The following is a 57,297-nucleotide window of genomic DNA, read 5'->3' as shown; positions in this document are numbered from 1 at the left end:
GCCAGCTCCGTGTCGAAGATCAGGCTTGGCTCGAGGCCGCATTCGCGCAGACAGGGGAGATCTTGGGAGGCGGCGTGGAAGACCCACTCGACGCCCTGAAGGGCCGCGCTCAGCGAACTCAGGTTCGGCAGCGCCCGCGCGTCGATCAGCACCACTCCGCTGCCGCGCCGAAACAATTGCACCAGTTCTGCCCGGACGTGGTAACGGAAACCGCTGGCGCGTTCCGAGTCGGCCGCGACCGGTCCATGACCCTGCTTCAGCAGGGCGATGGCGCGCTCAAGGGCGGCGGGAGTGTCAGTCAGCGGCGGCACGCCGGTTGGAGGCGAGTCAAGCGGGACAATCGAGTCAATCATGTCGAATCAAGCCTAGGACGCCGGTGGGCGGCCGCCGTCCCACCGTGTTGACAGGGGCGGCGCAAGCCGCCGCCCACCCGGCTTCGCCCGCTCACCGGGGGCGCAGCGGAATGACCCCGGCGGGCAGCAATTCGACGCCGCCGAGCTTGGCGAGGAAGCCGATCCAGGCGACCAACTGGTCGCCAACGTCCGGGCCCCCCGGCGTCCAAGAGGCCCGCACCTCCACCCCGACGGAGGAGCCGCGCATCTTCAGGTCGCCGAACGACTCCGACAGGGTCCTGGTCACCGTGCCGGCCAGGTGCCCCATGGCGAGCGATTCCATGTCCAGGGACTCCGCCAGGTAGCTCCACGCCACCTCGGCCAGGAAAGGGTCGGCCCCCATCTCCGGCTCAAGCTCCGCGCGCGCCACCGTCACAATCCGGAAGTCGCCCTCCCACACGGTGTGGCCGTCCGGCTCATGGAGGACCACAAAGGATCCGGACGAGCAATCCGAATCGTCCGCGGCGGGCAGACGGGCCTCGATCGCCACCGCGAAAGGCGCCGCGCGCACCGGCGCGGGGATCTCCTCCAGGACCGCCTGCGACGGCAGGTCGGCGCGCCGGATCGACTCCAGGGCTTCGACAAACCGCGCCGGCGGCGAATCGTCTGAGGGCCTTTGCACGCTTTGAACGCTACGCGCGCGCGCCCCAAAGGCGTGGTTCCCACGCCGCTGAACTCGCAAGCGACCGCCTTGGGGCCCGCTCGCCGACGCCGCCTCACCGGCCGGCGGCGGACCCCAGGCGGGAGCGGCGGTCTGGCGACGGCATCGGGCAGGAGCTAAGACAAAAGCTTGGTGGTGCCGGAATAGAAGTGGATGACGGGCACGCCGAGCGCGCGGCGGGCCTTGGCGGACCAATCCTCGTGGAGGGCGTCCCCGACCAGGTGCGGCCGGGTCACAAAGACGGCGGCGACCGCCTTGGTCGCGGCGATGGTTTGGACCAGGGCGGCGATCGGGTCGCCGGGAACCACCTCGCCGTCGGCGGCCAGCCCGGCGCGGCGGAGTTCGGCCAGCGACTCGCGCAGGATCGCCGAAGCCTGCTCAAGGCTGCGGGCGTCCGGGTCGTGGCCTTTGAGGGTGGCCCAGGCGCCGGACAACTCGCCCAGCACCAGGTGGTCCATGACGGACCGCAGGCGGGGTTCCGAATCGGCGGTCGGCACCAGGACCTGGACGTTCGTTCCCGCCCCGTACAGCCCAACAATCTGGGCCACGTCCGAACCCTCCAGCGCGGTGTCTACGACGACGGCAATTGATCTGGCAGCCATGTCTCAAACCTATACCGCAGCGAGGACTGGCTGGTCAGCCAACCGTCTGACGGATCCCGCCGGACTTGTCGCCAGCCCGCGCCCAGTTCCGGCGCGTGGGCGTCCCCGCCCGCCGCCGAGTCGATCACCGTCACCTCCGCTCGGTCCGCCAGCCCCACGAAGGCGCGGTAGACGGCCGCTCCGCCGATCACCCAGACGGGGCCGGGCAGTCCGCTCGCATGGGCCCGCGCCAGGGCCTCGGCCGGGCTGCCAACCGCGACCGCGCCCGATGCCGTCCAGTCGCCCCGCCCGGTCAGCACCAGATTGGCCCGTCCCGGCAGGGGCCTGAACCGCTGCGGCAGGGCCTCCCATGTGACGCGGCCCATGATCACCGCGTGGCCCCAGGTCAGCTCTTTGAAACGCCTGAGGTCCTCCGGCAGGTGCCAGGGCATGGCCCCGTCCCGCCCGATCACGCCGTCGACGGTTTGGGCCCAGATCATGGCGACTTCCGAGGCGGCCGGGCCACTTTGGGCGGCGTTCACACCGCCACCGGGGCGGTGATGGCCGGATGATGGCGGTAGTCGGGGAAGGCGAAATCGGACAGTTCGTACTTGAAAAGGGATGGCGCACGGCGGAGTTCCAAATGCGGGGCCGGATAGGGTTCGCGGCTCAGCTGCAGGCGCACCTGGTCGAAGTGGTTGGCGTAAATGTGGCAGTCGCCGCCGGTCCAGACGAATTCGCCCACGTCAAGGCCGGTCTGCTGGGCGATCATGTGCGTCAGCAGCGAATAGGAGGCGATGTTGAACGGCACCCCCAGGAACAGGTCCGCGCTGCGCTGGTACAACTGGCAGGACAAACGCCCGTCCGCGACGTAGAACTGGAAGAGCAGGTGGCAGGGCGGCAGCGCCATCTGGTCCAGGTAGCCCACGTTCCAGGCCGAGACGATCATTCGGCGCGAGTCCGGCTGCCGTTCGATCAGGTCCAGCACGTTCGCCACCTGGTCGATGGTCGATCCGTCGGGCGCCGGCCAGCTTCGCCACTGGACCCCGTAGACCGGCCCCAACTCTCCGTCCGGCCCGGCCCATTCGTTCCAAATCCGCACGCCTTGGTCTTGCAGCGGGCGCACGTTGTGCCCGCCGGCCAGGAACCAAAGCAGTTCCACGATCACCGACTTGACGTGTACGCGCTTGGTTGTGATCAGCGGAAACCCGTCCGCCAGGTCGAACCGCATCTGCTCCCCGAACAGCGACCGCGTCCCCGTCCCGGTCCGGTCCCCTTTGACCGCCCCCCGTTCCATGACCTTCTCCAACAAAGCCTCATAGGGCGGTCGCGCGGTCACCCCGCCATCATAGTGTCGCCGCGGGCGGGCGGCCCGGCGCGGCGGTTGGAGACGCTGGCGCGGACCACGCTCAGGCCGGCGGCGGCCAGGGCGGCCTCAATCTGGGGGCGCAGGTCCGGGGGCAGCGATATCTCCAGGGTGGTCATCTCGCCGTAGGCGACTTGCCCCATGCCGACCGCCGGGTTCGCCGCCGCCAGGTTGCGCAAGAGGTTCTCGGCCCGTCCGGCCCCGCTGGCCGGCACGGCCAGGGCCAAATGGCAGCGGGGCTCTTCGCGGCGCAACTCGGCCTGGGCCAGGGCGGCGGCCACGCCGCCGCCGTAAGCCCTGATCAACCCGCCGCGACCAAGCAGGACGCCGCCGAAGTAGCGGGTGCAGACGGCCAGGATGTCGGTGACCTGCTCGCGCCGCAGCACCTCCAACATGGGCGCCCCGGCGGTCCCCGCTGGTTCGCCGTCGTCGCTGGAACGTTGGACGGCGGCATCGTCCCCTATGACCATCGCGTAGGCGTGGTGGCGGGCGCCGTGGTCGCCGCGGCGGACGGCGGCGACGCGCTCCTTGGCGGAAACCGGGTCCAAGACGGGGAACAGGCGGGTGATGAAGCGCGACTTCTTGACGATCTCCTCAGTTGTCACCTCGTCCGCCAGGTACCCCAGCCCCATGGCAAGAACCCTATAGGCTGATTGGGGAAGGAGAAATGCGCGTTGACTGGTGAGCCGATCGTCCGGACGGACCGGATTGTCACTATCCCCAACGCCATTTCGGCCTTGCGGCTTTGCCTGGTGCCGGTTTTCGTCTATTTGGTGGTCCGGCACGCGGACGTTTGGGCGATTGCCGTGTTGGCGTTTTCGGGGGTCACCGACTGGCTGGACGGGGTGGCGGCGCGCAAATTCAACCAGTACTCGAGCCTGGGGCGGCTGCTCGACCCGGCGGCGGACCGGTTGTTCATCCTGTCGACGGTGTTCCTGCTCGGCTGGCGGGAAATAGTGCCGTGGTGGCTGGTGGCGCTGCTGGCGGCCCGCGAGGCCATCATGGGGCTGGCGCTGGTGATCCTGAAAACCAAGGACATCGACCCGCCGGCGGTGGTTTTTGTCGGCAAAGCGGCGACTTTCGCGCTGATGTACGCGTTTCCGCTGCTGCTGTTGGCGGAGGTGTCGAACCGGATGGTCGCCAACACGGCGTGGGTGTTCGGCTGGGCGTTCGCCATCTGGGGGCTGGTCCTCTACTGGGTCGCCTGCGGCGCCTACCTGATCGAGGCGTACCGGGCGTTGAGGCACCTCAATGATGCTGACGCACGGGCTTGAGGCGGCCGGGGCGGGCGCCAGGCCATGAGGCGTCCCGACGAGTCGATGACCTTGCTGACGGAGGTCCTTGAGCGCCCGCTGGACGGCGGCTACGCCGAAGCCGCGCAACGCAAGGCGGCCGGCCAAAGCCCTGTGGGCCCCGTCCGCTGGGCGCTGGTGGCGGCGATCGCGCTGGTCCTCGGTTTGGCGGTGACCTGGGGGGTGCGGGAGTTGCGGAGCCCCGGCGAGGAGGCGCAGCGCGCCCGGCAAGGCCTTGAACGCGGGGCGGCGGAGGCGCAAGAACGGGTCACCGCGTTGCGGGAGCGGACCAGCGAATTGGCCGGCGAGGTCGAGGCGCTGGAGAACCAGGCGCTCTCCCAGATGGACCCGACCGCCGCGGTGGAGGCGCGGGCGCTGGCGATCGCCGTCGGCGCGATCGCGGTGACCGGGCCGGGACTGGAAATCTCCATCCAAGAGGACGTGGAGGCGGTGGCCGCCGGCGCCAACGACGCCCGCATCCGGGCCGGCGACCTGCGCCTCATTGTGGGCGCTTTGTGGCAGTCGGGGGCGGAGGGGATTTCCGTTGGCGGCGTCCGCCTGGCCTCCACCACCGCCGTGCGGGACGTGGGCGATCAGATCCAGGTGGGCTTCGAGTCGCTGGGCACCCCTTACGTTATCCAGGCGATCGGTCCGGCCGAGGACATGGAGTTGGGGTTGGTGTCCGGCGCGGCGGCGGACCGGATCAGCCTGCTGAAGGGCTATCTTGGGGCGACGGTCGGGATTCGGCGGGTCGACCGTTTGGAGTTGCCGGCCAGCGCCGAGGTGTCCGGTTTGGACTACATAACCGTTGGCGAAGGGAGCGACGGGCGTTGATTGCTCTGTTGGGGTTGATAATCGGCGTTGTGCTGGGCATGGCCACGCAGACCGACGTGCCGGCGTTCTTGGCGCCGTATCTGCCGATCGCGGTGGTGGCGGCGCTTGACGCGCTGGCGGGCGCGGTCCGCGCGTTGCTGGACGGGCTCTTCGACGACCGCGTGTTCGTGGTCTCGTTCTTCTCGAACGTGCTGGTGGCGGCGCTGTTGGTGTTCATAGGCGACCAGTTGGGCGTCGGCTCGCAGCTATCCACGGCGGTCCTGGTGGTGCTCGGCATCCGGATCTTCTCCAACGCCGCCTCCATTAGGCGGAAGCTGTTCAGCGCATGACTTCCGGCCGTCGTTCCGCGAAAAACCGGCGCACGATGCCGTCCGCCCAAGCTCCCGACTCCGGCTCCGTCCCAGCCCCCGGAACGGGCGCGGCGGCCGGCCTTGGCGGCGGCCGGGCCGGGGACGGCCCCGCTTCCGGAACGGGTACGGCGGCCAGTCGCGGCGGCGGCCGGGCCGGGGACGCCCCGGCACCCGGCGGGGGAAACGCCGCCGACACGGCGGAGGGCCGGACGGCCAGTCGCGCCCGCCCCGCGCAAGGCTCGGCCGCCTGGTGGCGGCTCCTGAGGGCGCTTCGGCCGAAGGTGTCCAAGGCCCACCTGACCGCCGGCCTGCTGTGCCTGGTGCTCGGTTTTGGCGCCGCGACGCAGGTCAAACAAGTCGGCAAGGCGGACTTCTCGAAACTCCGGCAGGACGAGTTGGTCGAGGTCTTGGACCAACTCGACGCCCAGGCCAACCGCCTGGAGGCGGAGAACCTGTCTTTGCAGCGCGAACGCGACCGCCTCGAGTCGGACCAGACCAGCCAGCAGGCGGCGGCCGAGGCGGCCCGCCAGCGGGCTTTGGTCCAGGGGATTCTGGCCGGCACCATTCCGGCCGAAGGCCCGGGGATCGCGCTGACCGTGCGGGACCCGGACCGGAAGCTGACGGCGGCGGCCGCCTACATGCTGGTGGACGAGTTGCGGAACGCGGGCGCGGAGGCGATCGCGCTGGGGCCCATCAGAGTGGTGGCGGCCACCTATTTCGAGGATTGCGCGTCCAGCGGCTGCGTCATGGTGGACGGATTGGAAATCGCGCCGCCCTATGAATGGCTGGCGATTGGCGATCCGTCCACTTTGGAGACGGCTTTGGGCATTCCGGGCGGCGCTTTGGCGGCGGTTCGGACGCAGGGCGGCTCGTCGACTATTGCCGTCCCGGAAAAAGTCAGCATCACGGCGGTGCGGGGCCTGACTCCGCCGCGTTACGCGACTGCGCTGCCTGATTAGGGAGGACGTGTTTGACGGCCGGCCCGGACGCCCGCGTCCCACAGAGCGAAACTGAGGACTTGAGGTTTCGGCGGGTGAGCTAAAGTGACATGGGACACTACTTCGCTGGACCGGAAGGGGTGATGAGGGTGGAACCCGAATCAGGACCGGCTTTTGGCATCGACTCGACGCAGGCGATCGGCGGCCTGGCTGAATTCGAGCCGGACGCGCCGTTGGGTGAGGGGCTTAGTCCCCAAGCGCAGGCCGCCATTGAGGCTTTGCCGCCCACTTCGGCGCTGTTGGTTGTCCAGCGCGGCCCGAATGCGGGGTCCCGCTTCTTGCTTGACGCGGATTCGACCAGCGCCGGACGCTCCACTAAGTCGGACATTTTCCTGGACGACGTCACGGTCTCCCGGCGGCACGCCACTTTTGACCGGCAGGACGCGGACTTTTGGGTCCACGATCTGGGTTCTCTGAACGGCACCTATGTCAACCGCGAGCGGGTCGACGAGGCCCTTTTGAGGGCCGGGGACGAAGTCCAGATCGGCAAGTACCGCCTGACCTTCCACCCGTCGCCATCCAGGCCGTCGTGAGGGCCGCCGCCCGCGCTCAGTCCTGGCCGCCGGGGCTCAGCCACCGCGCCACGCTGTCCATCTCCGCGGTTTTGGGCGCGCTGCAGGGCGAGTTTCCCGGGCTGACGGTGTCAAAGCTTCGCTACCTCGAAGACCAGGGGTTGATCGCGCCGGAGCGGACGGCCTCCGGCTACCGGCGGTATTCCGAGGCGGATGTCGAAAGGGTCGCCTGGGTGCTGATGCAGCAACGCGACAATTTCCTGCCGCTCAAGGTCATCAAAGCCCGGCTTGACGCCATGGACGCGGCCGGGGAGGCCGGCGGTTTGGCGCGGGTGCGCCGCCCGCGCCCGGTGCCGGTCGCGACCGAGGATGTGGCGACGGTCACGGGCCAGGAGCACACCACGGTCGAAGCGGTCGCGAAGGCGGCCGGAGTCGATGCGAAGGCGGCGGACGGCGCGCTCATTCAGGCTGTCGAGGCCGTGGCGGAGCTGGCCCCTTTCGGCTTGGAGTTGCGGCACCTGAAGCCCGTGTTCCACGCCGCCCAGCGGCAAGTCGAACTGGTCGCTTTGGCCACCAGCTCAACCCCGGGGCGGGCGTCCGAATGCGCGGCGGCGATGGCGCGCCTGGCCAGCGCCCTGGTCCGGCTGAAGGCCGCCGGCCTGTGACGCTCCGCGCGCTTCGCCGGGCGGCGGGGGAGCGGGCCGAAGCAGGTTCAAGCTCAACTTGAGGTTTAGGCAATGGCCGAGCTCGTCGGCGTGGCGGATTGACCCGCGCGGTCCAGAGCCATAGCGTCGAAGCAGCAGGAGCAACGTCAAGCCGAAGAACTAGAGAAAGTGACTCCTAATGGCCTTCAACGACTATGGCCAATCGGGCGAGCAAGGTCTGTTGTTCGGCGGTCGCGTGACCGACGAGTCGATCGGCTTTCGCGGTCCGACAGCCTGCCGGGCGGCCGGGATCACCTACCGTCAGCTTGACTATTGGGCCAGGACCGGGCTGGTCGAGCCCTCGGTCCGGCCCGCCACCGGCTCCGGCACCCAACGGCTCTACAACTTCCGCGACATCTTGGTCTTGAAGATCGTCAAACGCCTGCTCGACACGGGCGTCTCGCTCCACCAAATCCGGACCGCTGTCCAGCATCTGCGCGAACGGGGCGTGGAAGACCTGGCCACCGTCACATTGATGTCAGACGGCGCCTCGGTCTACGAATGCACCAACGCGGACGAGGTCTTCGACCTAGTCCAAGGAGGCCAAGGCGTCTTCGGCATAGCCGTCTCAAGGGTCTGGCGGGAAGTCGAGGGGACCCTGGCGCAACTGCCTTCGGAGCGGTCGGCGGAGACGGCATCGGCGGCCGTTCCGATCGACGAACTGGCGGCCCGGCGGCGGGCCCGTCGGGTTTCGTAGTCTGAGACCTGCGTCACACCGCGCGCCTTTGGACGCGCCCCTGCCTAGCCTGTGGGAGTGGCCACAGCGACTATTCACACCGGGCCGATGGCGCCGTTGGTCATCCGCGTCTTTCGGTGGCTGTGGCTTGCCCAGCTGGCCTCCAACGTGGGCAGTTGGATGCAGTCGGTGGGCGCCCAATGGATGCTGGTCGGGGACGAGCACGCGGCCCTGCTGACCGCCTTGGTGTCCGCCGCGTCGCTGTTGCCGGTGCTGCTGCTGTCGCTGCCGGCCGGGGTCCTGGCTGACTCCCTTGACCGGCGCTGGCTTTTGATCTTCGCCAACGGCTTCATGGCCTGCGCCGCCGGCGTGCTGGCCCTGGTGACCTGGGCGGGCGACGCGGGGCCCGCGGTGGTGCTGGTGCTGACCTTCGCGCTGGGCTGCGGCGCGGCGCTCGGCTCGCCGGCCTGGCAGGCCATCCAACCCGACCTGGTGCCCCGCTACCTGATCCCCTCCGCCTCCGCCATCACCAGCGCCAACATCAACATCGCCCGCGCGGTCGGCCCCGCCGTGGCTGGCGCCCTGGTGGCCTGGGCCGGGCCGGCGCTGGTCTTCGGCGTCAACGCCGTCTCCTTCGCCAGCGTGATCGTGGCGCTCGCGCTCTGGCGGGACGCGCCGAGGTCGCGCGGGGCGGTCGGCATGGGACCCGCTATCGCCTCCGGCCTGCGCTACGTGCGCAACGCGCCCGGAGTGCGGCGGATCACCTTTCGCGCCGCCGTGTTCGTGATCCCGGCGTCCGCCCTTTGGGCGCTGCTGGCGGTGGTCGCCCACGGCGTGATGGGCCAGCAATCGTCCGGCTACGGGGTCATGCTGGGCGCCTTGGGTCTGGGCGCGGTCGTCGGGGCGCTGATCTTGCCATGGCTGCGGGGCCGGCTGCACAACAACGGCCTGTTGCTGGGCGCCACCGCCGTTTACGGCCTCGCCATGATGGCGGTGGCCTTCGCCAGATCGCTGCCGCTGGTCCTGACGCTGCTGCTAGCCGCAGGGGTCGGCTGGGTGATCGTGTTGTCCGTCCTCAACACCGCCATGATGCTGACCCTGCCCGCCTGGGTCAGGGCGCGCTCGCTGGCCGTCTACTCGATTGTCTTCATGGGCGGACAAGGCGTGGGCTCGGCCGTGTGGGGGGCGGTGGCCAGCGCGCTCGGGCCGGTCGCCACCCTGGCCGTGGGGGCGGCGCTGGTCCTGGCCGGCCTGGTCACCATGGCCGTCTGGCCCCTCTACCATTCGACCGGCGCCCTGGACAGGGAAATCGCCGCCATGCCGGAAACCGCCCCGGACGACGCGGTGCCGGCCGCCGCGGGACCGGTCTTGATCCAAGTCGAATACGAGGTTTCTAAGGACCATGTGGCGGGGTTTGAACGGGCGATCCGCGCCTTGGCGACCTCCCGCCGGCGCACTGGCGCCACAAGCTGGGACTTGTGGCAAGACGTCGCGGACCTGGGCAGCTTTGTCGAGCAGTACACCTTGCCGACCTGGGGCGAGCACATCGCCCAACGCGAGGAGCGCATCACAGGATACGACCGGGAGCTTGAACGCCAAGCCCTGGCGCTAGCCACGCCCAATCCCCGGGTCAGACACCTGGTCCGACCCGAAAACATGCCGCGGACAGATCGAGGCATCGCCGTGGCTGACACGCAGAATCGAGGAACAGTCGCATGACGCAAACTCAACAATTCACAAACCCCGCCGCCGAGGCGGAGCGGCAGGCCGCCGCCCGCGCTGAGGCGATCGGCCTGTTCGGCCGCCCATTCTTCCTGAGCCCCGCGTCGGTCGGCCGGCTCAAAGCCTGGCTGGTGGTCCGGGGCCTGGCCGGCCTGGTCCTGGGCGCGCTGATCCTGTTCTTGCCGGGCCTGTCGCTGGAGGCGTTCGCCTTCGTGGTCGGGATCTTCTTCGTCGTGGCCGGCGTCATCCGGATCGTCATGGGTGCCGTCGACTCCAGTTTCACGGCCGGCCTGCGGATCCTCAACGTCATCCTGGGCGTCCTGCTGGCGGCCATCGGAGCGGTGGCGATTCGCTTTCCGGGCTTCGGCTTGTTGGCGACCGTGCTGCTGATCGGCTTCGCCTGGATGATGGAGGGCGCCGCCACCCTGGCGCTGCTGCCGCCGCGCCGCCAAGGCCGCGGCTGGGCGATCGCCTTCGCGGTGGTGTCGCTGGTGGCCGGGGTGATCCTGATCCTCTGGCCGGCGGAGATGCTGCTGCCGCTGTTGATCGTGGCCGGCGCCGCGCTGGTGGTGGGCGGCATCTTCGACGTGGTGGGGGCTTTCAGCCTGAAGTCGAAAGGCCAGGCCACCGCCATGGGATGATTAATCCATGGCGATGAGAGACATCCGGGTGATAGGCGACCCGGTCTTGCGCACGCAGTGCGACCCGATCACCAAGATTGACGACCGCGTCCGGTCGTTGGTGGCGGATCTGTTGGAAACAGTCGACACCGAAGGCCGGGCCGGTCTGGCCGCCAATCAAATCGGGGTCTCGCTGAGGGCGTTCTCATACAACATTGACGACGAGGTCGGCTACGTGCTGAACCCGGTCATCGCGGAACTGTCGGAGCAGAGCCAGGACGGGGACGAGGGCTGCCTGTCGGTGCCCGGCCTTTGGTTTCCCACCAAGCGGGCGTTCTACGCCCGGGTTGTGGGCCAGGACCTGGACGGCAACGAGGTCATGGTGGAGGGCACGGGTCTGATGGCGCGCTGCCTTCAACACGAGGTCGACCACCTGGACGGCCACCTTTACCTGGACCGCCTTGACCGGGCGACCCGCAAGAAAGCCATGGCGGCCGTCCGCGAACTCTAGGGTCCGCGCGGTTAGCATTTCTTAATCGGCAGGTCGGCTTTTGACGGCCGCCTAACGGAGTGGCGGCGCCGCCCCAACATGGGGCACAATAGACGTTGGCACGCCGCGCGAGGCCGTGTCCGTTTCCATTGGCTAGAACAGAAGTGATACCGAGGTCGTAGGGGAAGACGCACCTCGAGTAGATTCTGGGAGGCTGATGATGTCTGATGTGATCACGCGCGGCGTGCTCTTTGTGCACTCTTCTCCACGAGCGGTCAGCCCGCACGTGGAATGGGTCGCGACCAATGTGCTCGGCATGGACGTGTCGATGGACTGGACGGACCAACCCGCCGCGCCTGGAACTCTGCGCGCCGAATACTCCTGGCAGGGCCCGCAGGGCACCGGCGCGCGCCTCGCCTCAGCCTTGCGCGGCTGGGAGCACCTGCGCTACGAGGTCACCGAGGAGCCCTCGTTCGGCGCGGACGGCGGCCGCTGGTCCCACACCCCGTCCCTGGGGATCTTCCACGCCGTGGTAGACGTCCACGGCAACACCATGGTGCCGGAGGACCGCATCCGCGCCGCCCTCGACTGCCGGGGCGACCTGATCGCGCTGCGCCGCGGGCTGGACTTGGCGTTGGGCCAGGCCTGGGACGACGAACTGGAGCCGTTCCGCTACGCGGGCGCCGGCGCCCCCGTCCGCTGGCTGCACCAGGTGGGCTGACGCCAAAAACGGGGACGAAAAACGGGGACGGTACCTATTTCCGGCCGGCCGGAAATAGGTACCGTCCCCGTTTTTCGGTCTTAGGGGATGGCGAAGACCAGCGCCATGTTGTGGCCGCCAAAGCCGAACGCGTTGTTCAAAGCCGCCAGGCCGCCTTCGGCGGGCAGCGGCTCCGGTCGGTCCCGGACCACGCGGCAGGGGACTTCCGGGTCCAGTTCCTGAATGTTGATGGTGGGCGGGGCGAGGCGGTCCCGCAGCGCCAGGATGGCGAAAATCGACTCGACCGCGCCGGCGGCGCCCAACAGGTGGCCGGTCATGGACTTGGTGGCGCTGACCGGCACCGCCAGGGCGGCCTCCCGCGAGCCCAAGGCTTCCGCGAGCGCGTCCGCAATGGCCCGGGCCTCAACCGGGTCCCCCGCCGGGGTCGCGGTGGCGTGGGCGTTGACGTGGGCCAGGTTCGCCCGCGCCTCGGGTCCCGCAGCCGCCAGGGCCGCCCGCATGGCCCGCAATTGGCCCTGGCCCGTCGGGTCGGGAGGCGCCACGTCATAGGCGTCCGCCGAAGAGCCGACACCCGCCAGCACGGCGTGGGCCTTCGCCCCGCGCGCCTCGGCGTGGGCGGCCGACTCCAGGACCAGAACGCCCGCGCCCTCGCCCATGACGAAACCGTCGCGGGTGGCGCAATAAGGCCGGGAGGCCGTCTCCGGCGAATCCGACCTGGTGGACAGCGCCTGCATCTTGCCGAAGGCACCCAGCGTCAAGGGGTGGATCGCCGCCTCGGCGCCCCCGGCCACCACCACGTCCGCCAAGCCCAATTCGATCAGGCGGGCGGCCGTCACCACGGCCTCCGCGCCGGAGGCGCAAGCTGAAACCGGGGCGTGGGCCCCCGCGCGGGCGGACAAGTCGATCGCGACGGCCGCGGCGGGCGAGTTCGGCATCAGCATGGGCACCGTCAAAGGCAGGAGCCGCCGGGCCCCCCGCTCGCGGACCGTGTCCCAAGCCCCCAACATGGTGTGCAGGCCGCCAATGCCCGTCGCCATGACCACCGCGAGGCGTTCCGGCGCGACCGGGGGAGCGCCCGCGTCGGCCCAAGCCTGCCGCGCGGCGATCAGCGCGTACTGGGCGGACGGGTCGTTGCGGCGCTGCTCCTGGCGTGACAAGACGGCATCGGCGGCCACTTTCAGCGTGGCGGCGAAGTTGGAGACTATCCCGAAATCCTCGGCCCACGTGTTGTCCAGGGCGTGGACGCCCGGCTCGCCGGCCAGGACCGCCCGCCAGGTCGACTCCACGTCTCCGCCCAACGGGGTGGTCGCCCCCAGGCCGGTGACGACGATCTGCGGAGCGGCCATTGTCCTCAGGCGCCCGCGATGAAGTCGACCGCGTCCCCGACGGTGTGGAGGGTCCCCACCGAGTCGTCGGGGATTTCCACGCCGAATTTGTCCTCGGCCAGGGTCATGATCGTCATCATGGACATCGAGTCGATGTCCAAGTCGTCGGCGAAGTTCTTCTCGGGCGTGATCTCAGCCGAGTCCAAGCCGGTTTCATCCACGATGATCTCGATCAGGCCGTCTAGAACCTCAGTCTTGTCCAGTGCCACGGGCGTTCCTTTCGTTGGTGTCTTCTTGATTGTCCTGCGGGATGTCTTGAAGGCCTGCGGCCGGCGGCAATTCGACCACCTGGGCGGCGTAGGCAAGCCCGGCCCCGAAGCCGATTTGGAGCGCCAGGCGCCCCCCCACGGCCGGGTCGTCGCGGCCCAGGCGTTCGGTCGCCAGCGGAATGGACGCCGCGGACGTGTTGCCGGTCTCCGCGATGTCGCGGGCCACCACCACGTCCGGCCCGAAGCCGATCCGTTTGACCTGCTGCTCAATGATGCGGAGGTTGGCCTGATGCGGAATGAAGACTTCGATGTCGTCCGGGGCCAGGCCGGCCGCCGCGATCGCCGCCAGTGCCACCTTCGCCATTTCGAACACGGCCCATTTGTAGACCACGGGCCCGTCTTGGCGCAGTGTGGGCCAGATTCCGCTGGCCACCGCCTCGCGGAAGTCCAGGTTTTGGCCAACCCGGTCGGCTTTGGAGCCGTCGGATCCCCACACCGTGGGGCCTATCCGGGGGCGGTCTGACGCGGTGACCACGGCCGCCCCGGCGCCGTCCCCCAGCAGGAAGGAGATGGTCCGGTCGGTCGGGTCCACCATGTCGGACAGTTTGTCCGCCCCCACCACCAGGACGTTCGCGGCGGCTCCGGCGCGCACCAGCCCGTCGGCCAGTCCGATGCCGTAGCAGTAGCCCGCGCACGCCGCCGAGACGTCGAACGCCGCCGCGCCGACCGCGCCCAGCCTGGCCGCCAACTGGGGCGCCGCCGCCGGGGTCTGGACGAAGTGCGTGACGGATCCCAAGATCACGGCGTCCACCTGTGCTGGGGCCAAGCCGGCGCGGCCTATGGCCTGCCGGGCTGCCGCCTCGGCCAGGTCCAGCATCGACTGGTCGGCCGTGGCCCGCGCTCTGGTGGTTATCCCCGTCCGGGACTTGATCCATTCGTCCGAGGAGTTGATCGGACCGGCGAGTTCCTCGTTTGTGACCAACCGCTCCCCGCGCGCCCCGCCCACCGCCGCGATCCGCGAGCCGGACCGGGGGTCCGGCTCGCGGAGAATCGGGGCTGGGCGCTTGGCGCCTGCGGCGCTCATGCGAACGCCTCCGGTGTGTTGACCGTTTCCAGTTGGGCGCCCTTGAGGGCGCGTTTGGCTATCCCGGTCAGGACTCCGGCCGGGGCGAGTTCCAATTGGGCGCCCACGCCCCGCGCCGCGAACGTCTCCAGCACCAGGTCCCAGCGGACCGGCAGCGTCACCTGACGGATGATCGACTCCATGATCTGGTGGCCATTGGTCATAGCCAGGCCCGCGTGGTTCGTCACCAGCGGCACCTGGGCGTCCGCCACCTGGACTCCGGCCAAGGCCGCCCTCAGCGCGTGCTCCGCCGCCGCCATCAGGGGCGTGTGGAAGGCGCCCGCCACGTCCAAGCGGATCACCCGCGTCCGCGCCGGGGCCGCCTCCACCAGGCGGTCGATCGCCTCGGCCCGGCCGCCGGCCACGATTTGGCTGGGCCCGTTGAAATTGGCGGCCCAAGCGCCAGACCGCTCGATCGCCTCCAGGACCGCGTCCGGGGCCCCGCCCACCACGGCCGCCATGGCGCTGGGCTGGGCGGCGGCGCAGGCCGCCATGGCCCGCCCGCGCGCGCCGGCCGCCGCCATGGCGTCATCCGCGCTCAGCACGCCCGCAATGACGGCGGCGCCGAACTCGCCGACAGAGTGGCCCGCCACCAGGTCGAAGGGCTGGTCGACGGCCTCATAAGACAACAGTGCGGCCGCCGTCAGCAGCGGCTGGGCAATGGCGGTGTCGCGGATCTGGTCAGCCGCGGAGTCCACCCCGTGCTCAAACAGGTCGACCTCGGCCAATTCGGACCAGCGCGCCAACCGTTCGCGGGCGCCGTCCACGCCCAACCAAGGGACCAGCATTCCCGGCTTCTGAGCGCCCTGACCGGGCGCGACCAACGCGCGCACGCCTTCCAGTGTCCGTCCCCGGCCCCGGTCGCGCCGCCCTAATCCGCCACAGCACCCCGTCAGGGCTTTTGTGGGAACCCTCCAAAGGTCCGGCGTCACCCGCCCGGCGGACGCGCGTCCGCGCGGCGCCCTACCTGGCCCCGAGCCGTCCCACCGCCAAGGCGTGCTGGAGGACGTAGGCCTCCCTCGGGTCGCCGGGATCCCAGCCGCAGATCTCGGTGATTTTGCCCAGCCGGTAGCGCACCGTGTTGGGATGGACGAACAAGACGCGGGCCGCGCCCTCCAGGGAACGCCCCAGTTCCAAATAGGTGGCCAAGGTCAAAGCGACGTCCTTGCCGGCCTCGACCAAAGGGCGGTAGGCACGGTCGAGCAAGGTGGCGCGCGCCTCCGGGTCGCCTATCAGCAGGCGTTCCGGCAGCAAGTCGTCGGCCAGGACCGGGCGGGGCGCGCCGGGCCACGCCGCGAAGGCGTCCAGGCCCGCGTTGGCCGCCCGGATCGAACGGGGGAGGTCTTCCAACGAGGGCACCTTCGGCCCTATCACGACGGGGCCGTCGCCCAGGGCGGGCAGCAGCGAAGTGACCGCCGGTTGGAAGTCGTCCAGGCCGCTGAACAGGAGCAAAACGCGGTCGGACTGGAACCCGGCCAGCGAGTCGGGGGCGGCGGCGCGCAGCGCCGAGCGCACCTCGCGGACCCGCCCCTCGCCCAGCGGCGCGGGGATTCCGGCCGCCAGGCAGATGGCCTGCCCGGTGGAGGACCAGCCGAGCGCCGCGATCCGGGACCGCACCGACGGGCCGACGTCGCCTCTGATCAGCGAGTCCACCACCAAGGCTTCCAGGCGGGCGTCCCAGGATCCCCGCATCTCCGCCGCGCGGGCGTAGACCTCGGCCGTCGCGAAGGCGAACTCGCGGGAATAGCGGAGAATCGCGTCATGCAACTCGGAAGCCTTGCCCGGCGCGGACAGGACCTCCGCCTCCGCCTCGATCACGTCGACACCGCTCTTGACCAGCAGCAGCGTCTGGTGAAGCGAGACGGTGCGGGTCAACTCGGCCGGCGCGACCGCGAAGATCTCCTGCGAGGAACCGGCGGAGGAGCCCTTGTCCCGGCACCAGGCGATGAAGGCGTCCACCGAGGCTTGGGCCACCAGACCGACCCAAGAGCGGTCCTCGGCGGAAAGCGCGCGGTACCACGTGTGCTCCAAGTCGATCGATTTCATGACCTGCGTGACCAGTCGGTCCCGGTGTGAGGACAGCCGCGCCACAGTGGTCGCGCAGGGAACCGGATGAGTTTGGGAGCTCCGTGCCATGCCGCCATGTTACGGCCGATTTGTGGTCACCCAACAATTGACGCCCCGGACAGGCCACAAATCGCCGAATCCCCGCGTGCGCCCAGGCGAATCCTCGACTAGCGTTGGCGGTGATGAGTACGTTGACCCCGAAAGACGGGACCTTTTCTGCGGGCGCGCCGCCGGACGCGCCGCTCGGGCTGACCGGCGGCCAGGTTGTGCAGGAGATCGGGTATGACGACGACGTGGACTTCGACCTCAGAGAGGCCATTGAGGAAGCGATCGACGCGGACCTGGTCGACGAGGACTGGGACGACGTCACCGACGCGGCCCTGATCTGGTGGCGGGAAGGCGACGGCGACCTGACCGACACGATTGTCGACGCGCTGTCGCCCCTTGAGCACGGCGGCGTGGTCTGGGTGCTGACGCCCAAACCGGGCCGCCCCGGCTACGTCGAGGCCTCGGACATCCACGAGGCCGCCGGAATTGCGGGCCTGCACACCGCCAATTCGATCTCGGTCGGCAAAGACTGGGCGGGCACCCGCTTGACGGCCCGCGGCCGCTCGAAGAAGTAGCCGCCGGCTTTCCAGCCGCCGATGCCGCCCGGTTCGCCCGGCCGGACCACGTTCGTTCAGTTGCCCATGCCGTCCGGGCCGGCCCACAAGTCAGCGCACGGTCAGCGGGACGTAGCCCTCGCCTTCGTTGCCGCCCGCGCCGGTTCGCGGATGCGTTCCGTGGCCCCCCTTGGGGGCCACATAGTCCGGGTCGCCCGGCTGCGGGGGCTCGGTTTGCCCCAGCTCTGAGTCGTCAATGCCGGTCGGGTTTAGGACGCGGTGCAGGAACACCCGCGCGCGTTCGGTCCGCGGGGCGCCGATCACCTGGGCGGCTGGCCCCTCCTCCATCACCTGGCCGTCGTCCATGAAGACCACCCGGTCTCCGACCTCGCGGGCGAACGCCATCTCATGGGTCACCACCATCATGGTCATGCCGCTTTGCGCCAGGTCCCGCATGACGGCCAGCACGTCGCCCACCAACTCCGGGTCAAGCGCCGAGGTCGGCTCGTCGAACAGCATCATGGCCGGGTCCATGGACAGCGCCCGCGCGATCGCCACCCGCTGCTGCTGGCCGCCGGACAACTGGGCGGGGTAGGCGTCCACCCGGTCCGCCAGCCCGACGTGCTCAAGGTTGCGCAGGGCCACCGCCTCCGCCTCCTCCTTGGAGCGCCGCAGGACCTTGCGCTGGGCCAGCGTCAGGTTGTCCAGGACGTTCTTGTGCGGGAACAGGTTGAAGGACTGGAACACCATCCCGACATGGGTGCGGACACGGTCGATGTCCACATCCGGGTCCGTCACCTCGACTCCGAGCAGCTTGATCGAACCGGCCGTGGGCTGCTCCAGCAGGTTGACGCAGCGCAGCAGGGTGGACTTGCCGGAGCCGGAGGGGCCGATCACGCAGACCACGTCCCCGGCGCCCACGGTCAGGTCTATGCCTTTCAGAACGGGGGTGTCCCCGAAGCTCTTGTGCAGCCCGCGAATCTCGATCACGGGGCCGGCCTGGCCGGCCCCGCCGGCGGTGGCGCTCATGACTTGGCCCTCCCAAAGCCGCGTTCCATGCGCCGGACCAGGAAGCCCAGCGGCAGGGTGATGATCAGGTAGCAGGCGCCTATCGCGAACAGCGCGGTCAGGCCGCCGTGCGGCTCCGACAGGCTTTCGCGCGCCAGTTTGGTCAACTCGTATTCGCGTGTCGCCAAGCCCATCACGTAGACCAGCGACGTGTCCTTGGTGAGCAGGATGATCTCGTTGGTGACCGGCGGCAGGACTATCCGAAACGCCTGGGGGATGACCACCGACTGCAACGTCTTGCCGTGCGACATGCCGAGCGAGCGGGCCGCCTCGACCTGCCCCTTCGGCACCGCCTGGATGCCCGCGCGGATCGATTCGGCCATGTAGGCGGCGGAGACGCAGCCCAGCGCCAGCGCCGCCTTGAGGGAGATGGTGGGGATGGTCACGCCCAGCGCCATCGGGATCCCATACGCGACCGCGAAGACCACAATCAGCGCGGGCATGCCCCGGAAGAACTCGATGTAGGCGGTGGCCAGCCCCCGGTAGAGCCGCGCGGCGGACAGCTTCATCAGGGCGAGGACCGTGCCCAGCGACAGGGAGACCGCGAACGCCCCCAGAGTGTAGCGGACCGTGTTGAAGAAGTCCGGGATGATCCTGGGGCCCACTCGGCGCAGGCCCGCCAACGTGAACAGCCGCTGCGACATCAACTCCCAGTCGGTGACCAGCGCCAAAATGACGACCGCTCCGAGCAGCACGCCGTACTGGAGCCCCCGGACCAGGCTGGCGCGGTCGCTGGGGCGCAGCCCCCGCCGCCGGCCGTCGGCCAGGACCGCGACCGCTGGCGCGCCGCCGCCCTTTCCGGCGGGGGGAGCGGCCGCCGCCGTGTCGCTTGGCGGCGTCGCCGTGGCTGGTTCTTCACGGCTCGCCGCGGCGACCACAGGGCCTTCTTCGGGCGCGGACCCCCGCGCCGCCGCCAACGTCGGCGAACCGGCGGCCGGAATGGGGGCGTCGGGCGACCGGACGGCATCGGCGGCTTGCTCAAGGCGTGCGCGGCGACGGGAACCGGCGAGCCCTGCCAAACCGGCCGCCAGCAGCGCGACGGATGCGGCCGCGCCGCCGGCGGGAATCCAATAGACCGTGACCACCAGCCAGGCGGGTGCCGCCAGGACCCCCACCGGGTAGGCGACCAGCGCGACGGCCGCCCCCGCGACCCACCCGCGAACCCAGCCGCGCCGGTAGGTTCCCGGCAGGACAGCAAGGGCCAAGGCCGCGAGCGACACCGCGATCCAGGGGGCGTAGATGAGCGCAAGTTGAGCAACCGTCATTGCGGCAGCCGCCTCCTAACAGGCTGGTTCGGCGGGGCGGTCACTCCTTGACGGAGAACCACTTCGCGACGTATTCGTCATACGAGCCGTCCGAGCGGAGCCGCTGCAGCGTCTTGTTGATCTGGTCGAGCAGGGCCGTGTTGCCCTTCTGGACTGCGAAGCCGAGCTTGTCGCCGGTGGCGAAGGTGTCCACCACGGTGAAACCCTCGTCCTCGTACGGGGTCAAGGTCGGCACGTCGTTGAACACGCCCACCACGTCGCCCGCCTTGAGCGCCGTCACCTGGTCGCCCAGGCCCTCGTACTGTTTGATGTTGGTCAGTTCGGGCTGCTCGTTCGCCCAGTCCTCGCCGGTGGTGCCCTGCTGGACGCCGACCGGCTTGTCGACCAGGTCCGCGATGGTGGCAATGCCGGAGTCCGCTTTGACCAGCAGGCCCATGGTGGTCTCGTAATAGGAGTCGGAGAAGTCGAGCTTGGCGAGCCGGTCTTCCGTGATGGACAGGGCGCTGGCGCCAATGTCGCAGGTGCCGGTGTCGATCGCGGCCGCAGATTCGATCGACTCGAAGCCGGCGATCACGAACTCGATCTCCAGGCCTAGATCATTGGCGACCTCGGTGGTCAAGTCCATGTCGAAGCCGAAGACCTCGGTTCCGTCTGTGGCCTCGAACGGGGCGTAAGGCGGGTTGGTGCAGACCTTCAGCTTGCCTTCGGTGACGGTCTTGACCGTTGGCGCCTCTTCGCTGGCCCCGGCGCCGGCCCCCGCGCTTGGGCTCTTGCTGGCCTCGCCGGCCCTTTCAACTTCGCCGGTGCCGCAGGCGCCCAGCGCGAGGGTCGCGCTGATGGCCAGGCCAAGGCCGAGCAGGGCTCTACTAGGACGGATAGTCATGGGTGTTAGTCCTTTGCTTGCGTTGGTTGGTTCATTCCGCGGCCCCGACGTCGGAGCACGGCCACGCATAAAGATACCTTGCCGTCTATTACCATTCCGTGTCCGGCCGCGCCGAGGGGGACCTGGGGAAGGCGGCTCAATGGGGTTTGGGAGGCCGTTTCCGGCCGACCGGGTCCTGGCGCCGTCCCCATTTTGAGGCCGTTTCCGGCGCTTCCGCCTGGATCCGTGGGTGGGGGTTGGCCGAGAAGGCCGAGGGACGGGTCTTGTGCCGCTGTGTCATGGGTTGGCGGACCCGTGATCCGCCGCTGGGCGGTGTCGCCGGTACAGGATCCGCCACTCGGCGCCGAACGGCGGATTCGGCAACGTCCGGGCCGCCCAGTGGCGTTTCTTGTGCCGTCCTTGGCCATCCACCTCGTCGAGCGGTGGATAATGTACGCCACTCGACGAAGGCCAACCCTCTGACCAGCGCGTACGCAAAACCGCGCGGACAAAATCCGCCAGTCGGCGGGGTTGGGGGGCCCGCGCGGCACAGGAAACGCCGCTGGGCGGCGTCGGCGGCACACGATCCGCCACTCGACGAGCTGGCGGCACAGGAAACGCCGGTCGGCGGGGTTGGCAGGCCCGTGCGGCACAGGAGACGCCGCTGGGCGGGTCTGCGGCACGGAAGACGCCACTGGGCGTGGGCCGACAGCACAGAAACGCCAATTGACGGGTCGGCCGAACAGAGCGCGGTCCTCGGCGGCCAACCAGCCTCGGCGCGGTGCCGTCCGCCGCGCCTCCGGCAACCCGGTGCCCCATCGCTTTGGCCGCGGCCCCGGAGAGTTTCCTTGGTCCCCGCGCACGGGGAAGGAACGGAACGGGTACGGCCATTGCCACCTCCGCCTCTGGCAAGGCCCCGCTTCAAGCGGCGTTTGCCTCGATATACATTGAGTGTATATTGGCGGCATGAGCGTGGCGATGGCAATGTTGGGCATCTTGGGGGCCGGTCCCTCGCACGGATGGGCCCTCAAGCAGCGGTACGACGAGTTGCTGGGGCAGGGCCGGGAACTAAAGTTCGGCCAGGTCTACGCGACTCTGGCCCGCCTGGAGCGGGACGGCTTGGTCCAAGACGTGGGCTTCGCCCCCGGCGACGGCGCCGAACGGCGGGTCTACGCCATCACGGACCTGGGCGTGGAGGACTTCGACTCCTGGCTCACCACGCCGCGCCTGCCCGCCGGGCGGCCCGCCGAACTGTTCACCAAGGTGGTGCTCGCCCTGGTGTCGGGGCGTCCCGCCGCCCAGATCTTGGCCGCCCAACAGCGGGTTTACGTGGCGCGGATGCGGGAGTTGACCAAGGCTCGGCATGAGGGCGATGCGATCGACCGGCTGGCCGGCGACTTTGAGATCGCCCACCTGGAGGCCGACTTGAAATGGATCGAATTGGCGGCTGCACGCCTCGCAGCGGCGGATGCGGGGCGGAGCCCGGAGGCCGGCCCGGCCACTGCGTCCAGCCCAGACGGCCATTTGGGTCCAGCCGGCCGAAGCGGCTCCGACGCGGGACGCGGCTCACGCGCCGGGGGTCGTTCAGAAGGCCGCGGCGGGCGGCGAGGCGAGGGGGGCGAGTGACATGGGCGGCGGACATGTGGCCGTGGCGCCTGACGCGGTGTCGGCGCCGGACCAGGCGCGGCGCGCAGTTCTCGCGGGCGTGGACCTCCGGCGGTCGTTCGGCCCCACCGAGGTGCTGACAGGGGTTTCGCTGGCGCTCGCGCCCGGGGAGATCGTGGCGTTGATGGGGCCGTCCGGCTCCGGCAAGTCGACGGCGCTCCACCTGCTGGCGGGGCTGCTCAGGCCGGATTCGGGCAGCGTCTGGTTCGAGGGCGAGCGCACCGACCAATGGTCGGAAAAGCGGCGCGGCGAGCTCAGGCTGAGGCACTTCGGGTTCGTCTTCCAGTTCGGCGACCTGATTCCGGAGTTGACACTGGCTGAAAACGTCGAATTGCCGCTCCCGTTGACCGGTTTGGCGCCCGGCCCCGCCCGCCGCCGGGCCAGGGATTACCTTGGCCGCCTGGACGTGGCCGACTAGGCGGATCGACTGGTCTCAGAGGTCTCCGGCGGCGAGGCGCAGCGGGCCGCGGTGGCGCGCGCCCTGGTCCACGGCCCCAAGGTCATCCTGGCCGACGAGCCCACCGGCTCTCTCGACACCGTCAACGGCGAACTGGTCTTGGAGGCCTTCGTCAGCGCCGCCCGCGACCAGGGCACCGCCGTCCTGTTGGTCACCCACGAACCGCGCGTGGCCGCGTGGGCGGGCCGCGAGATCCTCCTATGGAACGGCCACGTCTTGGGCGAAGAAGCCCCGACGCCCGATGCCGTCCCCCAGCCTCCGCTCGGCCGCCCCATTCCGCCGCTGCCGCGAACGTCGGCCGCTGCCGGGTCGGCAGGCGACGGCGTGCCGAGCGTCCCGTCCGGTTGGTTCGGCGCTCCGCCGCCGCAAACGCCGGCGGGGGGCGCGCTGGGCGGTGAAAGCGCGCAGGACCGGCCGCCTGGCTGGTTCGGTGGGCCTCTGCCGCGAACGCTTGCCGCTGGCGGGTCGGCAAGCGACGGAGTTGCCGGGCGGTCTTCGGCCGCGAGCGACGGCGGGCTGCCGCCGGCCGCTTCGCCGCTTGGCGGGGACGGGCCATGGGCGCCACGCTGAGGGTCGCTTGGCGTTTCATCCGGGCTGATTCGCTGGGACGCAAACTGGGGATCATGACCGGCAACGCCGTGGCCGCGCTCCTGATAGCGGGGTTGGCCGCCCTGCCCGGGGCGCTGACCGGCCAGGGTGACGCCCTCGATCCGGCGGCCAGGCAGGCCGTGGCCGTGGTGATGATGTTCGTGGTCATTCCCGTGTTCATGCTGTTGGCGACGGTCGGGCGCCTCTCGTCCGCGACCCGCGACCGCCGGTTGGCGACCCTTCGCCTGCTGGGAGTAAGCCCCGGACGAACCGGGGCTGTCGCCATGGCCGAAAACGGCTTGCTGGCGCTGACCGGGGCCGGCGTCGGAGTGGGATTGTTCGCTTTGCTGGGGCCGGCGGCATCGGCGGGGTTGGTGGTAAACGGGCAGCGGGTGTTGCCGGGGACGTTGGAATTGGGGCCGGGCTGGCTGGCCGGGATCCCTTTGGCCCTGGGGCTCGGCTCGGCCGTGCTGGCCGCCGCGCCGGCGCGGCGCCTGCGGGCAGAGCCGCAGAGCCAGCGGGCGCGCACCGGGCGCGGACGGCCCGGCTGGTGGCGGCTGGGGCCGTTCGCCGCAGGCGCCGGCCTGCTGGTTTGGTTGAGCACCGTCCCCGGATTGCGCCCCGGCCAACTGCGGGGCGGCTTGGTCCTGGCGGGCGTGGCGGGCGTGGTGGTCGGGATGGCGCTGGGCGTGCCGCTGATCCAGGACCGCGTGGGGAGGCGCCTCGCGCGAAGCCGACGCCCTTCGGTCCGGTTGGCGGGGCGGGGAATCCTGGCGGAGCCGGCCTCGGGGGCGCGGCTGGTGCTGGGGCTTGGCGCGGTGGTCTTCTTGATGGTCGCGTCTGCGGGTCAGCTTTGGAAGATGGACAACAACGGCGGGATGCGCTGGGGCGAACGGGTGCTGAAGGACGGGCCGCAAGCGGTGACCCTGCGCCCGGAGCCGGCGGGAGACGCTGGCGAAGCCAGGCCGCCCGACGTGACCACCGCCGATGGCGAGCCGATCTGGCTCGCCGGCGATCAAGCGCCGACCATCGCGCCGTCCGTCGAGGCGGCGGTGGCGGCGCTGCCCGAGGCCCGCTTGGTGACGGGCCAATGGGACTTCGCTTGGGGCCCCGAACCGGGGGCGGAAGTCTGGGAATGCGACCCCGACCGCGAATACTGCGGCGAGGCCGTGATCGTGGCGACGTGCGCCGACCTGGCGGTGATCATGCCGGGCGCGACGAATTGCAGCGACCAGGAAGTCCGCTGGATGCTGCCGGGCCCCAGCCAGTACAGCATCTACGGCGCCCAAGAAGAGCCCGTGCGGCCGGACATCGACGCGCTGACATTGACGCTGGACCGCCGGCCGGACGCGCCGCCGGTCCGATTCCCCGTGTCTGAGGAGGTTGTGGATCTTCCGCCCGTGCCGGTCCGCGACCAGGGCACGCGTTGGCGGCCGGACTACGGCGGCTGGTTCATCCCGCGTCAATTGGCCGCCGCCTTGGGAGAGCCGGACGAACTGTTTGTGCTGGTGGACCAGCCGGGCCTGGAGGCGCAAGACCGCCTCGCGGAGGCGGTCGGCCCGCTGGGGCTGGTCGCCACGGGCGAGGACCTCCGGTACTACCGCGAAGCGGTGATGCTGCTGACGGGGTTCTGGGCGCTGATCGCCCTGGCGGTCGCGGTCGCCTTGCTCAACCTGATGATCGCCGGAGTGGACCGGGCGAGGGAGCGGCGCGCCATCATGGCCCGCCAGTTCGCGCTGGGGATTCCGGGCGGCGTGCTGCGGCGGGCGCAGTTGCTGCAGGTCTCAGCGCCTTTGGGAGGCGCGGTGGTGTTGGGCGCGGTGGGCGGGGCGGCGGCGCTCCTTTGCTACTGGCTGCCCGACTACCGGCTCGACTACGTGGACTTTCCCTGGCCGCAACTGGGCATCGCCCTTTGCGCGGTGGTCTTCGGCGCGGCTCTGATCGCGGCGTTCACCGTGCCGCTCACCCGGATCCGCCTAACCCCGGAACTACTGCGCCGCGAGTGACCGCAGCGGGGACGGCGTCTGCTCCCGGCCTCCGCCGGGCCCACCCGAAAACGGGGACGGTACCTATTTCCGGCTCGCCGGAAATAGGTACCGTCCCCGTTTTTACAGGGTGGATTGGAGCAGGGTGATTGTCTCCGTGTCGGAGGCCGCCAGCGTCAGGTCCGCCGTTCGGCCCGCCGCCATGATGTCGGACTTGGCGGCCACCGCCGCGGCGGTCAAGTTGGCCGGGACGGCCACCGTCGCGGACTCGATCTCGGTGCGCATTGAGACCTTGGCCTCAGACTTCGCCCGCCGGAGCGCGCCCAGCACGCCGCCGGCCACCGCCAAGACGGTCGGGTCGCCTGGCTTGGAGCAGTCTCCGCCCAGTTCGTCCGGGGTGGGCCACGGCTCGCGGTGAATCGAGTCACCCGCCTGGTGCCACCAGGACCAGACCTCCTCCGTGGCGAAAGGCTGGAACGGCGCGAACAACCGGAGCAGCACCGACAGGGCCAAGCCCAGGGCAGTGCGGGCCGACTCGGCGCCCTCGGGGCCAACCGCCCCATGCGCGCGCGCCTTGACCAATTCGATGTAGTCGTCGCAGAACGTCCAGAAGAAGGTCTCCGTCACCTCCAACGCCCGCGTGTGGTCGTAACCCGCAAGGGCCTCGGTCGCGGTCGCCACGACCTCCCGCAGGGCGGCCAACATGGACAAGTCCAGCGGGTCGGTCACCAACGCCGGGTCGAGGACCAGCTTCGGCCCGGCCGCCGAAGCAGCCGCCTCTTCCTCGGCCAGGAAGGAGAGCGCGAACTTCGAGGCGTTCAGGAGCTTGATCGCGAGGCGCCGCCCGACCTTCATCTGGCCGGGGTCAAAAGCCGCGTCGGTGCCAAGGCGGGCGGAGGCGGCCCAGTAACGGACGGCATCGGACCCGTGCTCCTGTAGCAAACCCATCGGGGTGACCACGTTGCCCACCGACTTGGACATTTTCTTGCGGAACGGGTCGAGGATGAAACCGCTGATGGCGGCGTTGTAGAAGGGCAAGGAGTGTTGCTCCAGGTCCGCCCGGACCACCGTGGCGAACAGCCAGGTGCGGATGATGTCCTGGGCCTGCGGGCGGAGGTCCATTGGGAAAGTCGACTGGTACAAGCCCTGGTCGTCGCGCCAGTGGGTGGCGATCTGCGGGGTCAGCGAGGACGTGGCCCAGGTGTCCATCACGTCCGGGTCGCCAATGAAGCCGCCGGGCTTGCCGCGCTGCTCGGGCTTGTAGCCGGCGGGCGCGTCCGAGGCCGGGTCGACCGGCAGCGCGTCCTCCGGCGGGAGGATCGGCCGGTCGTAGACCGGGTGGCCGAACTGGTCCACCGGATACCAGACCGGGAACGGCACGCCGAAGAAGCGCTGGCGGGAGATCAGCCAGTCGCTGTTCAGCCCCTCGACCCAGTTCTGGTAGCGCACGCGCATGAACTCCGGGAACCAGGTCAACTCGTCGCCGCGGGCCAGCAACTGGGCGCGCAACTCCTCGCCGGTGCCCCCGTTCGTCAAATACCACTGGCGGGTCGGGATGATCTCGAGCGGCTTCTCGCCCTTCTCGAAGAACTTGACCTTGTGCTCGATCGGCTGGGGCTCGCCCTCCATGTCGCCCGCCTCGCGGAGCAACTCCACCACGCGCTGGCGGGCGCTGAACACCGTCAGCCCGGCCAGTTGGGCGTAGTTCGCCAAGCCCTCCTCCGAGTCGATCCCCATGGGCGGCTCCGGCAGGACGCGGCCGTCCCAGCCCAGGATCGCCCTGGTCGGCAGGTGAAGCTCGCGCCACCAGATCACGTCCGTGACGTCGCCGAAGGTGCAGACCATGGCGATCCCGGAGCCCTTGTCCGGCTCGGCCAGCCGGTGGGCCACCACCGGCACCTCGGTGCCGAACAGCGGCACCACCACATGGGCGCCGAACAAGTCCTGGTAGCGCTCGTCATCGGGGTGCGCCACCAAGGCGACGCAGGCGGGAAGCAGTTCGGGTCGGGTCGTCTCAATGAAAACCCGCTGACCGGGCTGGGCGGCCGCGGCGGGCGGGCGGACGGCATCGGCGGGGTTCGCGGAAGGCCCTTCCGCGCGGCTAAAGCCGATCCGGTGATAGGCACCGGGCTGGTCCTTGTCGAGCAACTCGGCCTGGGCGACGGCCGTGCGGAAGGTCACATCCCAAAGCGTGGGGGCCAACTGCTGGTAGGCCTCGCCGCGGGCCAGGTTGCGGAGAAACGCCAACTGCGAGGTGGCGCGCGAGTGGCGGTCGATGGTCTGGTACGTCTGCGACCAGTCGACGGAAAGCCCCAAGTGGCGCCAGAGGGCCTCGAACTGCTTCTCGTCCTGGGACGAGAGGCGCTCGCACAGCTCGACGAAGTTCCGGCGCGAGATGGGCACCTGGTGGGCGGCCTTGGTGGACTTGCCCTCGCCGCCTTCTTGCGGCGGGGTGAAATCCGGGTCGTACGGGAGCGACGGCTCGCAGCGCACGCCGTAGTAGTTCTGCACCCGGCGTTCGGTCGGGAGCCCGTTGTCGTCCCAGCCCATGGGGTAGAAGACGTCCTTGCCGCGCATGCGCTGGAAGCGCGCCACAACGTCGGTGTGGGTGTAGGAGAAGACGTGGCCCACATGCAGCGACCCGGAGACGGTTGGCGGCGGCGTGTCAATGGAAAAGACCTGCTCACGCGGGGTGCCGGGCTGGAACGTGTAGACGCCTTGCTCTGACCAGGCCTTGTCCCATTTGTCCTCCAACCCGTCCAGGGCGGGGCGTTCGGGCACGGCGGGGTGCAGATGGGATAACTGACGGTGTTGGCTCACGGTGTCCTATCCTCCCAGATGCTTCGGGTGAAGACACATCCGGCGCGGGAGCGCCGTCCGGGCGGCGTGGGGCCTTGAACTCGCCCGCGACGGGGAATTGGGCCTCAGAGGGCGTCTGGCACGCGCGCCGCCGGGGCGCCGCAGTAGGCTCTTTTGCGTGAACGCGCGGATCAGGGCGCACATTGAGGCCGTGGAGGAACGGCTGGCCGGGATTGACGGAGACCGGGAGAGGCTCAGCCGACTCGCCGACTACCATCACCGCCAAACCCAAAACTTCCAACACGAGCGCCTGATCCACCTGCTGGTCACGTTCTTCTTCGGGGGACTGGCCGTCGCCGCCTTGGCCGCCCTGGCCTGGTTCCTGGCCGCCGGTGACCCGGACGGCCCCACCTTGGCCGGCCTGATCGCTCTCAACCTGATGCTCCTCGGCCTGGAGGCCGCCTACATTGGGCACTACTACGGCCTGGAAAACAACGTCCAGCGGCTATACGGCCTGACGACCCGGCTATTCGAGGCCGCCGAAGCCCAGCGAACCCCGTCCGGCCCCGGGGCTTGACCGCCCTGCCGGCGGTCGGAAGGGCGGCCACCCGGCCAGGCGGGCGAACGCGCCCATGCGGCCGGGAATAGGCCCGGATCGGCTAGAGTTGTGCGGTTGGCGAGCACCGACCCGGCTATCACCGGCGAGCTCCCCGGAAGAACGGACCTTGCGGCCTGGCGGGCCAGGCGCGCGTGGTCTCACTAGAACCGGGCGCCCCAGGGCGCGGCCAATGCCCTGATCGACGAAGCGGCTCGCGGCCCAAGGGACGCGGGCAAGCGAGGTGGTACCGCGGTGCTCACAGCGGGCCTGAAGGCGTGAAGCCTGGCCCAACGGACGGCATCGTCCTCGCGGTGAAAGCGAACAACACGACCGACAAATACCGCGAAAAGGACCACCGGCGCCATGGCTTACCCACTTCACCGTCCCGACCTGACAGACGTCCCGGCCAAGGCCGCCTTCCCCACCCTTGAACATGAGATCCTGGCGTACTGGGGCGAGGACCGGACCTTTCAGGCGTCGATCGACCAGCGGGCGGCGGACCAGGACGGCCGGGCCGGGGCGAACGAGTTCGTGTTCTACGACGGCCCGCCCTTCGCCAACGGCCTGCCCCACTACGGGCACCTGCTGACCGGTTACGTCAAGGACGTGGTGCCGCGCTACCAGACCATGCGCGGGCGGCGGGTGGAGCGCCGGTTCGGCTGGGACTGCCACGGGTTGCCGGCGGAGATCGAGGCGGAGCGGGAACTTGGCATCAAGAACAAGTCGGAGATCGACCGCATGGGGGTGGCCGAGTTCAACGCCGCCTGCCGCGCCTCCGTCCTGCGGTACACGGACCAGTGGGAGGACTACGTTTCCCGCCAGGCTCGCTGGGTGGACTTCGCCAACGATTACAAGACGTTGGACCTGCCCTACATGGAGTCCGTCATGTGGGCCTTCAAGACGCTTTGGGACAAGGGCCTGATCTACGAGGGCCACCAGGTCCTCTGGTACTGCTTCCGCTGCGGCACGCCCCTGTCCGCCTCGGAGACCCGCATGGACGAGGTCTACCGCCAGCGCCAAGACACCGCCGTCACCGTTGGCTTCGAGCTTTACGCAGACGAGACGGGCAATGCCGACGATGCCGTCCGGCCCGGTTCCGGCACCTCAGCCGGCGCCCCGGAGGACGCGGGGGTCGCTCAGGCCGCCCAGTCGCGGCGGGCCGTCCACCAGCGTTTGGCGGGCGCCGTGGCGCTGGCCTGGACCACCACCCCGTGGACGCTGCCATCCAACCTGGCGCTGGCGGTCAACCCGGAGGTGGACTACGTCCTGGTCGCCCCGGAGAACATGGCCGGGGAACGCGTGCTGCTGGCCGAGGCCCGGCTGCGCGCCTACGCGCGGGAGTTGGGGGAACAGCCGGACGTGATCGGGCGCTTCAAGGGGAGCGAGTTGGTGGGATTGCGCTACCGGCCGCTGTTCGACTTCTTCCAGGACCAGGCCGCCAAGGGCGCCTTCAGGGTGCTCGCGGCGGACTACGTCACCACGGAGGACGGCACCGGGCTGGTGCACATCGCGCCGGCCTACGGCGAGGAGGACAAGGCGGTGACCGATTCGGCGGGGATCGAGTTGGTCAACCCGGTCGATTCGGCGGGCCGGTTCACCGCCCCGGTGACCACCTGGCAGGGCCTGGGCGTGTTCGAGGCGAACAAGCCGATCACGCAGGCACTGAAAGAGTCGCGCCAGTTGCTGCGCCAGGAAACCTACGACCATCCCTACCCGCACTGCTGGCGCTGCGACACGCCGCTTATCCAATACGCCGTCTCCTCCTGGTTTGTGGCGGTGACCAAGTTCCGGGACCGGATGGTGGAGCTCAACCAGGAGATCGAGTGGTCCCCGGAGCATGTCCGCGACGGGCAGTTCGGCAAATGGCTGGAGGGCGCCAGGGACTGGTCCATCTCCCGGAACCGCTACTGGGGTTCGCCCATCCCGGTCTGGGTCTCCGACGACCCGGCTTATCCCAGGGTGGACGTGTACGGGTCGCTGGACGACTTGGAACGGGACTTCGGGGTGCGCCCGGACGACCTGCACCGACCCGCCATAGACCAGTTGACCAGGCCGAATCCGTCCGATCCGACCGGGAAGTCGACCATGCGGCGGGTGGGCGAGGTGCTGGACTGCTGGTTCGAGTCCGGCTCCATGCCGTTCGCGCAGGTGCACTACCCGTTTGAGAACCGCGAATGGTTCGAGTCGCACTATCCGGGCGATTTCATCGTCGAGTACATCGGCCAGACGCGCGGCTGGTTCTACACGTTGCACGTCCTGGCGACGGCCTTGTTCGACAAGCCGAGCTTTCGGACTTGCCTGACACACGGCATTGTGCTCGGGGACGACGGCCTGAAAATGTCGAAGTCGAAAGGCAACTTCCCGGACGTGCGGATGGTGTTCGAACGGGACGGGGCGGACGCGATGCGGTGGTTCCTGATGTCCGGGGCGATCCTGCGGGGCGGCAACCTGGTGGTGACGGACGAGGCGATCCGGGACGCGGTGCGCCAAGTGCTGCTGCCCCTTTGGAACACCTGGTCGTTCTTCGGGCTTTACGCCAACTCGGCGAACGCCGGGGCCGGGGTTCGGGGGCGGCGGGTGGGCGCCCAAGACCATGAGGGGCTGGGCGAACTGGACCGGTACATCCTGGCCCGGACCCGGTCCCTGGTCGAGGACGTGACCGCGCAACTGGACCAATACCTCATCCCGGAGGCGTGCGAGTCGGTCCGCGAGTTCCTGGACGCGCTCAACAACTGGTACGTGCGCGAGTCCCGCGACCGCTTCTGGGCGGAGGACCCGGCGGCGTTCAACGTGCTGTGGACGGTGCTGGAGACCTTGACGCGGGTGACGGCGCCGCTTGCGCCCATGATCAGCGAGGAGATCTGGCGCGGGCTGACCGGGGGGCGGTCGGTGCATTTGTGCGACTGGCCGTCGCTGGCCGCCGGTTCCGCCGACGCGGCCGCCTTGGTGGCCGATGACGCGCTGGTCGCCGTGATGGAAAGGGTGCGGGAGGTCTGCTCGGCGGCGTTGTCCATGCGCAAGGCGCACGGCGTGAAAGTGCGCCAGCCGTTGGCGTCCCTGGTGGTGGCGGATTTGGACGCGGAGCGGCTCGCGCCGTTCGCGGAGTTGGTCAAGGCGGAGGTCAACGTCAAGGATGTGGCCTTCGTCGAGTATTCCGCGGAGGCGGCCGCCCGGCACGGGGTGTACACCCGTCTGGAGGTCAACGCGCGGGCGGCCGGGCCCCGGCTGGGCCGAGGCGTGCAGGCGGTCATCAAGGCGGTCAAGGCGGGCGCGTGGGAGCGGGACGCTTCCGGCGCGGTCGTGGCGACTACGCCGGAGGGCGAGGTGCCGCTGCTGGACGGCGAGTACACGGCCCGCACCGTGGTCGAGGACCGCGAGGGCGACCAACTGGGCGCCGCGGTCTTGTCCGGCAACGGCTTCGCCCTGCTGGACTTGAAGGTCAACGACGCGCTGCTGGCCGAGGGCTACGCCCGCGACATGATCCGCCTGGTCCAGGATGAGCGCAAGGCCTCCGGCCTGCACGTCGCGGACCGGATCGCCCTGTCCCTGTCGGTGCCAGCCCCCTGGGCGGCGGCGGTGCGCTCCCATGCGGAGCTCATCCAGCGCGAGACCTTGGCTCTGTCGCTGACCGTGGACGTGTCGCCCACGGACGTGGCGGCGGCGAGCGTCGCGAAGCTGACCCGGTAACCACCCCAACGGCCACCAACGACTGTCCCCACCATTCAAACCGGGGACGGTCCTTTCTTCGAACGACGGGGACACATGTGCCCGCGTCGGCGGGTCATCGTCGTGCCAAACCGGGGACGGTCCTTTCTTCGAACGACGGGGACACACATTCCCGCGTCGGCGGGTCAGACGGGGAGGCGGACAGTCGATTGGAGGGTGTAGAGGGCGTGGCCGCCGGGACCCCGGCCCAGGTCTGAGGAGATCAGCGTGACTTCTTCGACCAGCCAGGACGGGCCCCGATAGATTGCGAGCGCGCTCAAGGCCGACTTGACGGCCGGGCGGTCCGCCGCCCGGGTGACGGTCAAATGCGGGCGCAACGCGCGAGCTTCGGGACCGCCGGGAACGGCTGGCCGGCGCCCCACGGCTTGCGACGCGAGTTCGCCGGCGGCCGTCGCTGCCGCCATCGCCCGCTTGAGCGCGCGGGTTTCGCCGCCCACCCCGATCCAGCCGACCCGGCGGCGGACCACGCCGGCGCCCCGCAACTCCACCGTGAACGGCGCCAACCCGCTCAGCTCTTGTGCAAGGCCGTTCTCCCAAGCGGTGACCGAGCCATCCGGCACGTCGCCGTAAAAGGCGAGCGTGACATGCCAGTTGACGCGCGGCGAAAACGGGACGGAGCGGTCGGTGGCCGCGCCCAAAGCCCCCGCGAGCGCGCCCGCCAAGTGGTCTTTGACATGATCCGGTGGCCGAACGGCGGCGAAAAGCCTCATGCTTCTATGATCGCGCCCATCCGCGCGGGACCGGGCCGGCTAGGACGGCGGCTCGATCACGTCGATCCGGGCCGGGAACATGCCCATGCCGCAGGTGTAGGCCAACGCGCCGACTTCGGTCGGGGTGAACTCGAACACGTTCAGGCCGGTCTGAAGGCGGACCGTGCCCAGGCCCATGGCCTCCAGGTTCATGATCGACGCGCACCCGAGCGCCTGCGAGTCGACCTCCCAGCGGACCGGTTGGCCCAGGTACACCGCCGCGGTCTTGGGCGAATAGCCGGTGCCGTCTTGCACGGTCCGAAGGACCTGCCAGCCGTCCTGGTCGGCCACGTTCTCGCTGCGGACCTGGGCCAACGGTGCGGCCGGCCCCGCGAACCAGCCGGGGCGCAGAATCTGGGCGGCGCCCGCGAGGTTGATCAGGGAAAACGCGCAGACCGCCACGCCCACGAACCGAAACACGTGGGCGGCGGCGCGGCCGGAGGTGAGCGAGCCGAGCGCCCCAACCCCGAGCAGTCCGGGAGCGGTGCCCAGCGCGAACACGGCCATGACCAGCCCCGCCCGCATGGGGCCGCCGCTGGTCAGCGCGTAAACCTGGACCGCTTGGGTGAAGCCGCAGGGCAGGAAGAAACTGGCCGCCCCCAGCGCCATGGTGGTCGAGTCGCGGTAGGCGGCCGAGCCTTCGGCGCGGCCCGGCCACTTGGTCCAACTGGCGGGCAAGGAGAAGGACACCCGCGTGAGGCGGGGCGAGAGCCCCGTCAGCCTGAGGCCCAACAGGCCCATCACAGCCGCCGCCGCGATCATCGCCATGGCCAGCAGGTGGGCGTTCAGCTGCATGGCCTCGCCGATGCCGCCCAGGGCCGCCCCCAGCACCCCGAACCCCGCGATCCGCCCAAGATTGAACATCAACTGCGGCCGCAGCCGGCGGCCGGGGCCAAGACCGGGGTGGGTTTTGGCAAAGCGGGCGGAGACGGACAGCACCAACCCGCCGACCAGCGCCATGCAGGTAGAAACGGACGCGATCACGCCGAGCGCCCAAACCAGGGTCAACGCGCCCAACCCGGGAGCCGCCGCAGGCGAAAGCCGGTCGGCCAGGCCCGTCACGCCAAGGGCGGAGGCCCCCCACAGAATCAGCGCCATGGCCGCCGCGCCGATCAGGGCGTCCCGCCACACGGCGCGGTCCGAGGAGACGACAGGCAAGGCCGCCGTCCCAACCCTGTAGCCCGCCGCCTCCAGGGCGGCGTCGAGTTTTTCCGGGTCGACCGGCCCGGCCGACACAACCGTGGCCTGCCCTTTGGCCAGCGAGACCTTGGCGGCCTCGACTCCGGGCACCCGCCCAAGCACTTTGCCCACGCGCGCCTCGCAAGCTTTGCAGGTCATGCCGGTGATGGGGATCACCGTGCGCAGGCGCAGGGCGCCGCTTGCACGCGTCGGGGAGGCCACGGTTACAAGGCTAGGGCGGCCGGCTTTGGCCAAGCCGAAGATTCCATCAAGGTTCCGTCAAGGCCGCCAGCCCGTTCGTCCGGGCTTACGTTCGACTCTGACCGAGGCGGCCTCTTTGCGGCACCGCCCGGTGGCGCAACGGCCGGGGGCGGGGCCGGTACGCTTCAGGCATGGCGGCCTCAGACCAAGCGGCGCGGAGGGGTCCGGAACCAGGCCCGCCGGCGCCCGCCCCCAAACCCCGCGCGGTGGTGGTGGATGACGAACCCGCGTTGGCCACGCTGGTCGCGCAGTACCTGGAGAGGGAGGATTTCGCCGTCTTTCAGGCGGGCACCGGCCCAGAGGGGCTCGCGGCGGTGCGGGCGCACAACCCGGCCTTGGTGGTCCTCGACCTGTCGCTGCCGGGCCTGGACGGGATTGAGGTCGCCCGCCAACTGCGGACGTTCTCCGACGCCTACCTGATCATGCTGACCGCGCGGGCCGAGGAGGTGGACAAGCTGGTCGGCTTGGCCGTGGGCGCCGACGACTACATGACCAAGCCGTTCTCCCCACGGGAGTTGGCCGCGCGGGTGCGGGCCTTGATGCGGCGGCCGCGCTTGGCCGCCCCGCCGCCAACCCCGGACGCCCGCCACCAAGTGCCCGATGCCGTCCAGCCCGTCCCGCCCGTACCGTCCGCCCAGCCTGGGTCGCCCAGTCAGCCGGCCCAGTTCGATCAGCCCGTCCAGCCTGGGTCGCCCGTCCAGCCTGGGTGGCCCAGTCCGCTGGCCCAGTTCGGTCAGCCCGTCCAGTCCGTTCCTCCAGCCCAGTCAACCGCCGAGCCCGGCGCCGTTCCCGAGTCGGGGCCGGGTCAGTTGGCTCTGGGGAACCTCAGGGTGGATCCGTTGGGGCGGGAGGTGTTCTTGGCGGGCCGCCCGGTCGAGTTGACGCGCACGGAGTTCGACCTCCTTGCCGTTCTGGCGGCCCACCCCGGCCGGGTCTTCACCCGCGAGGCGCTGTTGCGCGCGGTTTGGGGGGACAACTGGGTGGGCGATCCGCACGCCGTGGACGTGCACCTGGCGCACGTGCGCCGGAAGCTGGGGGACACCGCCCAGGATCAGCGCTACATTCGCACCGTTCGCGGGGTCGGCTACCGCGCCGGAGGCGGCCGGTGAGCGCGCCAGACCCGCCGCCTGTTCGGGCCGGACGGCCCGGCTGGGGGTTGGCGGCGCGTTTGGTGGCGGTGTTTGCCCTGATCATCGCGCTGACGGGGTTGATCGCTTGGGCGGTGGCCAGCGTGGTGGGGCCGGAATCCTTCCACCGGCACCTGGTGGCCGCGGGGCTGGGCGAAGACGCCGCCGCCCTGGCCCATGCCGAGGCGGCGTTCCGTTCCGCCAGCGCCACCTCGCTGGGGATCGCCTTGGGCGCGGCGGCGGCGGCCTCGTTGGCGTTGAGCATCCTGATCACCCGTCGCGTCACCGTGGCGATCGGCCAGTTGTCGGCCGCCGCCGCCCAGGTGGCCGGCGGCCGCTTTGACGCGCGCGTGGCGGCCCCCCGCCTGGGCGCGGAGTTCGACGGCCTGGCGGAGGCCTTCAACCAGATGGGCGCGGGTTTGGGCGCCTCGCAGCGCCTGCGCGACCGCCTGCTGGGCGACGTGGCCCACGAACTGCGGACGCCGGTCGCCACCATCGCCGCCTATGTCGAGGCGCTGGAAGACGGCGTGGCCGAACTGACGCCGGAGACGGCGGCGGTGCTGCGCGCGCAAGGCGACCGCCTGACCCGGCTCGCCTCGGACTTGGCGGCGGTCGCCCGCGCCCAGGACCCGTTGGCCGCGCTGGAACTGGAACCGGTCCCCGCGGCGGCCGTGCTGGAGGCGGCGGCCTCCGCCGCCCAACCCGGCTTCGCCGCCAAAGGGGTCGCGCTGCGGGTGGAGGCCAACGCCGCGGGCGCCTCCCCGATCCGGGTGGACCGCGCCCGGTTCGCGCAGGTGCTCGCCAATCTCCTTGAGAACGCGCTCCGGCACACGCCGCCCGGCGGCACGGTCCGCTTGACGGCCGAAGCCCCTGGCGGCGAGGGCCGCGCCCCGGCCGGCGCTAGCGAGGCGCCGGTGGTGCGTCTGACCGTGGCGGACACGGGCGAGGGGATCGAACCGGAGCACTTGGACCACGTTTTCGAGCGGTTCTACCGAGTCGACCAGTCCCGCGACCGGCTTCACGGCGGCTCCGGGATAGGGCTGGCGATCGCGAAAGCGCTGACCGAGGCGCATGGCGGGAGCATTGCCGTCCAAAGCGGAGGGGCGGGGGCGGGCGCCGCCTTCGCGATCACGCTCCCGGCCGCGCGCTCCTGACCAGGTCGGTTTCCCGGCCCGTCTCCAGGCCCGTCTCACGCCGCCGCGTCAGCCCGCAGGCTCGCCAACCCCCGGCCGCGACTGACCTGGGTTGGCGGCCAGGCGCTTTGGCGCGGGCGCCCTGTGTAACAGGACGTTCAACTGACGGACCCGACACTGACACCCCCGCAACACCGGGTTCACTGCGAAGAAACGTGCGCCGGGTCTGATTGGTCCAGGCACGGTTTTCGTGCCGCGAACCCGAGAGGACCACGCCTGTCGGAGGAAGGGTGGCAAGGTGAGCGTTGTCGAGTTGGCGGAAACCATTGTCGCGGCCCCCGTCGGCGCGCCGCCGGAGCGGGACGTGTTAAGCGTCACCGGCGCGTACAAGACCTTTCGTTCGGCCGAAGGCGGGGAGGTCCGGGCGTTGGACGGCGTCAGCCTGGACGTGAACCTGGGCGAGTTCTACGTGCTGTTGGGCCCCTCCGGGTGCGGCAAGACAACCCTGCTGCGGGCGATCGCCGGCCTGGAGCCCCTTGACGGAGGGGAAATCTACCTGGGCGACGAGCGGATCGACCTGCTGCCGCCTTACAAGCGCCCCGTCAACACGGTTTTCCAAAGCTACGCGCTGTTTCCGCACTTGAGCGTCTGGGAGAACATCGCCTTCGGGCTGAGGATGGAGAAACAGCCCAAAGCGGTCATCGCCGAACGGGTGGCTCAGATGCTGGCGTTGGTCCAGCTCAGCGAGGTGGCCGGACGGCGCCCGTCGCAACTGTCCGGCGGCCAGCAGCAGCGGATCGCCTTGGCCCGCGCCCTCGCCAAACAGCCGTCGGTTCTGCTGCTGGACGAACCGCTGTCCGCCCTGGACCTGAAGCTCCGGCGCGGCATGCAAGGCGAGCTCAAACGCATCCAACGCGAGACGGGCATCACGTTCGTGTTCGTCACCCACGACCAGGAGGAGGCCCTGTCGATGGGGGACCGGATCGCGGTCTTCGAAGCGGGCCGGCCCGCCCAGATCGGCACGCCCGAAGACATTTACGAGCGCCCGGTCTCGCGTTTCGTCGCCGATTTCATTGGCGACACCAACTTCTTGGAAACCGAACTGGTGGTGCGGGCTGGGACGGTCTTCGGCGGCATCGGCGGCGTGGAGGTGGCTGTCTCCGCCCCCCAGGCGACCGGCGCGCCGGGGCCGGCGACCCTGGCCATCCGGCCGGAGAACATCGGCCTGGCGGACCCGGACGGCCAGGCGCTGCGCGGCCAACTGGTCGAACTGACCTACATGGGCACCGACTTGCGGTGCGTTGTCGAACTGCCGGGCGGCCAGCGGCTCCGCGTCCGGGTGCCGCCGCCTTTCGGCCAAACCCACCTGGAGCCGGGCGGGACCGTCGGCGTGGAGATCGCCCCCGGGGCGGCCAAGGTGGTGGCCGGGTGACCAGCGCCCCGGCGATCGACCGGCGGCCGGCGCCGGGACGCCCCGACGGCGAGCCGTGCCGCCCGGACGGGGCGGGGGCGACCGGGCGCCCAACGCGGCCGCGCCGGCGCCGGGGCCAGGGCGTTGTGAGGCCCGGGCAGTTGTCCGTCGGCTTCGCCACGCCGGCCATCTTGGTGGGGCTGGTGTTCACCCTGGGCCCGGTGATCGTGATCGCCGTGTTCTCTTTTCTGTCGCAACCGGAGACCGGCGGCGGGGTGGTGTACCGGTTCTCAACCGAGGCCTACCGGCACTTCTTGTTCCAAGAGGACTTCGTGGGCAACACCCACCTGGATTTGCGCTACCTGCGGTCCTTCGGCCTGTCGGCCCTCCAGGCCTTGGCCACCACCGCCGTCTGCATTGGCCTGGCTTTCCCCATAGCGCTCTGGATGACCACCAAGACGCCGCGCGCGCAGACCATCCTGGTGCTGGTGGTGACCATCCCTTTCTGGACCAACCTGCTGGTCCGCACCTACGCGTGGATTTTGCTGCTCAGCGACCGGGGAACGGTCAACTCGGTGTTGGAGGTGATTGGCCTCGAGCCCCGCCAACTGCTGTACAACTCCGGGGCGACCTTGGTGGGGCTGATCTACACGTTCCTGCCGTTCGCCATCCTCCCGATCTATTCGGCCTTGGCGGGCTTCGACTTTTCCTTGGCGGAGGCCGCTTACGACCTGGGGGCCCGCAAATGGGGCGTGGTCAGCCAGGTGATCTGGCCGGCCGCGGCCGGCGGGATCATGTCCGCGCTCGCCCTGTGTTTTGTGCCCGCCTTCGGGTCGTTTGTGCAGCCCGTGTTGCTGGGCGGCGGCAAGGTGCTGATGGTCGGCAACTTGATCGCGGCGCAGTACGGCGAGGCCCGCAACTGGCCGTTCGGCGCGGCCCTGTCGGTGATCATCCTGGCCCTGACCCTGCTCGGCGCCTTCGCATTGCTGCGCTGGGCCAAGCGGTCCGCGCAGAAAGTGAGCTTGGCGATATGACTGTTGGCGAAACCCGCGCCGAGTTGGAGGAGCGGCCCGTCCCGCGCCTGATGCGGGGCTCCATCCCGCATTCGCTGATGCTGAACCGGTTCCCCGGCCTGGGCACCGTCTCGGTCGTGGCGCTCGCTTTCCTTTACGTTCCCATGCTGATAGTGGTGGCGTATTCGTTCAACGGCGGCAACCAGGCCCTGATCTGGCAGGGCTTCTCCTTCCAGTGGTATGGCCGCGTCTTCACCGACGCCTCGATCATCTCCGCCACCAAGGTGTCGTTGCAGGTGGCGGCCATAGCGACGGTCGCCTCGACGGTCCTGGCGGTGGCCTACGTCCTGGCCATGGACCGGCTCTCCCGCATCGGGTCGGCCATCTCGACCGCAATCCTGGCCGCCCCGATTGTGGTTCCGGAGGTGGTCATGGGCGTGGCCACGCTGGCGTTCATCCGGCTGATCGGGCTCTCGCCCGGCTTTATCCCGTTGGTGGCGGCGCACACGTCCTTCTGCGTCCCCTTCGCCATGATGAACATCCGCGCCCGCTACACGGGCCTCAACCCGGCGTACTTCGAATCCGCCGCCGACTTGGGAGCCACCCACTGGACCGTGGTCCGCCGGATCATGCTGCCGTTGCTGATGCCCGGGATCATGTCCGGCGCGCTGCTGGCCTTCGTGGTCTCAATGGACGATTTCATGATTTCCAACTTCCTGGCCTCGGCCGGGAGCACCACTTTGCCCATCTACATTTTCGGCCTGATCAGGAAAGGGGTGAATCCGTCGGTCAACGTGGTGGCCACCCTGCTGTTGATCCTGGCCGTGGTTGTGACCTCCGCCACCACGCTGCTGACCCGGCGCCAGTCCAAGAAATAGTCATTTCCCATTTTCGACCCATTCTCGACCCGTCGAACGCCTCAGAAAGGTGAACACCGATGAAATCCGACCGCCGCTCTCTTGGACTGGTCCGCCGCCGCGGGCAGACCGCCGTCACCGGGCTGGCCATCGCCTTGGCAGCCGCGCTGACCGGTTGCGGCGGGGGCGTCAGCGACGCCCCCGAGCCGAAAAGCGGCTCGCCGACCGCCGCCGGCGAGTTCACCCCGGCGACTAGCGGCCGCGTCACCATCTACACCTGGGCGGACTATTTCCCCACGGAATTGCTCACCCGGTTCAGCGAGGAGACGGGCGTGGAGGCGACCATCGACTTCTTCGCCTCCAACGAGGAATTGCTGACCAAACTGGAGGCCACAGGCGGCGCCGGTTATGACGTTGTGGTGCCGAGCGACTACGCGGTGGAGATGATGATCGACCGGGGGCTCGCGCTGAAGATCGGCGCGATGGGGTTGCCTAACTCGAAGAACATTATGGAAAGGGCGCTCCACCCCTACTACGACCCGGAACGGGAGTATTCGGCGCCGTTCATGTATGGCACCACGGGCTTCGCCTATAACGCCGCCTTGTTGCCGGAAGGCCAAGTCCCGCCCCAGTCCTGGCACGACTTCTTCACCTGGGAGGAGCCGTACGCGGGCAAGATCGGCGTGCTGAACGATGAGTTCGACGGGGTCAACGCCGCCCTCAGGGCGGTCGGCGCGGAGCCCTGCACAACGGACCCGGAAGAGCTTCAGGCCGCCATGGACTTGCTGTTGGATTTCAAAGACCGTGTCAACACGATCAGTTCGGACGCGGTCCCGGACCGGCTGGGCACCGGGCAGAACTCCATGGCCATGATCTGGAACGGCGACACCCACCGCGCCTGGGTGATCGATCCGAGCATCACCTACGTGTACCCGGCCGAGGGGGTGTCGATCTTCGAAGACAACTGGGTGATGCCGACCGGCGCGGAGAACGTCCAGCAGGCCAAGACTTTTATCAACTGGATGCTCGACCCGAAGAACGCCGCGGAGGCGGCCAACTACGTCGGCTTCAACGCCCAGATCGAGGGGGTCTTCGAGTACCTGGACCCGTCCATGCAATCCGACCCGGCGATCGTGCCGCCTGAGGACGCCGAACTGGAAATGATCCAAGCCTGCGACAACGAAACCATGAACAAGTACTCACAGATTTGGGAGAGCTTCAGGCAATGAACACATCGATTTCCCGCGTCGTTCGCCGGTCGGCCGGCCTGGCCGCCGCCGCGACGGTCGCCGCCGCCTTGGCCGCCTGCGGCGGCGGCGTCAGCGACAGCCCCTCGTCCGGGGGGCCCGCCAGCCCCTCGGCCGCCGCCTTCAACCCGGCCACCTCCGGCGAACTGACCATCTACACCTGGTCGGACTACTTCCCGACGGACCTGGCGGCCAGGTTCGAGGACGAGACGGGCATAAAGGTGACCTTGGACTATTACGAGAACAACGAGGCGATGATGACGAAGATCGAGGCCGCCGGGGCGGGCGGCTACGACATCGTTGTGCCGTCCGACTACGCGGTCGATCTGATGGTGGAGCGGGGGCAGCTCATGCAAATCAACGCGCTCGACCTGCCGAACGGGCAGAACATCCTGCCGGAGTTCCGCGACGTCTACTACGACCCGGGACGGCTCTATTCGGCCCCCTATCTGTACGGGTCCACCGGCTACTCCTATGACGCGTCGCTGCTCGCCGAGGGCCAGGAGCCGCCAGCCTCATGGATGGACTACTTCACGATAGGCGCGCCTTTCGCCGGCAAAGTTGGGATCATGAACGACCAGGTGGAGTCCGTCAACGCGGCCCTGCGCGCGGTTGGAGCGGAGCCGTGCACGGACAATCCGGAGGAGCTTCAGGCCGCCGCGGACTTGTTGGCAGGCTTCAAAGACAAGGTGCTCACGATCAGCTCGGACGGCATCTTGGACCGGTTGGGCACCGGGGACAACTCGATGGCCATGATCTGGAACGGCGCCTCCCACCGGGCGGCCCTGACCAACCCGAACGTGGTCTTCGTCTACGCCGAGGAGGGGCTGGGCACGTTCCAGGACAACTGGGCGGTGACGGCCGGGGCCAAGAACGTGGACCAGGCGCTGACCTTCATCAACTGGATGCTGGACCCCGCGAACGCCGCCGAGGCGGCCAACTACCAGGGCTACAACGCCGCCATCGCGGGCGTCTCCGACTTGCTCGAACCGGAGTTGAAAGCCGATCCGGCCATTGTCCCGCCGCCGGGCGTCAAGCTGGAGGTGGTGCCCACGTGCCCCACCGAGGTGCAGAACAAGTACACCCAGATTTGGGAGTCCTTCAAGGGCTGAGGCCCCGCTGCGGGGGTGAGACCGGGGATGGAGCGAACGGGTGGAGTTGACATGACGGGCACGGCGGGCGTGAGCCCGGCCGCCGATGCCGTCTTCCTGGGTGGGAAGATCTGGGCCGGACCGGGGGCGGCGACAACCGCCCTGGCGGTGCGCGGCGGCAAGGTGGTGGCGGCGGGAGCCCAGGCTCAGGCGCTCGCCGCCGGCGCCGCGCAGGTTGTGGATCTGGAAGGCGGCCTGGCCCTGCCCGGCTTCGGGGACGGCCATTGCCACCCCGTCTTCGGCGGGCTGGAGACCCAAGGCCCCGCGATCGCGGGCGCCGCCAGCGTCGGCCAGATCGTCGCGGCCGTGCGGCGCTACGCCCTGGAGCATCCCGAGGACCGGTGGATCATGGGCGCGAGCTACGACCCGACCTTGGCCCCGGACGGCGCCTTCGACGCCCGCTGGCTGGACGAGGCCGTGCCGGATCGCCCCGTGGTGTTGCGGGCCAACGACTACCACACGGTGTGGGCGAACAGCGCCGCGCTGGCCGAGGCCGGGGTGACCGCCGCCACCCCCGAACCGGCGCTGGGACGGATCGACCGGCGGCCCGGCGGCGAGCCGTTGGGCACCCTGCGCGAATGGGACGCGTGCGACTTGGCACTCCGGGCGGCGCCCGACCGGTCGCCGGTAGTGCTCCGCCGGGCTTTGGCGGAGGCCTGCCGCCGCCAGAACCTGGTTGGCGTGACCTGGATGCAGGACGCCTGGGTCGATTCGGGCGGCCACCGGCCGTACCTGGAGTTGTTGGAGCGGGGCGCCCTGACCGTCCGCTCGAATCTGGCGCTGCGGGCCGACCCGGGCGCCTGGCGCGACCAACTCGAAGAGTTCGCCCAGGTCCGGGCGGAAGTCGAGGCCGCCGGGCACCCGGAGCTGCTGACCGCCCGCACGGTCAAGTTCTTCGCGGACGGGGTGATCGAGTCCGGGACCGGGGCCATGCTCCAGCCCTATGTGGGCACCACCGACTGCGGGATGGCCGTCTGGGAGGCGGCGGAGTTGGCCCAGGCGGTGCGGCGGTTCGACGCGGCCGGGTTCCAGGCGCACATCCACGCGATCGGGGACGCGGCGGTGCGCCGGGGACTGGACGCGATCGAGGGCGCCATTGGCGCCAACCCGCCCTGGGACCGCCGGCCCGTGATAGCCCATGTGCAGGTGGTGGACCCGGCCGATCTGCCCCGGTTCGCGGTCCTCGGCGTGGTGGCGAACTTCGAGTCGTATTGGTCGCAATGCGATCCGCTGCAGAACCTGCTGACAAGTCCGCGCCTGGGCCCCGACCGCGCCGCGCGGCAGTACCCGGCCGCGACTCTGGCCCGGTCGGGGGCGATCATCTCCCACGGCTCGGATTGGCCGGTCAGCACCAACGACCCGCTTGAGGCGGTGCGGGTCGCCATGACGCGGCTGAACGACCACGGCCATCCGAACGGGGGATGGATCCCGGCGGAGCGCCTCACCTGGGAGGAGGCCTTGACCGCGGCGACCTGGGGCGCGGCCTACCAGGGCTGGACCGACTCGTTCAGGGGCACCCTGGCCGTTGGCAAGGAGGCGGACCTGGTCATCTACTCCGAGGACCTGTTCGCCCTGGATCCAAGCGAACTGCGCGGGATCACGCCCCGCGCGACCTGGCTGTCCGGCCGCCCGGTGCCCCAATAGGCCGCAGGGCCTCAGCGTTGGGCGGCGGCGGGGCCGACCGGGCGGATTTGGCCGGCCCAGGCGGCGAGGGCCGCGCGCGCCGCCGGCTCCAGGACCGGGAACGCCCCGGCTGCGGCGGCCGACAGATCGGAGCGGCCGTGGCGGCGCCAGTCGGCCCGAATCTGATCCGACTCCCACCAGACGCCCAGTTGGCGGGCGTCCACCTCGATGTGGAACTGGACCCCCAACGCGCTGCCCAGTCGGAACGCCTGGCACGGCGAAAACGAGTTGGACGCGAGCACCGCGGCCCCTGGCGGGGCCACCGCGTTGTCGCCGTGCCACTGCAGCACCGGCGCCGAGGCGAACTGCCGGAGCGCCTGGTCGGCCCGCCCGGCGGTGGTCAACTCGATTCGGGCGAACCCGATCTCAAAGCCCCCGGAATGGACCACCCGCCCGCCCAGGGCCTCCGCCAACAGCTGATGGCCCAAGCAAACGCCCAGCGTGGGCACGCCCGCGCTGACCGCCCGGCGGATCAGGTCCCGTTCGGCCGCCAAGCCGGGGTATTCGGCCGCCTGGTCGGTGTTCATGAAGCCGCCCATGACCGCCAGCGCGGCCAGCCGCCCCGGCGGGGGCAGGCGCGGCGAGGGGTCCAGGGCCACGTTGAGACGCCGGACGGCCACGCCCGCGCGGGCGAGCGCCTCGCCGACCAGGCCGGGCGAATCGTCCTGGTCATGCTCCAAGACCAGCGCGAACGGCGGCTCCGCCATCAACCCGGCCTCACGAGTCGAACCCCAGCCCCAGGGCGTCAAGGCCCTTGAGCAGCCAGTTCCGCCGGCCCTCGCGGTGGTCCGCCCGGTTGATGGACCACCGGGTCGCCTCGATCCCAAGGGTGGCGAACGGCTCGGGCGGGAAGGGCGCCGGCAACTCGCGAACCATCTGCGGCCGCGTCGCCTCGGAGTCGATCCCGGCCAGGCGGTCCAACATGACGGTGGCGGCGAACCGCGACGCGCCGACCCCCAACCCGGTGAAGCCCGCCGCATAGGCGACCTGGTCGCGCCACGCGGTGGCGAAAAAGGCGCAGAAGCGGGTGGAGGTGTCAATCGCGCCGGACCAACGGTGCGTGAACTTGACACCCTCCAGCCAGGGGAAGGTGATCAAGAAGTGCGCCGCCAGTTTGGCCCAGGTTTGCGGCCGCACCTCCTGGGTTGGCGACACCCGGCGCCCCGGATGGTAGATCGCGTCATAGCCGCCCCACAGGATGCGCCCGTCCCCGGTCAGCCGGTAGTAGTGGAACTGGTTGGCCGCGTCGGAAACCCCCTGGCGCCCGTGCCAGCCCAGTTCTTCGAGTTGGCCGGCGCTGAGCGGCTCGGTCATCAGCACGTAGTCGTAAACCGGGACGGTGTGCAGGCGGTAGCGGGCCAGCAGCGACGGGAAGACGTTGGTGGCCAAGACCACCTGGTCCGCCAGCGCGAAGGTGCGGTCGGTGGCGATCCGCACGCGTCCGCCGGGAGCGCCGTCGCGGACCAAGGAGCGGACGGCGCTGTGCTCGAACACGTCCACCCCCGCCTCCGCGCACGCGTTCGCCAGCCCGAAGGCGAGTTTCGCCGGGTGGACCAGGGCGTTGCCGCGGCGGTCCCAGACGCCCGCCAGATATGTGGGGGAGTTGATCTCCGCCCGCATTTGGGGGCCGTCGAAGTAGACCAGGTCGCCGCCGGCCGCGTCGCGGTCCGCCAGCATTTGTTCTGCCTGGTACGTCTCGGTCGCCACCGTCAGCGCCCCCGTGCGCTCAAAGTCGCAGTCGATCCCGAGTTCCGCCACCGTCCGCTCAAGCTGGTCCAAGTTGGCCAGCCCCAGCCGCTCCAGTTCGGCGGCCTCCTTGGGCCAGCGCGCCAAGGCGTTGTCCCGGCCGTGGGTCAAGCTCGCCTCCACGAAACCGCCATTTCTGCCCGATGCCGCCCAACCCACCGTTTGCGCCTCCAACAGCGCCACCTTCAGGGCGGGGTTCCGCTGCTTGGCCAGCAGCGCGCTCCAAAGGCCGGTGAACCCGCCGCCCACGACCACCAAGTCGTATCTGGCCGGACAGCGCAAACCGGGGCCGAATCGGGGGGCCGACCCGGCGGCATCGTCCAACCAATACGGGCGGAAGGCCGACCCGCGCAGCGCGTCTCGGACGGCGGCGGGCGAAACGGCGGAATCGAAGACTAGCTGGGACATGGCGGGTCCTTCCTCATGGTCGAAGGGGGCGGCGGCGGGGGCGGTCAGGCGTCCGCCACCTCGTCGAGGGCGCCTTTGAGGATGGCGAGGCCGGCGCGCGCCTCGTCTGGCGTGATGACGCAAGGCGGGACCACGTGGACCCGGTTCGCCACGATCGAAGGCATCAGGCCGCGATCCACGCACAACTGCCTGACCTGCTCCATCGCGGCCGGGGCCAACGGTTCGCGACTGTCCTTGTCCGCGACCAGCTCAAGAGCCCAAAACACGCCCAGGCCGCGGGCCTCGCCGCCGAAGCGATTGGAGGCGGCGATCTCCGCCAGGCCCGGCCCCAGGACCTCCGCCCCGATCCGGGCGGCGTTTTCCACGATCGCCTCCTCCTCCATGGCGGTGATCGCGCCCACAATGGCGGCCATCGCCAGCGGGTGGCCGGAGTACGTCAGGCCGCCGGGGAAGACCTTGTGGTCGAATTCGGCGGCGATCACCTGGCTGATGGCCACCCCGCCGGCGGGCACGTAACCGGAGTTGACGCCCTTGGCGAAGGTCATCAGGTCCGGCGTGACGTCCCAGTGGTCGCGCGCGAACCAGGCCCCGGTGCGGCCGAACCCGGCCATGACCTCGTCCAGAATCAGCGTTATCCCGTAGTGGTCGGCGATCCGTCGGACGCCCTGAAGGTAGCCCGGCGGGGGGACCAAGACCCCGGCCGTGCCGGGCACCGTCTCCATCAGGATGGCGGCCACGGTGCCGGGCCCCTCCGCCTGGATGGTCCGTTCGAGGAACGTCAGCGCCCGTTCGGACTCCTGGGCGGGACTGGACGCCCAATACTCGGAGCGGTACAGATACGGGCCGAACACGTGGCGGTGCCCCCGCGCGTACTCGTTGGGGATGCGGCGCCAGTCGCCGGTCGCGGCGATGGCCGCGCCCGTGTTGCCGTGGTAAGACCGGTACAGGGAGACCACCTTGTCCCGTCCCGTGTGCAGGCGGGCCAGGCGGATGGCGTTCTCCACCGCGTCCGCCCCCGCGTTGGTGAAGAACACCTTGGCCAGCCCCGGCGGGGTGTGGCGCAGGATCGCCTGGGCGGCTTCGGCCCGGGTTTGGTTCGCCACCGCCGGGGCGACGGTGGCCAGCGTCTCGGCCTGCCTCTTGATCGCCTCCACCACGCGCGGATGCCGGTAGCCGATGTTCGCGTTGACCAGTTGGGAGGAGAAGTCGATCCAGCGCTGCCCCTGATGGTTCCAGAGCGTGGCACCCTCGCCGCCCGCGATCACCACGTCCGGCAGGGCGGCCTGCGCCGACCAGGAGTGGAAAACGAATTCGTGGTCCGCGGCGAGGATCGCCGCATCCAAGGCGGCGCCGCTGGACGGGAGGGATTCGGTCATCGAAGTGGTTCCTTGACTTGGGTGATCCTGGGGGAGCGCGTTGCGCTGCCCGCGTCAACACGGCCGGACGCCGTTATTCCACCGGCGTCCTAGGCCACTATGGACCGGGCGGATTGCCGGGCTGTTACAAGGCGGCCGGGTCCGGCGATCAAACCCAGCAGCCAAGGTCGAAACCTTGGGCGGCGGCGGCCCGGCCGTCCGGAGGGACTTCCCGCGGGCGGACCGTCCAGTTGTCGTTCGCGAACCGCTCCCACTGGCCAAGGTCGCCGCCGAAGGCGTCCATGAAGGCGGCTTCGATTGGGCCGTTGAGGGCCACCAAGATCGCCTGGACCACGCCTGTCGGCGTGGCGATGATCGACCGGACGGCAATGGCGGCGGCTTCGCGGATCGGCCAACCGCGAGTCCCCGCGGCCAGCGGCGGGAAGCCAACTGTTTTGGCGCCCAACTCATCCGCCGTCCTGAGGCAATTGTGGTAGCAGGAGGCCAGCGTCCGTGACCGGTCCCAAGAGATCGAGTAAATGGGGGCGGCGGTGTGGATCACCCAACGCGCGGGGAGGTCGCCGGCGGTGGTCGCGACCGCTTCGCCCTCCGGCAAGCCTTCGCGCAGCCTGGTCGCGCGGAGCCGCTGGCAGTCCTTCTCAAGGGCGTCTCCGGCCGCCATCCGAATGGCTAAGTCGGTGCCGGATCCGCGATCGTAAAGCGAACCATTCGCGGAGTTGACCAGGGCGTCGGCTTTGAGGTCCACAATGTTGCCCCGCCAGATCTCAAATCCAATCACGGGCCCAGGCTACGTCGCGTCCGCCGGTCTCTATTTGCCCGCGGGCCGCGTCTCGTTTTCGATGCCGTGCGGCGATCCGCCACACCTTTCCCGGTTTCCGCGGGGTGCCGGCGGCCGCGCTGTCACAGTGTGGTCGCCGGCCCGTCCCGGCCCCCGGCGGCCCGCCGCGAGAGGGCGCCGAACGGGCGGGGAGGCGGCCGCGCGCCTCAGAGCGCGGCGCTGCGCGGGCAGGTCAACGGGTGGTCGTTGACCACGCCGATGGCCTCCAGCGTGGAGTAGACCACGATCGGCCCGACCCACTCGAAGCCGAGTTGCCGCAGAGCCTTGGTCAGCGCCAGAGACTCCGGAATGCCGGACGGGATGTCCGCCAGGGTGGCGGGCGACGGGTGAATCGCCGGGCGGTGCGACCAGACCAACTCGTCAAGCGAGCCGCCTTGGCGCTGCCACGCCTGAAGCGTGCCCGCATTGTGGATCGTGGCCGCGATCTTCCGGCGGTTGCGGATGATTCCGGGGTTGTCCATCAACCGGTCCACCTGGGCGCCGTCGAAGGCCGCCACCGCCGCCGGCTCGAAGCCTGCGAACGCTTCGCGGAAAGCCTCGCGTTTGCGCAGCACGGTGAGCCAAGACAGTCCCGCCGCGAAGATCTCCAGGCTGACGCGCTCAAAGATGGCCGTGTCTCCGCGAACCTCCGTTCCCCATTCGGTGTCGTGGTAGGCGCTGTATAGCGGGTCGTCGCCGCCGAAGCAGCGTTTCGGGTTATCCATCCGTCCATAGTGCACCGCCGGGCCGCCGCCCGGCGGTCGCGGCCCCCTGGCCTGTGGACAAGCCTTTTCCTCGACAGCTCGTCCGCTAGGCCGGCCCGCCCTTGTCAACCCACCGGCGTTCCACGGGCCGAACGGAGCAGGCTCTGAAAAGCCTTGACGGCGGCATCGTCCACCCCCAAAGGCCGGCCGGGGGCGCTGTGCCCGCCGCGAATCTCGTCATACAGCCGCTCCATGCGCTGGTCCAGTTCGCAGGCCGTCTCCGCCGCGTCGGTGAGGGAGGCGACCAGCTCAGGCGGCACGTCGCCTTTGTATTTGTAGAAGATCTTGTGCTCCAGAGAGGCCCAAAAGTCCATGGCGATGGTGCGGATCTGGACCTCGACCGAGACGGGTGTGGGGCCGTCGGAGAGGAAGACGGGCACCTGGACAATCGCGTGCAGCGACCGGTAGCCGTTCGGTTTGGGCGCTTTGATGTAATCCTTGGTTTGCAGGACTGTGACGTCGTCTTGGGCCAGCAACGCCTCGCAGACCCGGTACGTGTCCGCTATGAAGCTGCAGGTCACACGCACTCCCGCGATGTCCGTCAGCTCGCTTTGGATGGCTTTGAAGGAGGGTTCCACCCCTTTGCGGACCAGTTTCTCCAACATTGACTGGGGCGACTTGAGGCGGTGCGTGACGTGCTCAATGGGGTTCGACTGGTGAAGGAAGGCGAACTCGTCGGAGAGGATGGAAATCTTGGTCAGCACCTCGTTGATGCCGGCCTTGTAGCTGACCATCAAACGCACGAACTGCTCGCGGAGCTCCTGCCCGGCGGCGCCCAGGCGCGCAATCGCCGCGTCCTGGAGGCCCGGGTCCGGGCGGTCGTCTGCGAACAGCGCCGCAGTCGCGGCCTTGAATGCCTCATCCTGCATGGATTCAACATTAGGGGAGGGGCCCCGCGGCCGACTGCGTCCGGGGGAGGGGGCTGTGCGCGCCCAACTGCGGGGCACTTTGCCGCCACCGGCCCCGGATGACTCGCCGGGCGACTCATCGGCTAACTTGGACCGGTGCCCAAACGCTCCCTCGCCAAGCCCCTTGGGGCGGCCCTGGCGTGGCTCGCCCTGGTCCCGCAACTGCTGGTGCTCTACCTGCCGGATCCTCACGGGCTGGCCGCGGGGCTGGACTTGCCGTATGCCGACAAGGCGGTGCACGCCTTTGTCTTCGCCCTGGCCGCCGGTTTGTGGGCGGCCGTTTCCGGGCGTGTGTGGCTGGTCGGCGCGCTGTTCGCGGCCCACGCGGTGGTCAGCGAGGTAGTTCAGGCCACCTGGTTGCCGCAGCGTTCGGGCGACCCGTGGGACGTGGCGGCGGACTTGGCCGGGATTGCCTTCGGTTTGTGGCTGGCTGCGCGCCCGGCCCTGCTGTGGCGCCGACCGCGCCCGACGACGCCCGGACAGGGCCGTTGAGACCGCCGTTTGTCACCCGGCCTTCATCAGCGCCCGGCGAAGGCCGTGCCGCGCCCGCTTGGGCTTCGGCGACCATGGAGCGCGGGGCCGGGGCCGGGGGCGCTGGCCCGGCTGGCGTCACTGAGCCTGGTCGCCGGGCAGGCCGAAGCTGAACTGGCCTTCCGGTTGGAACGCGGCCGTTGGCCAGGCCGGGGCGACGGGGGCCGGGGAGACGGGGGACTGGGCGGGCGGCGGCTGCTCTTGGGGGAACGGCGCGAAGCCTTGATCCGGGAAAGCCGCAGTCGGCGCGGCGGCGGGCGGGACGAGCGTCGGCCCGATCGCGCCGGCTTGGGGTTGCTGGGGCAGCACGGCGAAGCCTTGGCCCGTGAAGGCCGCAGTCGGCGCCGCCGTGGGCGGGACGAACGTGGGCCCAGCTGCGGCCCCAAGTTGCTGGGGCAGCACGGCGAAGCCTTGGGCGGCAAAAGCGGGGGTTGCGGGCGCCGCCGCCGGTTGGGCTGGCGCCTGAGGCTGTGGCGGGAAGGGCATGAAGCCCTGGGACGGCAAAGCGGCCCCCGCAGGCGCGGCGGGGGCGAGGGCCGGAAGCTGGCCAGGCGCCTGGACGGCGCCGGAGACCGGGCCGAAGCTCGCCGAAAGGAAGGCGGGGCCCACGGGCCCGAACACCGGGGCAGCCTGTGGTCCCGCAGTTTGAAAACCGGTCGGGCTGAGAACGGTGGACTGCAAGCCCACCGGCTGGAACGCGCCGGGCGCCCCGCCCGAAAAGCTGCTGGTGGCGCTGATCGGCGCGAGCCGCGGCGCGGACGCAACCTTCGCGGCGGCGCGCCGACGCGAACCGCGCCTCGCCAAAGCCCTGCCGATGAGCACCAGAATGATCAGGGCGAGGGCGGGGCCCGCGATCAGCACAGCGGTCTTATGCTGGAGGAAGAAATCCGGTTTGGCCGAGGCCACAATCCTGACCGGCTCCGTCTTGCCGAATGAGTTTCGCCAGATGACGCGGTTGCCGTCGATCTTCCCGACCGTTGTGGACTTGACCTTGCCGGGGAAAACGTAGATGTTCTCGTAAATCGCCTCCTGAATCTCCCTGGCTATGGGGTCTTGCGGCGGCCCGGTGAACTGTGACCCGCTGACTTGCATGATCGCGTTGCTTAAGTCGGCGGTCAAGATGAAATCGTCGCCCTCGCGGACCAGTTCGACGGCCGCGCCTTCGGGCATTTCCGCCTCCGCGTCGGCGAACGGGGTCGATTCGGTCAGCCGCAGCCGCCACCCCGCGTATCCGCCCGACTTGTAGTCCTCAATGCGGCTGCGCGGGATTCCAAGCTCATTGGCCACCAAGCCGATTCCGTCTTCGGCTTCGAAGCGGACGAGCCACTCGTCAATGGTCAAATCGCCCTTCTTGGCGAACTCCGCGGTTTCCTTGATGTTGTACGCGATGATGACGTCCGCGTCGAACGTCTCATCGGGATTGATCGTCAATTCGGATTGAATCTTCATGCAGCCGCCCAGGGAAAGGGCGACGGCCGCTAACAGCACTCCGCCAATCACGCGGCGCCAGCCGCTGGAAAACCTTTGCGCCATTTCCCAATGATCGCACAATCCGACCGCCGGAAGCGCTCCCAATCCGGGCGACGCCAGCGGTCCGCTGGCGTCCCAGGGAACCCCGGAAGCCGAGGCGATGTCGGGAAAACCAGGGCTCGGGGTGCCACCCAGCACCCGGATCCAGCTTTGGTCGACCAGCCACCCGCCGCTGTGCAGAGCGATCGCACCCAGCGCCGACCGGGTGGTGACCCCAAGCCGTCGCAGCGTGGCGGCCCCCGCAGCCGGCTCGCCCGCCAGCATCTTCACGTCGTGGCCAGCCTGCCTCACCCAACCGGGTATTCCATTCCAAACGTCTTCGCTCATGGCCCTCCCGTCGCGCCGGAGGCGCTTGCTTCCCAGGTCCTTGCCGCCGGCCCGAGTTTAGCCGCCGCCCGGCAACGCCAGGGGGCGAGACCCGTCAGCTTTCGGATTCGGCGAAAAGCGAAGAGGCGATGCGGCCCAATTCGCCGCTCTGTCCCGAGAAGGATTCGATCAATTCCCGCGCCCCCTCGATAGCCTCGCGGCAATGCCGGGGCCAATACAGCCAATTTGCCGGGTTCCATTCCTCCCACATGATTTCATCCTCGTCCTCGCTGACGAACGGTCCCAGCAGTTCTTCCTCGAGCGGGATTTCGGCCTCCTCCGGCGCCGGAGCCTCCGGCCCGGTCTGGAACACGGCGGCGCGGTAGACCTGTTCCAAGACTGACACCAGCGCCGCTTTGTCGGTCTTCGGCGCCCGCAGCAGTTCGATCAGCGCGCGGGTCACGAAGGGCGACGCTTGGATGACCCCGTCCTGGTGTTCTATTCCGTCCGCCACCTCTTTGAACACCGCCCCGTCGGCCCGGCCGGAGGCGATCAGCCGCGCCTGTTCGGGAAACCTGGTAGCCCGCCCGTAGAAGGTCGCCAGCCGGTCCCACGGCACGGAAGCCAGGCACGCCTCGAGCTGCGCCTGTGCGTTTGGTCCTTGGTCGGCATGATGCACAGAGCCAGATTACCGACCGGCGCCGGTGGCGTCCTTTGCGATCAGGCGGTTCGCCCTCCACGGAGGCGATGCCCTGGGCGGCTACTGAGCCGAAGTCTTGGGACGGCATCGGGCAACCGGCGCCGGCCGCGCGGCGCGGGACGGCGCCTTTCCCAATGCCGTCTTGGCCCGCTAACCGTTGAGGTCCACCAACTCGCTCCAGAACTCGATCCGCTTGGCGCCGGGAGCCGCGCCGGCGCTGGACGCGCCACCGAACTCATGGTGGAAGTAGTCGGCCAGGCTATTGCCGTAGAGAATGATGTCGGTCTGGTGAACCGAGAAGACCGGATTGCCCGCTTCGCTCGGCGTTGCCGGAATGAAGCGGTGGCTGAAAACGGGGATGAGCGTCGGAGCTCCCCGCAGGCGCTCTCGGCACACCCGCTCCCGCTCTGATCGGGTGTCCGGTTTCTCGCCCCAGTCGGGGAGCCAGAACGAATTGGCCTCGATGTCGAACAACACGCCTTCCAGCGGCGCGCCCAGCCGTGTGCGCGCCTCCTTCTCGGCTTCGCGCGAATGGAGACAGCGCCGCCAATTCACAAAGCTGCCGTTCCGGTCCTGCCGCGTCAACCGGTCAGGCAGCCGGGCCCGGAGCAACTCCGCCAGGTCCGGTGGGAACACGAAACCGAACAATTCCTCCGCGTCCCGCAGCTCCACCAACGACAGCCCGGGAACGAACGCCACTCCGGCCGCCTCCAACTGGTCCACTAGGGCATTGACGCCGCTCGCCATCAGCCGCATTCCCTACACCCGGACTCATTGCGCATGGTCGCGCATCTACCAGGGAGGTGAGGTTTCATCATGGTTGTTTCGCGATGCTTCTGAGATAATCGACCAGTTCGGGGTTTCAATTCCGCTCATTGGTGGCGGTCGGTTGTGTTCGATTATGCCTTAGAGGTCGCTCCGATAGGTGGGTTGTGGGCGTGTCTGTGGTGGCGCGGGCGTGGGTTCCTGGTAGGCGAACAGTTGTCAAACAAGCTCGTCTTCCCCGGGAGAGCCCATGCCTGGTGTTCCATCATCCATCGTCGAGCCGATCTGGGACCAGTTCGCCGCGTTGATCCCGCCGCGCCCGGACAACCACCCCTTCGGCGCCCACCGGCCCCGCGTGGACGACCGGATGGTTTTCGGCAAGTTGGTCCAAGTCCTGGTGTTCGGGATCGCCTACGCGAAGGCGTCCGACCAGACTTGCTCGGCCGCCACGATCCGGCGGCGCCGGGACGAGTGGATCTGGGCGGGGCTGTTCGCCGACCTGGGGCAATTGTGTTTGGACGGGTTCGACCGGATGATCGGCCTCGACTTGTCGCGTCTCGTGGTCGGCGGCTGCGTCGTCAAAGCCCCCCGCGGCGGCGAGGCGGCCGGGAAATCACCAGCCGACCGGGGAAAACAGGGAACCAGGAGGTCCCCGCTGACGGACGGGACCGGTCTGCCGCCAGGCGTCGTGGTCGCGCCCGCCAACCGACCCGGCTCGCCGCTGCTCTACCCCACGCTCGAGACGTTGGGAAGGTTCGGGTTCAACCTGCCCGAGCGGATCACAGTCCAACTGGACGCCGGCCACGACTCCGGCAAAACCAGGGACCTGCTCGCCATGCCCGGCCGCGAGGGGCGGATCTCAGCCAAAGGCACACCGCCGCAAGCCGACGCCCGCTGGGTCGTCGAACGCGCCAACTCCTGGCACAACCCCGGATTCAAACAACTCCTCGCCTGCACCGAAGTCCGCACCCGCGTCATCGAAGCGCACATAGCCCTCGCCAACGCCATCATCCTCATCCACCAACCCATCCACCGCGCATGGACCACCTGGCGCTGGGACACCCGACCAAACCGCAAACCATGAACCTATTGGCGCGACCTCTAAGCTTGCGATTAAACCTGGGTTTGGGTTGTGAGGTCGCGCATTTGGTTGATGATGGCGCGTAGTTGGCGGTCGTTGTCGATCCATTGCTGGTAGGCGCGGGCTTGGTCTTCGGTTAGCCGCCGGGTGATGGTTTTGCCGTTTTTCTTGGTGGTCCACTGCCAGTAGGGGCCGTGGGGGAGGGGCGGGTCGGCGTTGCAGCGGCAGTTCGGGTTGGCGCAGCGGGTGTAGCGGCGGACCACGCTGCCGGTCGCGATCGGGCCGATGGAGGCCAGTTGGGCGGCCAGTTCGCGGTGGCGTGCGGCGCGGGCGTCGTCTGCTTCCATGTTTTTGATTCTCCCCCAATGCTCTCGGCGTGTCGCCTGGCGCCCCGCTGACAGGCAGTATATATAACTGTCTGTCAGATGGGCGGCTGCCCGCCCGACGCCTGGCGGGCGGTCAGCCGGCCGCGCCTTGGAAGGAGCCGCTATGAGCGCCGAGCCGAACCCGGTCGAGGCCTCCCCGCCGCGGGGGCTGCCGGCCCTCCGGGACTTCAGGGACGGCTGGCACGCCTGCCTGCCTGGGCGGGTGGCGGGACGCGGCGTTCGAGCTGGGCGACGCGGCGCTGACCGCCGCCGGGCCGGTGGCCTGCCTGCCGGCGCTGTCGCTGGAGGCGTGCTGCCGCCGCTCGCACGGCTCGGGGTACAAGGCGCTGCGGGCCTGCCGGGTGGACCGCGACCGGGCGCGGGACCTGCTGGCGGGGAGCCTGCCCGCGGGCGCGCCGAGGGCGTTCGCGATCGACGCGTCGACCTGGCCGAAATGCGACGCCGAGACCTCGCCCGGCCGCGGCTTCTACTACTCGGCGTCCAGGCACTCCGCCGGCCAGCCGATCGTCGCCGGCTGGTGCTACCAGGTGGCGGTCGGCCTGGACTGGGCGCACGACTCGTGGACCCGGCCCGTCGACCAAGTCCGCATCCAGCCGGGCCAGGACCCGGTCGCCGCGACCGTCGAGCAGATCAAAGCGCTGGCCCGGCGGCTGCCGCCCGGCCCCGACCCGGTGTTCGCGCTGGACGCCGGCTACGACCCGGCGGCGCTCACCCGGGAACTCGCCAACGCCCGCGTCCCCGCCGCGGTAGTCGTGCGCGTCCGCGACGACCGGGTGTTCCACGCCGACCCGGCCCCGAACCCCGGCGCCAACGGCCGGCCCCGCCGCCACGGCGCCCGCCGCGCCTGCCGCCAACCGGAGACCTGGCCCTCCCCCGACCGCCAAACAGCCTTCCACGACGCCAGCTACGGGCTGGTCGACGCCCGGGCGTGGGACGCCCTGCACCCCAAACTCGGCCGCCGGGGCCGCTGGGCCGACTGGGACAAACCCCCGATCATCAAAGCCACCATCGTCAAAGCAGACGTCCAGCACCTGCCGAAAGGCGCCTCCGGCGGGGCCAAGAAGACCCTGTGGCTGTGGATCGGCGCCCCCGACCCCGACCGCGTCGACCTGGAAACCTGCGTCAAAGCGTACCTCCACCGCTTCGACATAGAACACACGTTCCGATTCATGAAGAACACCCTCGGATGGACCACGCCGAAGACCGCCACCCCCGAGCAAGCCGACACCTGGACCTGGCTCACCCTGGCCGCCTACACCCAGCTACGCCTCGCCCGCCCCCTCGTCGCCGACCGCCGCCTGCCGTGGGAACGTCCCCTGCCGCCCGGCAAACTCACCCCCGGGCGAGTCCGAAGGGGTTTCGGCCAACTAGCCCGGCAACTCGGCACCCCGGCCAGACCGCCGAAACCCTCCCGCGCCGGACCAGGCAGACCCAAAGGCTCACGCAGCGGCCCCAGAACCCGCCACCCAGCCGTCAAAACCACACCAACCAAGGTTTAATCGCAAGCTAAGGAGATCAGGCGAGTAGGCGGCAACGGCGGAAGCCGCACTGCGGCCAGAACCTGACGATTCGAAAACCGCTAGCGTCGACTGCGTTCGACTGGCTTGAAGCTCTCTTGATCCGCTCTGGGACGGCAACCCTTCTCCGCCGCGGCGAGGCGCTACGGGAACTCGTCGGGTACAGCAAGGTGATCTCCCCACGGTCGACCGTGCCATGCGGCATCGTGCCGTCCCGACGATCCGCAGGCCCTCTACGACCGATCGAACGCGGACACCAGGCGGATGGCGAACCAGGTGTTCTTCAAGCGCCTCTACATCACCGAGCGGGCCGAGGGCGCTCCGCCGAGGGCC

Annotated in this window: 53 protein-coding genes and 3 pseudogenes (1 of these 56 only partly in view); 29 read left to right on the top strand and 27 right to left on the bottom strand. The window is 69.7% G+C overall.

The features are described 5' to 3' along the window. The 6 genes from LBC97_06290 to LBC97_06265 all read right to left on the bottom strand — a co-directional run. A protein-coding gene (locus tag LBC97_06290; protein ID MDR2565657.1) for an HRDC domain-containing protein crosses the window boundary here: on the bottom strand, positions 1-353 show its beginning. Its footprint begins 850 nt before the window's first position; the window shows 353 of its 1,203 coding nt (coding positions 1-353); it begins with the start codon at positions 351-353; the stop codon falls past the left edge of the window. Between the two features lie 91 nt (positions 354-444). Next, positions 445-1,014: a DUF3000 domain-containing protein gene (locus LBC97_06285; protein MDR2565656.1), complete on the bottom strand. Its 570-nt coding sequence runs from the start codon at positions 1,012-1,014 to the stop codon at positions 445-447. A gap of 155 nt (positions 1,015-1,169) precedes the next feature. Continuing rightward, the gene (locus LBC97_06280; protein ID MDR2565655.1) at positions 1,170-1,655 is read right to left on the bottom strand and encodes a hypothetical protein; all 486 of its coding nucleotides are present in this window, start codon (positions 1,653-1,655) and stop codon (positions 1,170-1,172) included. Next, positions 1,625-2,134, bottom strand: a complete 510-nt coding sequence (locus LBC97_06275; protein ID MDR2565654.1) for a dihydrofolate reductase — start codon at positions 2,132-2,134, stop codon at positions 1,625-1,627. Before LBC97_06275 ends, LBC97_06280 begins: the two co-directional genes overlap by 31 nt. A 38-nt stretch (positions 2,135-2,172) precedes the next feature. Further along, the gene (locus tag LBC97_06270; GenBank protein MDR2565653.1) at positions 2,173-2,973 is read right to left on the bottom strand and encodes a thymidylate synthase; all 801 of its coding nucleotides are present in this window, start codon (positions 2,971-2,973) and stop codon (positions 2,173-2,175) included. Further along, on the bottom strand, positions 2,970-3,632 hold the full coding sequence (locus LBC97_06265) for a YigZ family protein (GenBank protein ID MDR2565652.1): 663 nt from the start codon (positions 3,630-3,632) through the stop codon (positions 2,970-2,972). The genes LBC97_06270 and LBC97_06265 overlap by 4 nt, the downstream gene beginning before the upstream one ends. Before the next feature lie 42 nt (positions 3,633-3,674). Between LBC97_06265 and LBC97_06260 the strand changes: the two genes are divergently transcribed. From LBC97_06260 to LBC97_06210, 11 genes are all read left to right on the top strand, one after another. Next, entirely contained in the window at positions 3,675-4,274 is a 600-nt protein-coding gene (locus LBC97_06260; protein MDR2565651.1) for a CDP-alcohol phosphatidyltransferase family protein, read from the top strand. A 24-nt stretch (positions 4,275-4,298) separates the two neighbouring features. After that, entirely contained in the window at positions 4,299-5,126 is an 828-nt protein-coding gene (locus LBC97_06255; protein ID MDR2565650.1) for a DUF881 domain-containing protein, read from the top strand. After that, on the top strand, positions 5,123-5,455 hold the full coding sequence (locus tag LBC97_06250) for a small basic family protein (protein MDR2565649.1): 333 nt from the start codon (positions 5,123-5,125) through the stop codon (positions 5,453-5,455). The genes LBC97_06255 and LBC97_06250 overlap by 4 nt, the downstream gene beginning before the upstream one ends. Positions 5,456-5,490: 35 nt before the next feature. After that, positions 5,491-6,435, top strand: coding sequence for a DUF881 domain-containing protein (locus tag LBC97_06245; GenBank protein ID MDR2565648.1), 945 nt, complete (start codon positions 5,491-5,493; stop codon positions 6,433-6,435). 212 nt (positions 6,436-6,647) lie between these two features. After that, positions 6,648-7,007 (top strand): FHA domain-containing protein, encoded by a 360-nt coding sequence (locus LBC97_06240; GenBank protein ID MDR2565647.1) that lies wholly within the window; start codon positions 6,648-6,650, stop codon positions 7,005-7,007. After that, positions 7,004-7,651, top strand: a complete 648-nt coding sequence (locus tag LBC97_06235; GenBank protein MDR2565646.1) for a MerR family transcriptional regulator — start codon at positions 7,004-7,006, stop codon at positions 7,649-7,651. The genes LBC97_06240 and LBC97_06235 overlap by 4 nt, the downstream gene beginning before the upstream one ends. Before the next feature lie 178 nt (positions 7,652-7,829). Next, positions 7,830-8,387 carry a MerR family transcriptional regulator gene (locus LBC97_06230; GenBank protein MDR2565645.1) on the top strand — a complete coding sequence of 186 codons (558 nt, stop codon included), beginning with the start codon at positions 7,830-7,832 and terminating at the stop codon, positions 8,385-8,387. Between the two features lie 57 nt (positions 8,388-8,444). After that, positions 8,445-10,085: an MFS transporter gene (locus LBC97_06225; protein MDR2565644.1), complete on the top strand. Its 1,641-nt coding sequence runs from the start codon at positions 8,445-8,447 to the stop codon at positions 10,083-10,085. Next, positions 10,082-10,729, top strand: coding sequence for a DUF308 domain-containing protein (locus tag LBC97_06220; GenBank protein ID MDR2565643.1), 648 nt, complete (start codon positions 10,082-10,084; stop codon positions 10,727-10,729). The genes LBC97_06225 and LBC97_06220 overlap by 4 nt, the downstream gene beginning before the upstream one ends. Before the next feature lie 7 nt (positions 10,730-10,736). After that, entirely contained in the window at positions 10,737-11,219 is a 483-nt protein-coding gene (gene def, locus LBC97_06215) for a peptide deformylase (protein ID MDR2565642.1), read from the top strand. A 208-nt stretch (positions 11,220-11,427) separates the two neighbouring features. Then, a complete protein-coding gene (locus tag LBC97_06210) occupies positions 11,428-11,919 on the top strand; it encodes a DUF3145 domain-containing protein (GenBank protein MDR2565641.1) in 492 nt (163 codons plus the stop codon). Positions 11,920-11,999: 80 nt separating this feature from the next. On the opposite strand, the gene LBC97_06205 is transcribed toward LBC97_06210, so the two are convergent. From LBC97_06205 to LBC97_06185, 5 genes are all read right to left on the bottom strand, one after another. Beyond that, positions 12,000-13,265 carry a beta-ketoacyl-[acyl-carrier-protein] synthase family protein gene (locus LBC97_06205; GenBank protein MDR2565640.1) on the bottom strand — a complete coding sequence of 422 codons (1,266 nt, stop codon included), beginning with the start codon at positions 13,263-13,265 and terminating at the stop codon, positions 12,000-12,002. Positions 13,266-13,270: 5 nt separating this feature from the next. Continuing rightward, positions 13,271-13,513 (bottom strand): acyl carrier protein, encoded by a 243-nt coding sequence (locus LBC97_06200; protein ID MDR2565639.1) that lies wholly within the window; start codon positions 13,511-13,513, stop codon positions 13,271-13,273. Beyond that, positions 13,494-14,597: a ketoacyl-ACP synthase III gene (locus LBC97_06195; GenBank protein MDR2565638.1), complete on the bottom strand. Its 1,104-nt coding sequence runs from the start codon at positions 14,595-14,597 to the stop codon at positions 13,494-13,496. Before LBC97_06195 ends, LBC97_06200 begins: the two co-directional genes overlap by 20 nt. Further along, positions 14,594-15,469 (bottom strand): ACP S-malonyltransferase, encoded by an 876-nt coding sequence (locus LBC97_06190; protein ID MDR2565637.1) that lies wholly within the window; start codon positions 15,467-15,469, stop codon positions 14,594-14,596. The genes LBC97_06195 and LBC97_06190 overlap by 4 nt, the downstream gene beginning before the upstream one ends. A 130-nt stretch (positions 15,470-15,599) precedes the next feature. Continuing rightward, positions 15,600-16,772, bottom strand: coding sequence for a helix-turn-helix domain-containing protein (locus LBC97_06185; protein MDR2565636.1), 1,173 nt, complete (start codon positions 16,770-16,772; stop codon positions 15,600-15,602). Between the two features lie 113 nt (positions 16,773-16,885). On the opposite strand from LBC97_06185, the gene LBC97_06180 reads away from it, so the two are divergent. Beyond that, on the top strand, positions 16,886-17,326 hold the full coding sequence (locus LBC97_06180) for a DUF3052 domain-containing protein (GenBank protein MDR2565635.1): 441 nt from the start codon (positions 16,886-16,888) through the stop codon (positions 17,324-17,326). A 249-nt stretch (positions 17,327-17,575) separates the two neighbouring features. Here the strand turns inward: LBC97_06180 and LBC97_06175 are convergent. From LBC97_06175 to LBC97_06165, 3 genes and pseudogenes are all read right to left on the bottom strand, one after another. Continuing rightward, positions 17,576-18,295, bottom strand: a pseudogene (locus LBC97_06175) (amino acid ABC transporter ATP-binding protein). A 35-nt stretch (positions 18,296-18,330) separates the two neighbouring features. Then, on the bottom strand, positions 18,331-19,638 hold the full coding sequence (locus LBC97_06170) for an ABC transporter permease subunit (GenBank protein ID MDR2565634.1): 1,308 nt from the start codon (positions 19,636-19,638) through the stop codon (positions 18,331-18,333). Positions 19,639-19,678: 40 nt separating this feature from the next. After that, a complete protein-coding gene (locus LBC97_06165; GenBank protein ID MDR2565633.1) occupies positions 19,679-20,521 on the bottom strand; it encodes a transporter substrate-binding domain-containing protein in 843 nt (280 codons plus the stop codon). Positions 20,522-21,466: 945 nt separating this feature from the next. On the opposite strand from LBC97_06165, the gene LBC97_06160 reads away from it, so the two are divergent. From LBC97_06160 to LBC97_06150, 3 genes and pseudogenes are all read left to right on the top strand, one after another. After that, a complete protein-coding gene (locus tag LBC97_06160) occupies positions 21,467-22,126 on the top strand; it encodes a PadR family transcriptional regulator (protein ID MDR2565632.1) in 660 nt (219 codons plus the stop codon). Between the two features lies 1 nt (position 22,127). Continuing rightward, a pseudogene (locus LBC97_06155) lies at positions 22,128-23,192 on the top strand (ATP-binding cassette domain-containing protein). Beyond that, positions 23,177-25,216, top strand: coding sequence for a hypothetical protein (locus tag LBC97_06150; protein ID MDR2565631.1), 2,040 nt, complete (start codon positions 23,177-23,179; stop codon positions 25,214-25,216). Before LBC97_06155 ends, LBC97_06150 begins: the two are co-directional and overlap by 16 nt. Positions 25,217-25,318: 102 nt before the next feature. Here the strand turns inward: LBC97_06150 and valS are convergent, their stop codons facing one another. Then, the gene (gene valS, locus LBC97_06145; GenBank protein ID MDR2565630.1) at positions 25,319-28,015 is read right to left on the bottom strand and encodes a valine--tRNA ligase; all 2,697 of its coding nucleotides are present in this window, start codon (positions 28,013-28,015) and stop codon (positions 25,319-25,321) included. Positions 28,016-28,172: 157 nt separating this feature from the next. Here valS and LBC97_06140 point away from each other — a divergent pair, with 157 nt between their 5' ends. Then, a complete protein-coding gene (locus tag LBC97_06140) occupies positions 28,173-28,571 on the top strand; it encodes a hypothetical protein (protein ID MDR2565629.1) in 399 nt (132 codons plus the stop codon). 384 nt (positions 28,572-28,955) lie between these two features. Continuing rightward, positions 28,956-32,279 (top strand): isoleucine--tRNA ligase, encoded by a 3,324-nt coding sequence (ileS, locus tag LBC97_06135; GenBank protein ID MDR2565628.1) that lies wholly within the window; start codon positions 28,956-28,958, stop codon positions 32,277-32,279. A 164-nt stretch (positions 32,280-32,443) separates the two neighbouring features. Here ileS and thpR read toward each other — a convergent pair whose 3' ends face one another. Together thpR and LBC97_06125 are read right to left on the bottom strand one after the other, a co-directional pair. Then, positions 32,444-33,028, bottom strand: a complete 585-nt coding sequence (thpR, locus tag LBC97_06130) for an RNA 2',3'-cyclic phosphodiesterase (GenBank protein ID MDR2565627.1) — start codon at positions 33,026-33,028, stop codon at positions 32,444-32,446. A gap of 39 nt (positions 33,029-33,067) precedes the next feature. Then, positions 33,068-34,468: a sulfite exporter TauE/SafE family protein gene (locus tag LBC97_06125; protein MDR2565626.1), complete on the bottom strand. Its 1,401-nt coding sequence runs from the start codon at positions 34,466-34,468 to the stop codon at positions 33,068-33,070. A 245-nt stretch (positions 34,469-34,713) separates the two neighbouring features. On the opposite strand from LBC97_06125, the pseudogene LBC97_06120 reads away from it, so the two are divergent. The 9 genes and pseudogenes from LBC97_06120 (at position 34,714) to LBC97_06080 (ending at position 44,090) form a co-directional block, all read left to right on the top strand. Then, positions 34,714-35,055: pseudogene (locus LBC97_06120) on the top strand (response regulator). Further along, positions 35,047-35,616 (top strand): winged helix-turn-helix domain-containing protein, encoded by a 570-nt coding sequence (locus LBC97_06115; GenBank protein ID MDR2565625.1) that lies wholly within the window; start codon positions 35,047-35,049, stop codon positions 35,614-35,616. Before LBC97_06120 ends, LBC97_06115 begins: the two are co-directional and overlap by 9 nt. Further along, a complete protein-coding gene (locus LBC97_06110) occupies positions 35,613-36,788 on the top strand; it encodes a HAMP domain-containing protein (protein ID MDR2565624.1) in 1,176 nt (391 codons plus the stop codon). The genes LBC97_06115 and LBC97_06110 overlap by 4 nt, the downstream gene beginning before the upstream one ends. A gap of 277 nt (positions 36,789-37,065) precedes the next feature. Then, positions 37,066-38,199 (top strand): ABC transporter ATP-binding protein, encoded by a 1,134-nt coding sequence (locus LBC97_06105; GenBank protein ID MDR2565623.1) that lies wholly within the window; start codon positions 37,066-37,068, stop codon positions 38,197-38,199. Continuing rightward, the gene (locus LBC97_06100) at positions 38,196-39,212 is read left to right on the top strand and encodes an ABC transporter permease (protein MDR2565622.1); all 1,017 of its coding nucleotides are present in this window, start codon (positions 38,196-38,198) and stop codon (positions 39,210-39,212) included. Before LBC97_06105 ends, LBC97_06100 begins: the two co-directional genes overlap by 4 nt. Next, positions 39,209-40,069: an ABC transporter permease gene (locus LBC97_06095; GenBank protein MDR2565621.1), complete on the top strand. Its 861-nt coding sequence runs from the start codon at positions 39,209-39,211 to the stop codon at positions 40,067-40,069. Before LBC97_06100 ends, LBC97_06095 begins: the two co-directional genes overlap by 4 nt. A gap of 59 nt (positions 40,070-40,128) precedes the next feature. Then, entirely contained in the window at positions 40,129-41,277 is a 1,149-nt protein-coding gene (locus tag LBC97_06090; GenBank protein MDR2565620.1) for a spermidine/putrescine ABC transporter substrate-binding protein, read from the top strand. Further along, entirely contained in the window at positions 41,274-42,407 is a 1,134-nt protein-coding gene (locus LBC97_06085; GenBank protein ID MDR2565619.1) for a spermidine/putrescine ABC transporter substrate-binding protein, read from the top strand. The genes LBC97_06090 and LBC97_06085 overlap by 4 nt, the downstream gene beginning before the upstream one ends. Before the next feature lie 51 nt (positions 42,408-42,458). Beyond that, complete coding sequence (locus LBC97_06080; protein MDR2565618.1) at positions 42,459-44,090, top strand: amidohydrolase; 1,632 nt, start codon at positions 42,459-42,461, stop codon at positions 44,088-44,090. A gap of 11 nt (positions 44,091-44,101) precedes the next feature. Here the strand turns inward: LBC97_06080 and LBC97_06075 are convergent, their stop codons facing one another. From LBC97_06075 to LBC97_06050, 6 genes are all read right to left on the bottom strand, one after another. Further along, complete coding sequence (locus LBC97_06075; GenBank protein MDR2565617.1) at positions 44,102-44,836, bottom strand: type 1 glutamine amidotransferase; 735 nt, start codon at positions 44,834-44,836, stop codon at positions 44,102-44,104. Between the two features lie 10 nt (positions 44,837-44,846). Beyond that, positions 44,847-46,283: an FAD-binding oxidoreductase gene (locus LBC97_06070; GenBank protein MDR2565616.1), complete on the bottom strand. Its 1,437-nt coding sequence runs from the start codon at positions 46,281-46,283 to the stop codon at positions 44,847-44,849. A gap of 44 nt (positions 46,284-46,327) precedes the next feature. Beyond that, positions 46,328-47,659, bottom strand: a complete 1,332-nt coding sequence (locus tag LBC97_06065) for an aspartate aminotransferase family protein (GenBank protein ID MDR2565615.1) — start codon at positions 47,657-47,659, stop codon at positions 46,328-46,330. A gap of 148 nt (positions 47,660-47,807) precedes the next feature. Beyond that, positions 47,808-48,437 (bottom strand): macro domain-containing protein, encoded by a 630-nt coding sequence (locus LBC97_06060; protein ID MDR2565614.1) that lies wholly within the window; start codon positions 48,435-48,437, stop codon positions 47,808-47,810. A gap of 206 nt (positions 48,438-48,643) precedes the next feature. After that, entirely contained in the window at positions 48,644-49,201 is a 558-nt protein-coding gene (locus tag LBC97_06055) for a DNA-3-methyladenine glycosylase I (GenBank protein ID MDR2565613.1), read from the bottom strand. 104 nt (positions 49,202-49,305) lie between these two features. Further along, complete coding sequence (locus tag LBC97_06050) at positions 49,306-50,109, bottom strand: GTP pyrophosphokinase family protein (protein ID MDR2565612.1); 804 nt, start codon at positions 50,107-50,109, stop codon at positions 49,306-49,308. A 135-nt stretch (positions 50,110-50,244) separates the two neighbouring features. On the opposite strand from LBC97_06050, the gene LBC97_06045 reads away from it, so the two are divergent. Further along, positions 50,245-50,640: a hypothetical protein gene (locus LBC97_06045; GenBank protein ID MDR2565611.1), complete on the top strand. Its 396-nt coding sequence runs from the start codon at positions 50,245-50,247 to the stop codon at positions 50,638-50,640. A gap of 117 nt (positions 50,641-50,757) precedes the next feature. Here LBC97_06045 and LBC97_06040 read toward each other — a convergent pair whose 3' ends face one another. From LBC97_06040 to LBC97_06030, 3 genes are all read right to left on the bottom strand, one after another. Further along, positions 50,758-52,536 (bottom strand): DUF2625 domain-containing protein, encoded by a 1,779-nt coding sequence (locus LBC97_06040; GenBank protein ID MDR2565610.1) that lies wholly within the window; start codon positions 52,534-52,536, stop codon positions 50,758-50,760. Between the two features lie 94 nt (positions 52,537-52,630). Continuing rightward, positions 52,631-53,194 carry a hypothetical protein gene (locus LBC97_06035; GenBank protein MDR2565609.1) on the bottom strand — a complete coding sequence of 188 codons (564 nt, stop codon included), beginning with the start codon at positions 53,192-53,194 and terminating at the stop codon, positions 52,631-52,633. A gap of 171 nt (positions 53,195-53,365) precedes the next feature. Then, positions 53,366-53,962 carry a hypothetical protein gene (locus LBC97_06030; GenBank protein MDR2565608.1) on the bottom strand — a complete coding sequence of 199 codons (597 nt, stop codon included), beginning with the start codon at positions 53,960-53,962 and terminating at the stop codon, positions 53,366-53,368. A gap of 268 nt (positions 53,963-54,230) precedes the next feature. On the opposite strand from LBC97_06030, the gene LBC97_06025 reads away from it, so the two are divergent. Next, positions 54,231-55,064 (top strand): IS5 family transposase, encoded by an 834-nt coding sequence (locus LBC97_06025; GenBank protein ID MDR2565607.1) that lies wholly within the window; start codon positions 54,231-54,233, stop codon positions 55,062-55,064. Between the two features lie 29 nt (positions 55,065-55,093). Here the strand turns inward: LBC97_06025 and LBC97_06020 are convergent, their stop codons facing one another. After that, positions 55,094-55,408, bottom strand: a complete 315-nt coding sequence (locus LBC97_06020) for a hypothetical protein (protein MDR2565606.1) — start codon at positions 55,406-55,408, stop codon at positions 55,094-55,096. 296 nt (positions 55,409-55,704) lie between these two features. On the opposite strand from LBC97_06020, the gene LBC97_06015 reads away from it, so the two are divergent. Beyond that, positions 55,705-56,946, top strand: coding sequence for a transposase (locus LBC97_06015; GenBank protein MDR2565605.1), 1,242 nt, complete (start codon positions 55,705-55,707; stop codon positions 56,944-56,946). Positions 56,947-57,297: the final 351 nt, after the last annotated feature.

It is taken from the genome of Bifidobacteriaceae bacterium, assembly GCA_031281585.1.
GTDB lineage: Bacteria > Actinomycetota > Actinomycetes > Actinomycetales > WQXJ01 > JAIRTF01.
This window is presented reverse-complemented; position numbering and strand designations above follow the sequence as displayed.

Coding starts and splice junctions, on each gene's coding strand:
- LBC97_06050 (MDR2565612.1), bottom strand. CDS start 50,109: ATGCAGGATGAGGCATTCAAGGCCGCGACTGCGGCGCTGTTCGCAGAC.
- LBC97_06065 (MDR2565615.1), bottom strand. CDS start 47,659: ATGACCGAATCCCTCCCGTCCAGCGGCGCCGCCTTGGATGCGGCGATC.
- LBC97_06025 (MDR2565607.1), top strand. CDS start 54,231: ATGCCTGGTGTTCCATCATCCATCGTCGAGCCGATCTGGGACCAGTTC.
- LBC97_06150 (MDR2565631.1), top strand. CDS start 23,177: ATGGGCGCCACGCTGAGGGTCGCTTGGCGTTTCATCCGGGCTGATTCG.
- LBC97_06255 (MDR2565650.1), top strand. CDS start 4,299: ATGAGGCGTCCCGACGAGTCGATGACCTTGCTGACGGAGGTCCTTGAG.
- LBC97_06170 (MDR2565634.1), bottom strand. CDS start 19,638: ATGACGGTTGCTCAACTTGCGCTCATCTACGCCCCCTGGATCGCGGTG.
- LBC97_06185 (MDR2565636.1), bottom strand. CDS start 16,772: ATGGCACGGAGCTCCCAAACTCATCCGGTTCCCTGCGCGACCACTGTG.
- ileS (MDR2565628.1), top strand. CDS start 28,956: ATGGCTTACCCACTTCACCGTCCCGACCTGACAGACGTCCCGGCCAAG.
- LBC97_06070 (MDR2565616.1), bottom strand. CDS start 46,283: ATGTCCCAGCTAGTCTTCGATTCCGCCGTTTCGCCCGCCGCCGTCCGA.
- LBC97_06080 (MDR2565618.1), top strand. CDS start 42,459: ATGACGGGCACGGCGGGCGTGAGCCCGGCCGCCGATGCCGTCTTCCTG.
- LBC97_06205 (MDR2565640.1), bottom strand. CDS start 13,265: ATGGCCGCTCCGCAGATCGTCGTCACCGGCCTGGGGGCGACCACCCCG.
- LBC97_06165 (MDR2565633.1), bottom strand. CDS start 20,521: ATGACTATCCGTCCTAGTAGAGCCCTGCTCGGCCTTGGCCTGGCCATC.
- LBC97_06020 (MDR2565606.1), bottom strand. CDS start 55,408: ATGGAAGCAGACGACGCCCGCGCCGCACGCCACCGCGAACTGGCCGCC.
- LBC97_06090 (MDR2565620.1), top strand. CDS start 40,129: ATGAAATCCGACCGCCGCTCTCTTGGACTGGTCCGCCGCCGCGGGCAG.
- LBC97_06160 (MDR2565632.1), top strand. CDS start 21,467: ATGAGCGTGGCGATGGCAATGTTGGGCATCTTGGGGGCCGGTCCCTCG.
- LBC97_06230 (MDR2565645.1), top strand. CDS start 7,830: ATGGCCTTCAACGACTATGGCCAATCGGGCGAGCAAGGTCTGTTGTTC.
- LBC97_06040 (MDR2565610.1), bottom strand. CDS start 52,536: ATGAGCGAAGACGTTTGGAATGGAATACCCGGTTGGGTGAGGCAGGCT.
- LBC97_06280 (MDR2565655.1), bottom strand. CDS start 1,655: ATGGCTGCCAGATCAATTGCCGTCGTCGTAGACACCGCGCTGGAGGGT.
- LBC97_06085 (MDR2565619.1), top strand. CDS start 41,274: ATGAACACATCGATTTCCCGCGTCGTTCGCCGGTCGGCCGGCCTGGCC.
- LBC97_06115 (MDR2565625.1), top strand. CDS start 35,047: ATGCGGCGGCCGCGCTTGGCCGCCCCGCCGCCAACCCCGGACGCCCGC.
- LBC97_06075 (MDR2565617.1), bottom strand. CDS start 44,836: ATGGCGGAGCCGCCGTTCGCGCTGGTCTTGGAGCATGACCAGGACGAT.
- LBC97_06245 (MDR2565648.1), top strand. CDS start 5,491: ATGCCGTCCGCCCAAGCTCCCGACTCCGGCTCCGTCCCAGCCCCCGGA.
- LBC97_06195 (MDR2565638.1), bottom strand. CDS start 14,597: ATGAGCGCCGCAGGCGCCAAGCGCCCAGCCCCGATTCTCCGCGAGCCG.
- LBC97_06220 (MDR2565643.1), top strand. CDS start 10,082: ATGACGCAAACTCAACAATTCACAAACCCCGCCGCCGAGGCGGAGCGG.
- LBC97_06030 (MDR2565608.1), bottom strand. CDS start 53,962: ATGGCGAGCGGCGTCAATGCCCTAGTGGACCAGTTGGAGGCGGCCGGA.
- LBC97_06180 (MDR2565635.1), top strand. CDS start 16,886: ATGAGTACGTTGACCCCGAAAGACGGGACCTTTTCTGCGGGCGCGCCG.
- LBC97_06095 (MDR2565621.1), top strand. CDS start 39,209: ATGACTGTTGGCGAAACCCGCGCCGAGTTGGAGGAGCGGCCCGTCCCG.
- LBC97_06055 (MDR2565613.1), bottom strand. CDS start 49,201: ATGGATAACCCGAAACGCTGCTTCGGCGGCGACGACCCGCTATACAGC.
- def (MDR2565642.1), top strand. CDS start 10,737: ATGGCGATGAGAGACATCCGGGTGATAGGCGACCCGGTCTTGCGCACG.
- thpR (MDR2565627.1), bottom strand. CDS start 33,028: ATGAGGCTTTTCGCCGCCGTTCGGCCACCGGATCATGTCAAAGACCAC.
- LBC97_06265 (MDR2565652.1), bottom strand. CDS start 3,632: ATGGGGCTGGGGTACCTGGCGGACGAGGTGACAACTGAGGAGATCGTC.
- LBC97_06275 (MDR2565654.1), bottom strand. CDS start 2,134: ATGATCTGGGCCCAAACCGTCGACGGCGTGATCGGGCGGGACGGGGCC.